Origin of the sequence: Ruegeria sp. HKCCD7303, assembly GCF_013111185.1 — a bacterium.
Taxonomy (GTDB): Bacteria; Pseudomonadota; Alphaproteobacteria; order Rhodobacterales; family Rhodobacteraceae; genus Ruegeria.
The window spans coordinates 346,029-403,443 of sequence record NZ_WVRE01000001.1; the positions used below are offsets into that span (position 1 = coordinate 346,029).

Annotated in this window: 53 protein-coding genes, 1 tRNA gene and 1 pseudogene (1 of these 55 running past the window's edge); 27 read left to right on the forward strand and 28 right to left on the reverse strand. The window is 55.0% G+C overall.

Going from position 1 to position 57,415, the window contains the following annotated elements; translation table 11 throughout:
- Window positions 1-172: 172 nt before the first annotated feature.
- Entirely contained in the window at window positions 173-391 is a 219-nt protein-coding gene (locus tag GS630_RS22330) for a GDCCVxC domain-containing (seleno)protein (RefSeq protein WP_253285940.1), read from the reverse strand.
- A gap of 4 nt (window positions 392-395) precedes the next feature.
- Window positions 396-719 (reverse strand): hypothetical protein, encoded by a 324-nt coding sequence (locus GS630_RS01445; protein WP_171091455.1) that lies wholly within the window; start codon window positions 717-719, stop codon window positions 396-398.
- A 99-nt stretch (window positions 720-818) separates the two neighbouring features.
- Between GS630_RS01445 and GS630_RS01450 the strand changes: the two genes are divergently transcribed.
- Genes GS630_RS01450 through GS630_RS01460 form a run of 3 tightly spaced genes read left to right on the forward strand, consistent with a single transcriptional unit; the run spans window position 819 to window position 3,368 of the window.
- Window positions 819-1,217, forward strand: coding sequence for a MerR family transcriptional regulator (locus tag GS630_RS01450; protein WP_171091453.1), 399 nt, complete (start codon window positions 819-821; stop codon window positions 1,215-1,217).
- Window positions 1,207-2,724, forward strand: coding sequence for a sensor histidine kinase (locus tag GS630_RS01455; protein ID WP_171621226.1), 1,518 nt, complete (start codon window positions 1,207-1,209; stop codon window positions 2,722-2,724). Before GS630_RS01450 ends, GS630_RS01455 begins: the two co-directional genes overlap by 11 nt.
- A complete protein-coding gene (locus GS630_RS01460; protein WP_171091450.1) occupies window positions 2,721-3,368 on the forward strand; it encodes a response regulator transcription factor in 648 nt (215 codons plus the stop codon). Before GS630_RS01455 ends, GS630_RS01460 begins: the two co-directional genes overlap by 4 nt.
- A gap of 74 nt (window positions 3,369-3,442) precedes the next feature.
- Here GS630_RS01460 and GS630_RS22250 read toward each other — a convergent pair whose 3' ends face one another.
- From GS630_RS22250 to GS630_RS01485, 4 genes are all read right to left on the reverse strand, one after another.
- The gene (locus tag GS630_RS22250; RefSeq protein ID WP_216599839.1) at window positions 3,443-4,264 is read right to left on the reverse strand and encodes a hypothetical protein; all 822 of its coding nucleotides are present in this window, start codon (window positions 4,262-4,264) and stop codon (window positions 3,443-3,445) included.
- 159 nt (window positions 4,265-4,423) lie between these two features.
- Window positions 4,424-5,305, reverse strand: a complete 882-nt coding sequence (locus tag GS630_RS01475) for a cation diffusion facilitator family transporter (protein WP_171237981.1) — start codon at window positions 5,303-5,305, stop codon at window positions 4,424-4,426.
- A 158-nt stretch (window positions 5,306-5,463) separates the two neighbouring features.
- Window positions 5,464-6,291, reverse strand: a complete 828-nt coding sequence (locus GS630_RS01480; RefSeq protein WP_171621225.1) for a cytochrome c — start codon at window positions 6,289-6,291, stop codon at window positions 5,464-5,466.
- A 94-nt stretch (window positions 6,292-6,385) separates the two neighbouring features.
- The gene (locus GS630_RS01485; protein ID WP_171091444.1) at window positions 6,386-6,853 is read right to left on the reverse strand and encodes a cytochrome c; all 468 of its coding nucleotides are present in this window, start codon (window positions 6,851-6,853) and stop codon (window positions 6,386-6,388) included.
- An 86-nt stretch (window positions 6,854-6,939) separates the two neighbouring features.
- Between GS630_RS01485 and GS630_RS01490 the strand changes: the two genes are divergently transcribed.
- The 3 genes from GS630_RS01490 (at window position 6,940) to GS630_RS01500 (ending at window position 8,867) form a co-directional block, all read left to right on the forward strand.
- A complete protein-coding gene (locus GS630_RS01490; protein ID WP_171621224.1) occupies window positions 6,940-7,785 on the forward strand; it encodes a LysR family transcriptional regulator in 846 nt (281 codons plus the stop codon).
- 221 nt (window positions 7,786-8,006) lie between these two features.
- On the forward strand, window positions 8,007-8,597 hold the full coding sequence (locus tag GS630_RS01495) for a Crp/Fnr family transcriptional regulator (protein ID WP_171621223.1): 591 nt from the start codon (window positions 8,007-8,009) through the stop codon (window positions 8,595-8,597).
- Between the two features lie 75 nt (window positions 8,598-8,672).
- Window positions 8,673-8,867 (forward strand): DUF2892 domain-containing protein, encoded by a 195-nt coding sequence (locus GS630_RS01500; protein ID WP_170702973.1) that lies wholly within the window; start codon window positions 8,673-8,675, stop codon window positions 8,865-8,867.
- Between the two features lie 250 nt (window positions 8,868-9,117).
- Here GS630_RS01500 and GS630_RS01505 read toward each other — a convergent pair whose 3' ends face one another.
- The gene (locus GS630_RS01505; RefSeq protein WP_170465021.1) at window positions 9,118-9,750 is read right to left on the reverse strand and encodes a tyrosine-type recombinase/integrase; all 633 of its coding nucleotides are present in this window, start codon (window positions 9,748-9,750) and stop codon (window positions 9,118-9,120) included.
- A 208-nt stretch (window positions 9,751-9,958) separates the two neighbouring features.
- On the opposite strand from GS630_RS01505, the gene GS630_RS01510 reads away from it, so the two are divergent.
- Window positions 9,959-11,839, forward strand: a complete 1,881-nt coding sequence (locus tag GS630_RS01510; protein ID WP_171711830.1) for a tetratricopeptide repeat protein — start codon at window positions 9,959-9,961, stop codon at window positions 11,837-11,839.
- A gap of 333 nt (window positions 11,840-12,172) precedes the next feature.
- Here GS630_RS01510 and GS630_RS01515 read toward each other — a convergent pair whose 3' ends face one another.
- The 5 genes from GS630_RS01515 to iadA all read right to left on the reverse strand — a co-directional run bounded on the left by GS630_RS01515 (window position 12,173) and on the right by iadA (window position 20,166).
- On the reverse strand, window positions 12,173-12,994 hold the full coding sequence (locus GS630_RS01515; RefSeq protein WP_170623321.1) for an ankyrin repeat domain-containing protein: 822 nt from the start codon (window positions 12,992-12,994) through the stop codon (window positions 12,173-12,175).
- A 486-nt stretch (window positions 12,995-13,480) separates the two neighbouring features.
- On the reverse strand, window positions 13,481-15,217 hold the full coding sequence (locus tag GS630_RS01520) for a Mur ligase family protein (protein WP_170387170.1): 1,737 nt from the start codon (window positions 15,215-15,217) through the stop codon (window positions 13,481-13,483).
- A gap of 14 nt (window positions 15,218-15,231) precedes the next feature.
- Window positions 15,232-18,033 (reverse strand): cyanophycin synthetase, encoded by a 2,802-nt coding sequence (gene cphA, locus GS630_RS01525; RefSeq protein WP_171711831.1) that lies wholly within the window; start codon window positions 18,031-18,033, stop codon window positions 15,232-15,234.
- Between the two features lie 20 nt (window positions 18,034-18,053).
- Window positions 18,054-18,944: a cyanophycinase gene (locus GS630_RS01530; protein WP_082643737.1), complete on the reverse strand. Its 891-nt coding sequence runs from the start codon at window positions 18,942-18,944 to the stop codon at window positions 18,054-18,056.
- Window positions 18,945-18,999: 55 nt separating this feature from the next.
- Window positions 19,000-20,166 carry a beta-aspartyl-peptidase gene (iadA, locus tag GS630_RS01535; protein ID WP_170387164.1) on the reverse strand — a complete coding sequence of 389 codons (1,167 nt, stop codon included), beginning with the start codon at window positions 20,164-20,166 and terminating at the stop codon, window positions 19,000-19,002.
- 520 nt (window positions 20,167-20,686) lie between these two features.
- Here iadA and GS630_RS01540 point away from each other — a divergent pair.
- Entirely contained in the window at window positions 20,687-21,238 is a 552-nt protein-coding gene (locus GS630_RS01540; RefSeq protein WP_170645098.1) for a 2OG-Fe(II) oxygenase, read from the forward strand.
- 205 nt (window positions 21,239-21,443) lie between these two features.
- Here the strand turns inward: GS630_RS01540 and GS630_RS01545 are convergent, their stop codons facing one another.
- Window positions 21,444-22,754 carry an MFS transporter gene (locus tag GS630_RS01545; protein ID WP_170645099.1) on the reverse strand — a complete coding sequence of 437 codons (1,311 nt, stop codon included), beginning with the start codon at window positions 22,752-22,754 and terminating at the stop codon, window positions 21,444-21,446.
- Between the two features lie 12 nt (window positions 22,755-22,766).
- On the opposite strand from GS630_RS01545, the gene GS630_RS01550 reads away from it, so the two are divergent.
- Window positions 22,767-23,051 carry a hypothetical protein gene (locus GS630_RS01550; RefSeq protein ID WP_216604505.1) on the forward strand — a complete coding sequence of 95 codons (285 nt, stop codon included), beginning with the start codon at window positions 22,767-22,769 and terminating at the stop codon, window positions 23,049-23,051.
- 103 nt (window positions 23,052-23,154) lie between these two features.
- Here GS630_RS01550 and GS630_RS01555 read toward each other — a convergent pair whose 3' ends face one another.
- Genes GS630_RS01555 through GS630_RS01585 form a run of 7 tightly spaced genes read right to left on the reverse strand, consistent with a single transcriptional unit; the run spans window position 23,155 to window position 31,493 of the window.
- Window positions 23,155-24,540 (reverse strand): M20 family metallopeptidase, encoded by a 1,386-nt coding sequence (locus GS630_RS01555; RefSeq protein WP_170555235.1) that lies wholly within the window; start codon window positions 24,538-24,540, stop codon window positions 23,155-23,157.
- A 12-nt stretch (window positions 24,541-24,552) separates the two neighbouring features.
- A complete protein-coding gene (locus GS630_RS01560; RefSeq protein WP_170387156.1) occupies window positions 24,553-25,959 on the reverse strand; it encodes an amidohydrolase in 1,407 nt (468 codons plus the stop codon).
- Between the two features lie 20 nt (window positions 25,960-25,979).
- On the reverse strand, window positions 25,980-26,984 hold the full coding sequence (locus tag GS630_RS01565) for an ABC transporter ATP-binding protein (protein ID WP_170387154.1): 1,005 nt from the start codon (window positions 26,982-26,984) through the stop codon (window positions 25,980-25,982).
- Window positions 26,981-27,958 carry an ABC transporter ATP-binding protein gene (locus tag GS630_RS01570; RefSeq protein WP_170387152.1) on the reverse strand — a complete coding sequence of 326 codons (978 nt, stop codon included), beginning with the start codon at window positions 27,956-27,958 and terminating at the stop codon, window positions 26,981-26,983. Before GS630_RS01570 ends, GS630_RS01565 begins: the two co-directional genes overlap by 4 nt.
- Window positions 27,955-28,878 carry an ABC transporter permease gene (locus tag GS630_RS01575; RefSeq protein ID WP_170387150.1) on the reverse strand — a complete coding sequence of 308 codons (924 nt, stop codon included), beginning with the start codon at window positions 28,876-28,878 and terminating at the stop codon, window positions 27,955-27,957. The genes GS630_RS01570 and GS630_RS01575 overlap by 4 nt, the downstream gene beginning before the upstream one ends.
- The gene (locus GS630_RS01580; RefSeq protein ID WP_170482633.1) at window positions 28,875-29,852 is read right to left on the reverse strand and encodes an ABC transporter permease; all 978 of its coding nucleotides are present in this window, start codon (window positions 29,850-29,852) and stop codon (window positions 28,875-28,877) included. Before GS630_RS01580 ends, GS630_RS01575 begins: the two co-directional genes overlap by 4 nt.
- A gap of 60 nt (window positions 29,853-29,912) precedes the next feature.
- Window positions 29,913-31,493, reverse strand: a complete 1,581-nt coding sequence (locus GS630_RS01585; RefSeq protein WP_170387147.1) for an ABC transporter substrate-binding protein — start codon at window positions 31,491-31,493, stop codon at window positions 29,913-29,915.
- A gap of 181 nt (window positions 31,494-31,674) precedes the next feature.
- Between GS630_RS01585 and GS630_RS01590 the strand changes: the two genes are divergently transcribed.
- Complete coding sequence (locus GS630_RS01590; protein ID WP_170387145.1) at window positions 31,675-32,586, forward strand: LysR family transcriptional regulator; 912 nt, start codon at window positions 31,675-31,677, stop codon at window positions 32,584-32,586.
- On the opposite strand, the gene GS630_RS01595 is transcribed toward GS630_RS01590, so the two are convergent.
- Window positions 32,583-34,124: a M81 family metallopeptidase gene (locus GS630_RS01595; protein ID WP_170387143.1), complete on the reverse strand. Its 1,542-nt coding sequence runs from the start codon at window positions 34,122-34,124 to the stop codon at window positions 32,583-32,585. The genes GS630_RS01590 and GS630_RS01595 overlap by 4 nt on opposite strands.
- 67 nt (window positions 34,125-34,191) lie before the next feature.
- Between GS630_RS01595 and GS630_RS01600 the strand changes: the two genes are divergently transcribed.
- The gene (locus GS630_RS01600; protein WP_170387141.1) at window positions 34,192-34,776 is read left to right on the forward strand and encodes an RES family NAD+ phosphorylase; all 585 of its coding nucleotides are present in this window, start codon (window positions 34,192-34,194) and stop codon (window positions 34,774-34,776) included.
- 738 nt (window positions 34,777-35,514) lie between these two features.
- On the opposite strand, the gene GS630_RS01605 is transcribed toward GS630_RS01600, so the two are convergent.
- From GS630_RS01605 to GS630_RS01615, 3 genes are all read right to left on the reverse strand, one after another.
- On the reverse strand, window positions 35,515-36,639 hold the full coding sequence (locus tag GS630_RS01605) for an ATP-dependent RecD-like DNA helicase (RefSeq protein ID WP_253740627.1): 1,125 nt from the start codon (window positions 36,637-36,639) through the stop codon (window positions 35,515-35,517).
- A gap of 304 nt (window positions 36,640-36,943) precedes the next feature.
- The gene (locus tag GS630_RS01610) at window positions 36,944-37,957 is read right to left on the reverse strand and encodes a hypothetical protein (RefSeq protein WP_171711835.1); all 1,014 of its coding nucleotides are present in this window, start codon (window positions 37,955-37,957) and stop codon (window positions 36,944-36,946) included.
- Window positions 37,958-38,051: 94 nt separating this feature from the next.
- Window positions 38,052-38,630: a hypothetical protein gene (locus GS630_RS01615; protein WP_171711837.1), complete on the reverse strand. Its 579-nt coding sequence runs from the start codon at window positions 38,628-38,630 to the stop codon at window positions 38,052-38,054.
- Window positions 38,631-38,853: 223 nt separating this feature from the next.
- Here GS630_RS01615 and GS630_RS22555 point away from each other — a divergent pair, with 223 nt between their 5' ends.
- From GS630_RS22555 to GS630_RS01620, 3 genes and pseudogenes are all read left to right on the forward strand, one after another.
- Window positions 38,854-39,045: a DUF3644 domain-containing protein gene (locus GS630_RS22555; protein ID WP_371811584.1), complete on the forward strand. Its 192-nt coding sequence runs from the start codon at window positions 38,854-38,856 to the stop codon at window positions 39,043-39,045.
- A gap of 416 nt (window positions 39,046-39,461) precedes the next feature.
- A pseudogene (locus GS630_RS22560) lies at window positions 39,462-39,614 on the forward strand (helix-turn-helix domain-containing protein); the annotation flags it as partial.
- A 17-nt stretch (window positions 39,615-39,631) separates the two neighbouring features.
- Entirely contained in the window at window positions 39,632-40,651 is a 1,020-nt protein-coding gene (locus tag GS630_RS01620) for a site-specific integrase (protein ID WP_171711839.1), read from the forward strand.
- 130 nt (window positions 40,652-40,781) lie between these two features.
- Here GS630_RS01620 and GS630_RS01625 read toward each other — a convergent pair.
- Window positions 40,782-40,858, reverse strand: a tRNA-Pro gene (locus GS630_RS01625).
- A 106-nt stretch (window positions 40,859-40,964) separates the two neighbouring features.
- Window positions 40,965-42,080, reverse strand: a complete 1,116-nt coding sequence (locus tag GS630_RS01630) for a class I SAM-dependent RNA methyltransferase (protein ID WP_171621010.1) — start codon at window positions 42,078-42,080, stop codon at window positions 40,965-40,967.
- A 297-nt stretch (window positions 42,081-42,377) separates the two neighbouring features.
- On the opposite strand from GS630_RS01630, the gene GS630_RS01635 reads away from it, so the two are divergent.
- Genes GS630_RS01635 through nqrF form a run of 6 tightly spaced genes read left to right on the forward strand, consistent with a single transcriptional unit; the run spans window position 42,378 to window position 48,250 of the window.
- A complete protein-coding gene (locus GS630_RS01635; protein WP_171621011.1) occupies window positions 42,378-43,721 on the forward strand; it encodes a Na(+)-translocating NADH-quinone reductase subunit A in 1,344 nt (447 codons plus the stop codon).
- 5 nt (window positions 43,722-43,726) lie between these two features.
- Complete coding sequence (locus GS630_RS01640; protein WP_171621012.1) at window positions 43,727-44,935, forward strand: NADH:ubiquinone reductase (Na(+)-transporting) subunit B; 1,209 nt, start codon at window positions 43,727-43,729, stop codon at window positions 44,933-44,935.
- Entirely contained in the window at window positions 44,928-45,755 is an 828-nt protein-coding gene (locus GS630_RS01645) for a Na(+)-translocating NADH-quinone reductase subunit C (RefSeq protein WP_171176842.1), read from the forward strand. The genes GS630_RS01640 and GS630_RS01645 overlap by 8 nt, the downstream gene beginning before the upstream one ends.
- The gene (locus GS630_RS01650; RefSeq protein WP_152460184.1) at window positions 45,755-46,408 is read left to right on the forward strand and encodes an NADH:ubiquinone reductase (Na(+)-transporting) subunit D; all 654 of its coding nucleotides are present in this window, start codon (window positions 45,755-45,757) and stop codon (window positions 46,406-46,408) included. Before GS630_RS01645 ends, GS630_RS01650 begins: the two co-directional genes overlap by 1 nt.
- Window positions 46,408-47,016, forward strand: a complete 609-nt coding sequence (nqrE, locus tag GS630_RS01655; protein ID WP_050603817.1) for an NADH:ubiquinone reductase (Na(+)-transporting) subunit E — start codon at window positions 46,408-46,410, stop codon at window positions 47,014-47,016. The genes GS630_RS01650 and nqrE overlap by 1 nt, the downstream gene beginning before the upstream one ends.
- A gap of 10 nt (window positions 47,017-47,026) precedes the next feature.
- Window positions 47,027-48,250, forward strand: coding sequence for an NADH:ubiquinone reductase (Na(+)-transporting) subunit F (nqrF, locus tag GS630_RS01660; RefSeq protein ID WP_171176844.1), 1,224 nt, complete (start codon window positions 47,027-47,029; stop codon window positions 48,248-48,250).
- Between the two features lie 57 nt (window positions 48,251-48,307).
- Here nqrF and GS630_RS01665 read toward each other — a convergent pair whose 3' ends face one another.
- Complete coding sequence (locus GS630_RS01665; RefSeq protein WP_171621013.1) at window positions 48,308-49,321, reverse strand: NAD-dependent epimerase/dehydratase family protein; 1,014 nt, start codon at window positions 49,319-49,321, stop codon at window positions 48,308-48,310.
- Between the two features lie 183 nt (window positions 49,322-49,504).
- Between GS630_RS01665 and GS630_RS01670 the strand changes: the two genes are divergently transcribed.
- Window positions 49,505-50,269, forward strand: a complete 765-nt coding sequence (locus GS630_RS01670; RefSeq protein WP_171621014.1) for a metallophosphoesterase family protein — start codon at window positions 49,505-49,507, stop codon at window positions 50,267-50,269.
- Between the two features lie 2 nt (window positions 50,270-50,271).
- Here the strand turns inward: GS630_RS01670 and GS630_RS01675 are convergent, their stop codons facing one another.
- Window positions 50,272-50,796, reverse strand: a complete 525-nt coding sequence (locus tag GS630_RS01675; protein WP_171176851.1) for a CBS domain-containing protein — start codon at window positions 50,794-50,796, stop codon at window positions 50,272-50,274.
- 376 nt (window positions 50,797-51,172) lie between these two features.
- Between GS630_RS01675 and GS630_RS01680 the strand changes: the two genes are divergently transcribed.
- From GS630_RS01680 to GS630_RS01705, 6 genes are all read left to right on the forward strand, one after another.
- On the forward strand, window positions 51,173-52,198 hold the full coding sequence (locus GS630_RS01680) for an FAD:protein FMN transferase (protein ID WP_253285926.1): 1,026 nt from the start codon (window positions 51,173-51,175) through the stop codon (window positions 52,196-52,198).
- A gap of 14 nt (window positions 52,199-52,212) precedes the next feature.
- Complete coding sequence (gene nqrM / locus GS630_RS01685; protein WP_171094920.1) at window positions 52,213-52,449, forward strand: (Na+)-NQR maturation NqrM; 237 nt, start codon at window positions 52,213-52,215, stop codon at window positions 52,447-52,449.
- A 70-nt stretch (window positions 52,450-52,519) separates the two neighbouring features.
- Complete coding sequence (locus tag GS630_RS01690; RefSeq protein ID WP_171621016.1) at window positions 52,520-54,190, forward strand: sulfatase-like hydrolase/transferase; 1,671 nt, start codon at window positions 52,520-52,522, stop codon at window positions 54,188-54,190.
- A 102-nt stretch (window positions 54,191-54,292) separates the two neighbouring features.
- Complete coding sequence (gene gpmI, locus GS630_RS01695; protein ID WP_171621017.1) at window positions 54,293-55,810, forward strand: 2,3-bisphosphoglycerate-independent phosphoglycerate mutase; 1,518 nt, start codon at window positions 54,293-54,295, stop codon at window positions 55,808-55,810.
- Complete coding sequence (locus GS630_RS01700) at window positions 55,807-56,937, forward strand: murein hydrolase activator EnvC (RefSeq protein ID WP_171621018.1); 1,131 nt, start codon at window positions 55,807-55,809, stop codon at window positions 56,935-56,937. Before gpmI ends, GS630_RS01700 begins: the two co-directional genes overlap by 4 nt.
- 6 nt (window positions 56,938-56,943) lie before the next feature.
- A protein-coding gene (locus tag GS630_RS01705; protein WP_171176860.1) for a S41 family peptidase crosses the window boundary here: on the forward strand, window positions 56,944-57,415 show its 5' portion. Its footprint extends 869 nt past the window's final position; the window shows 472 of its 1,341 coding nt (coding positions 1-472); its start codon is at window positions 56,944-56,946; its stop codon lies beyond the right edge, outside the window.

Below are 57,415 nucleotides of genomic sequence, written 5' to 3' on the forward strand. Positions count from 1 at the left end.
TCGCATTCTGCGCCAGCAATAGGTTGTTTTTTAACAGAATGGGCGGACTGCTGCCATTCGTCGCTCTCTCAACCAACGGCAGCTGTGCGCAGAAAGCTGACTTTGCAAACTTTGGCGGACGAGCCAGTGCGGACAATCACTACCTTTCTCGGATGTTGCGGTTGCGGCCCGCTTATCCACAACAGAAGTCGCCTAACTGAATTGGCGGGCACGGGACAGTTGCGTAGGAACAAAAAACACAGCAATCGCCTTCCAATGGTTTCAAGACTGCCTTGCATGATTTGCATTCATAAAACCACTGGCACGAGTCAGTTGGCATTTTCTCGGTTTCAATGTGCCCGCATTCAGGGCAGGTCAAAATGCTATCTAGCACCACAGTTTGTTTTGTCATTGTCTCACATCTGCATGATTAGATAATTGTTGATTTGCGCCTCATTGAACACGAGGACCCATGCCAGCGCGGTGATCGCCGTGCTTCCGACAAGCCACCATTTCAGATTTGCCAACGTCCCGTTTCGATGCGCTACGAACCACGAAACCGCGACCAGCACTGTTGAGATGGCGAGAACATAGTAGCTTGCTGCCGCAATTTTTCCGAATATCGCCAACCAACTGCCACCCAAGCCGAGCAACATCATGGCCATTGGAAGAACACAGCATGTCGCGACCCCCAAAGCGGAAACCGATCCCAAGTAGCTGAGGCTCACATATTTCTTCATCTTCTGCTCCCGAGGTACTCGATTTGATTGTGTTGAGGCACCGGCATTCAGAGCGTATAACTCCTGTAGTAACTACAGGATCAAGTGGAGGCACTTCACATGATTGCGATAGGTGAGGCTTCTCGGCAAAGCGGGGTCGGCATAGAAACTATCCGCTACTACGAACGCGAAGGTATCGTACCAAGACCCGCACGAGCTCTGAACAATCGTCGCCTCTATTCAGCAAACGATGTGGGTAGACTTCGGTTTTTGAAGAAATGCCGCGACCTGGGGTTTCCTCTATCTGACGCAAAGGCGCTTTTGGAGCTGTCAGAAGGAAGTACCGAAGACTGCCGATCAGTGAAAGAACTGGCCGAGGCACACATTGCCAGCGTTCGAAGCAAGATTGATGAGCTCAGACGTCTGGAGCGCGCCTTGAGTGAGCTTACGGCCAATTGTGATAGCGGAAACGTTCAATGCCCGATGCTGCAAAGACTTAGAACGATGGATGAAATCTGACTCTTGCCGCTGGGCGGAAGCAAAGAGTCTGAGATTTAGCCAGATCGCGTCAGACCAAGGTCTGTGGTGCGGTAACAGATTGTCGTTCATAGTCGATTTCACGATGAGAGTGAAAGTAGCTGACCTGACGATTGGCAATTGGTCGTTGTCGCGAGTGTTTCTTGCGGCCAGCATCGTTGTGATGGGCACTGCTACTGCAATCGTCGGGGTGTGGGTGTCAAATCGAATCCAGAACGCAGTCGTGCAAAACTCCGCTAACTCTGCGGCTCTATATATGGAAAGCGTAGTATCCCCGCTCAGCCAGGAATTGGCACATGGCGATCGCCTTTCAGAGCAAGCGAGTCTGGCGCTGGACGAGATTTTTATGACCCAACCAATGCGTGACCGCATCGTTTCCTACAAATTCTGGAAGCAAGGCGGTGTGATTGCGCATGCCTCGGATACAGACATCATTGGAAACAGTTTCAATCCAACAGATGACTTAAGGCGGGCGTGGAGCGGTGATATCTCCGGCTCTTTCGAAGAGCTTGATCATGCCGAAAGCGCCGCAGAGGCGGCATTGGGAATACCATTACTTGAAGTTTACAGCCCCATCCGCGAACTCTGGTCCGGCGAAATCATCGCAGTTGCTGAGTTCTACGAAAGAGCTGATCAGCTTGAGTTAGACTTAGCCCAGGCCAGGCGAACAAGTTGGTTGGTCGTCGGTTCCGCATTTCTGGCATGTACGATTGTTCTGTATTCCATCGTTGCAATTGGCGACAAAACAATTCGACGACAGGGGGCTCTTCTTAAACAGCGCCTGACAGAAAGTGAGAGGATGGCTGAGCAGAATGCGCTGCTGCGGTCGCGTGTGGTCGAGGCGTCAGAAAGATATGCCACGCAAACAGATCGGTTCCTCAAGAATCTTGGAGCTGAGCTACATGATGGCCCTGCGCAATACCTGTCGCTCGCCGCCCTTAGACTGGAGGCGGCGTTTTCCAAAGGGTCCGAAAGACCTAAAGAGGCAGAGGAAATTCAGCAATCCCTGCAAAAATCTCTTGCTGAAATTCGTGCAATATCGCGAGGGCTGTCCGCGCCAGATATCGACAGCCTGTCATTCGCCGATGTTGTGAAGAGAGCAGTGGAGGATCACGCCGAACACAGCCCGTTGCGACCGGAGATTTCGTTCTTGGGTAGCCAGGCCCCAGAGTTGTCATTGTCCGACAAGCTGTGCATTTTTCGGTTCCTTCAGGAAACGCTTTCCAATGCCGCGAGGTATGCCCCAGATTCCAACTGCACTGTTACTTCTGAGGTGCAAACCGACCGCATAATTATAAAGGTCAAAGACGACGGGCCTGGATTTAGAAAGTCAGAAGAATCCGCATTGCGTGACGATGGAGGCCAGGGGCTTATGGGCTTGCGAGATCGAGTCGAGAGCATTGGCGGCAAGTTTGAAGTCGTATCGAGACCGGGCGAAGGCACCACCATTGCTATGACACTCTTTCCCAGAAAGTTAGGCACATCATGACTACATCCGTCGTAATAGCTGATGATCACCCGATATTCAGGGATGGTTTGCGACGCACACTAGATGAAGCTGATGGTTTCAAAGTTTTGGCTGCCGGTTCCAATGCTGAAGAGGCAGTGTCGCTGGTCGGCACGCATCAGCCGGACATAGCTATTCTTGACCTCTCGATGCCCGGTGGCGGGATAAGCGCGACACGTAAAATTGCGGCAATGGAAAATCCACCCGTCATTGCAATCTTGACGGTCTCAGAGAACAGCAGCGATGTCGCGGACGCCTTGGAGGCGGGCGCTATTGGGTACATTGTGAAGGGAGTAACCGCGAGCGAACTAACCGCTTCCTTACGCAGCATCGCCGCAGGTGAAGGGTTCGTTTCTCCGGGCTTGGCCTCGCGGGTATTGCTGCAAATCAATGCTGACACCGGCATGTCTATTAACAGCAGCATTCTCGATGACCTTACGCATCGTGAGGAAGAAATACTTCGACGCGTGGCCAAAGGACTGAGCAATCGTGAAATCGCTGACGAGTTAGACCTTCAGGAAAAGACCGTGAAGCACTACATGACGGCAATCCTGTCCAAGCTTCATGCGCGAAATCGGGTAGAGGCTGCAATCATCGCCCATGATGTATGGAACAAAGCAGAATAACTTCTTTTTCTTTCAAGACGATGGCGGCCCTCACCAAGAGAAGCCGCCAACGAATCTTCGACTGGAGTTGCTGTTCAGTTAGCAACCGCCTGTAGCCTCCGGCGATCAGATGCCGTTGCGTTTCTCTCAACAACAGTCCGGTTGTACGGGTCTTTCAACTCGTAGCGCCCGAACTCGATCTCTTCCTTCCAACCATTGGCATAGTTAACTTCGATGTTGTTGCCTTGGATTTCCACTTTCGTGGGCCGACTTCCGGCAGTGCCGCCTTGCCCAGAGGAACGCACGCTGTCGATTGAGATACCATTCGCTAAAGACCGAAGCCTAGAGACGTCAGCGCCAGTCGCGGGGCGCTCCTCAACGGTTCGGTTCTGAGCATTCTTTCTCTCATACCGACCGTTTTCGATCTCTTCCTTGGTTCCGTCGGCGTAACGCACTTCAATGCCGTTAGCGCTTGTTTCGACCTTCGTTATCCCCGCCGAACCCGACGGTTTGCCCCCTGCTTGAGACCGATCCTTCTTTCCGCTAGCTTCATTGGAACGTTTGGAGTCATCATCGTCATCATCATCGTCGTCGCGACCACTTTTTCCTGACCCCGAATTGTCATCACGGTCATCATCTCTGTCGTCGTCGCGATCATCATCTCTATCGTCATCACGATCATCATCCCGGTCATCGTCTCGGCCGCTGCTACCGGACCCTGAGTTGTCGTCTCGGTCATCATCTCTGTCGTCGCGACCATCCCCGTCGCTTCCCCTGCCGCTCTTGGCAAAGGCATATGACGGTTCAAAGTGTAGGCGACCATCGGCATCAAACGCTGGCACATAAGGCGTCGCCGCAATCAACGAAGCCAACGCCGCTGTACTAAGAAGTTGACCCAGCTTTCTTTGAATTTTCATTTTCGCCTCCAATTCTGAGCATCACGTTTCGTGACGTTGGAGACAGGTTACTTCTGGTTCGGCTGTCCCACATCGGGCTTAAGTCTGACGAATTTCAAGCCGAACGTCTTAATCAGATCAGTCAAGCCGATAGTGTTTTTGTAGAGCCAAATGACCAGTTTAGTGGGATCTAACTCCGTCACCCTTCAATTCGTCATCAGGTTCGAGATGAATGACAAAGACCGAACCCGGGTACAAACGCTCCAATTCTTCCTCGATGTCGTTGCATATATCGTGTGCCGCGCTGACTGGCATCGTGCCGTCCACAACAAGATGAAACTCCACGAAGATGACATTTGCGGACCTGCGCCCTTTGAGGTCGTGGTACTCTAAGGCTGCGCCGAGATTTGCTTCGATTGCATTAGAAACGGTCTGCAAGTCATGATCCGAAAGGGTCGCATCCATGAGGCCATCGACGGACGCCCGAATAACTTTCCAGCCCTCCCACAAGATGTTCAGCGCAACAAGAATTGCCAAGATTGGGTCGAGGATCAACCAGCCGGTGGCAAGCGCCAGTATCAGACCTGCGATGACACCAACTGAAGTCATGACATCTGTAAAAATGTGCCGGGAGCTTGCCTCCAATGCAGGCGAACCCTCGCGCCTGCCGATTTTGAGCAATAGGCAGGCCCATGCGCCATTCACGCCCGTTGCAACGACGTTGACGACGATTCCAAGAAGCGGCGCATCCTCAAGATGCGGGTTTGGGAGTGCCAATACAGCTTCTCTGATGATCAAGAACGCCGCCAGCACAATCAGTACGCCCTCGACGACAGCGGAAAGATACTCGGCCTTTTTGTGACCAAAGGGGTGGTTTTCATCAGGGGGTTTATTGGCAACCCGAACCGCAAAGTATGCCAGCAACGCCGCAACGACATTCACGGTAGATTCCATTGCGTCCGACAACAACGCGACCGAGCCTGTCAGCCACCAAGCGAGAAGTTTCAGAGCCAGTACGGCAATGGATATCGGAATGGACCAAAGAGCGATTTTTTGTGTCATTTGGCCACGACCCTCAGTCAATCATGAACAGAAACTCGGTTGTTTGGTGAGCTCCGACGTTCAAAACCTAAAACAGGTGTTTGATGAAAAGGGAATAGGCCTTACGGCTTCCTACCGGCGACAGCATCAGATCCCCGCGGCATGGCGCCAAACGACTGTTACTCAGATGGAAGCCGCGTCGACGAAACGGGAACAGCTTTGAGATACGCGGCAATCGCCAAACGATCCTCATCCGTGAGGCGTGATGTGTTCTCGATGACCTCCACCATCTCGCCACCTGCGCTGTCATAGTCCGGCGTGAAGCCGGATTTCAAGTACTCGGCGATGTCAGCCTCGGACCAATCAAGCTGGTCTGAGGTAAGGCCGGGGATGCGACCTTTCCCGTTTGGATTTGGTGCACCTGTCAGCCAAAGGTCTCGTTTCAGACCACCTAAGCCATTTCGCGGCGTGTGGCATTCGGCGCAGTGACCCAACGCCTCCACCAGATACCGGCCTTGCCTTTGTTGGTTGGTCAGATCACCTTGGACTACCCAACCTGGCGACATGAACAAAAGCTTCCATCCCCCCAGTCCGCGTCGAATGTTGAAGGGAAAGTGAACCTCATGCGGAACGCTTGCAGTTGTGGCTGGTGGCAGAGTGCTGAGGAATGCTTGAAGCGAAACGATGTCATCCGCTGACATGTTGGTGTAAGATGTGTAGGGAAACGCTGGAAAATAGTGCTGCCCTTCGGCTCCGGTCCCATGGATCAAGGCGTTGGCCAGATCCATGGCTGACCAGGACCCAATACCGACTTGTGGGTGACTGGAAATGTTGGGGGCGATGAACGTGCCAAACTCCGTCTCAAACCGGCGACCACCGGAGAGCATGAGCTTTTCTTCACCAACCGCGTCCGGCGCTGAATGACAGGATGCGCATCCTGCGGCGTGGAAAACGATTTCACCTCTGGCAAGATCTGGGTTCAAACCGTCAAGTTGAGATCGATCCATTCTTTGTGGTCGGGTCAGCACCAAACCGGCCAACCCAACCAAAAGTGCAACGAAAGCAGTGAAAAGGAAAAACCGCTTCACAGCTTTCTACCATTTAGTCTTTCGGTGCTCTGTACGCTTTGTGACATGCCGAACAGCTTCCACCCAGATCGCCCATAGCCGCTTTCAGGGCATCAACATCTTGGCCAGCCGCAGCCTGCATCGCAACAGCGGCGTCTGCCATGGCCTGCCCTTTCGCACCAACGTCAGGGAAGTTTTCCCAGATTGCAGGTAGCGCTCGGGAGGACGGATCGGAAACATTGTCAGATCCCTGTGGCCACATTGCGGATTGGTCGATCTGCGTTAGTACAACAAGGTTGTTTGCAGCCCGTGTTGCGGCCTCGGCGTCATAATCCACCTCGCCTTTGGCCATGCCGCCAAGCGTACCAAGATTGAAGGCATAGAGCTGCATGATTGAGGTTCGAGCTTTCACAGCCGGGTTTTCACTTTCGTGGGCGATGGCTGTGCCAATTGCGGTCAATGACAAAAGACCCGCTGCGAAGATTGAGAACTGCTTCATCATGATGTGTCTCCCTGTTCAATGCTCCGAATGTTAGCTTGAACGAATTTTCTTGTAATTGTTTGTTATTGGTCGTCTCTTGTTAATTTATGAACAACGAAAACTGGGACGACATTCGATACGCGCTGGCGGTAAGCAAATACGGCTCACTTAATGCAGCCGCAACGGCCATGGGCGTCACGCACGCCACAGTCTTGCGCAGAGTGGCCGCTTTCGAAGAGCGCAATGGCTGCCGGATTTTTCAAAAAAACCCGTCAGGATATTCCGTTCTGCCCGAAGCTAGTGCGATCTTTTCTGCAATGGAAAGCGTCGAAGACGCAGTGCTGTCGGTGGAGCGAGCGGTTGTCGGGGCAAACCGGTCTCCTATGGGTCACGTGCGAATTACGTCTACCGATAGTCTTTGTCAGATTGTTCTCCCTAGAATACTCAACGAAATCTCACGCCTTTACCCAGGTTTGAACCTGACTCTGCTAAGCCAGAACAGCCACCATGATCTTTCCCGACTGACAGCAGACATTGCTGTGCGCCCTTCGATAAAGCTCGGGGAAGGGCTGATCGGGGAGCGTGCAGGAACGCTGTCCTTCGGTGTCTTTGACGATGGTAGCCCCAATCGCAGGTGGATGAGGCTAGACGGGGCGTTGAGTCGTTCACTTCCTGCCAAATGGCTGGCGCAGAATGTAAGCGCCGACGAAATGACCAATGGAGCAGACAGTTTTCTGGTGCTACAGCAGATGGCGGCCTCGGGAGCTGGTAAAACCTTTCTGCCGTCATTTTTTGGCGACGTGGATACCCGCCTTAAACGGTCACAGGACGTGAATCCTAAGATCGAGGTTCCGCTGTGGGTCGCAACGTTAGAAGAAATCTCGCAAACTCCAAGGTTTGCTGTAGTTCAGAAGGCACTAGTCGAACGCATATCGGAAGCGCTAGCTAAGTGATTTTGGGCAACTGAGACTTTCGAGTTCTTAAATTTTTGACTTTCCAAGTTTGCAAAGCCCAGTCGGAAACGTTCGCATTGGGCTACTCCAATCAACTATGATTGCTACTGAGAACGGCAAAACTGAGCCCAAACTGCACACGAGAAGAATCTAAGGCGATCCGGCTTGAATTGATCGATTCACAAGTTTCTAATCTTCGGGAATTTGGGAGATTTGCGAGAATGAGTATCCTCCGCAGTTTTGCCGCGTCACGGGGCGCAACAGTGTTTCAACCAGGTCAAGCATGTCCAGGCTTCATCATTCTGTCAGAGGGATCAATTCGTGTAACGCTTACAGGCCCGAGCGGACGCGAAGTGGTCCTTTATCGTGTCACGCCGGGCGATGTATGCCTCCAGACTTTGTCATGCCTGATAAAGGACGAGGCCTACGGCGCCGAAGGTGTTGCAGAGACCGACCTGACCGGGCAACTCGTGCTAGCGCACGAGTTTCGAAACAAGCTCGCCGAGGACGCTGAGTTCCGAGATATGATTATGTTGTCCGTTTCCTCGCGGTTTTCGGAGTACCAGCAGTTGATTGAAGATGTGGCGCTTACGAACTTCGATGCGCGGCTCGCCAAGGCGTTGATAAGGCTTGCCTCTTCAGACAGCAGGGTGAAGGCAACCCACTCCGAACTCGCAAGCGAAACAGCCTCAGGTCGCGCCTACGTTACTCGCAGATTGGCGGCGTTCGCAAAGAAAGGCTGGGTAAAGCAGCATGAGGACGGCATCGCCATACTTGATCGCAAGGAACTGGAACATGTTGCCGCAGGTTAACGGTGACTCTGTCACCGTCTGTCGACGACGCAAAAGGTTAGAATTGGGCATCAATCAACCAAGGAGGATTTAATGATGTCCAGAAATGAAGGAACACTTGATCGCTCACTGCGTATCATTCTCGGCCTTGTGCTGCTGTCTTTGATCTTTGTCGGTCCTCAGACGATGTGGGGGCTTATTGGCATCATCCCACTCATCACAGGTCTATTTGGCGTTTGCCCGATCTACTCCGCTCTAGGGATCAAAACGTGCAGCGTGAAAACGAACTAATGGAAGCTGCATATCTCGGTATTGGGGGCGACGTCACGCCCTCATAGATTCTCAAGTTGAAGCCCAGTTCACCTTGGCGTTGTCGGTCCCAACTGGACTGAGGGCGATCTCAGAATCTTGCGAACCTCGTAAGTCCGCTTCGTCCCGCGAAGCCACATTCGCAGGGTCTTGTTTTGAATGTCCGCTTCGGGCTGATAGTTCTACTCTCGGGGTTCGCGCAAAAAAGGCCGCTCGAAAGCGGCCTGATGGATCACACCTCGGTGGCTTCCGCGATGGCGAGTGCGTCTTCGATGTCTACACCCAGGTAACGCACTGTACTGTCCATCTTGGTGTGACCAAGCAATAGCTGCACTGCTCGCAAGTTACCTGTTCTACGATAAATCTGCGCCACTTTTGTGCGTCGCATTGAATGGGTCCCATATTGGCTGGGATCAAGCCCAATCGAAGCGACCCATGACTGAACCAACCTCGCGTACTGACGAGTAGAAATATGCAGCCGATGCTGAAAACGCCCTGGCCACAAGTACTCGGATCTTTTCATCGCAGGTTGTTTCAGCCAATTCAAAAGCGAGTTTCGCGTACCACTACTAATTTCAAAACGAACGGGTATCTTTGTCTTGCTTTGGTTGACAGACGCGCGTTCCTTTACTTGTCCAGCGGCAAATACGTCTGCAACTTTAAGGCGAACAAGATCGCAACCACGGAGCTTACTATCTATTGCTAAATTGAAGAGTGCTAAGTTCCTATGATCTTCTGAAATTTCTAAGCGAACGCGTATTGCCCAGACATGCCTTGGCAAAAGCGGGCGCTTCTGGCCAATAACCCGACCTTTGTTCCACGCAGATCGGCCAACTCGAATGACGGGTAGATTTAAAGCTTGCATGACGAATACTCCACACCGCCACGCACCACCTCATCGCCCACACAGTGTCAGCGTCTATTGGTTACCATGCTTGGTCTCCGTCATGAAAAATCTGACTTTGTCGAAGCCTGACCGGCGCCTCAAATATGCGATTTGGTATAGGGCGAATAGCAGAACTATGGATTCAATAGATCAGGATGGATAATCTTGGGTCTAGGGGAGAACGGGAGTGGAACGCCGCCTTACCACTATCTTGAGTATTGACGTCGTGGGCTACTCGCGACTGATGGAACGCGATGAGGCAGCGACGCTGGCTGCACTAAAGTCGCATCGGTCTGAACTCATTGACCCCTTTGCGGCGAGTTATGGTGGCAAGACGATCAAATTGATAGGTGATGGTGCTCTACTGGAGTTCGAAAGCACCGTACAGGCAATGAAATTTGCCGTTTCTGTTCAAAACGAAATGCTCTCTCGAAATTCGGACGTTCCAGAAAGCGAACGAATTGTGTTTCGGATCGGCATCAATATCGGAGATGTGATTGCCGAGGATGGAGACATTTATGGTGATGGCGTCAATGTCGCCGCTCGACTTGAAGGCTTGGCTGAGCCTGGAGGTATTTGCATTCACCGCAGCGTAAGGGACCAGGTACAGGACAAGCTGGATCTGAATTTCGAGGATCTGGGTGAGACCGAAGTCAAAAACATAGAGAGACCAGTCCGAGCCTTCGAAATCGTTCTGGATGACAAGGCCAAGGCTTTGGCTTTATCAAAACCAATTGCGCATACAAAACCAACGATATCCAAGTGGGTGCCAACTCTAATCGGTGCAGCATGCATCTGTTTGGTGCTGGTTTCGGTCGTATGGTGGCGATCCAGAGATGTGGCACCCCTGACCGAACAAGAGGAGTTTGCGCTTGCCATCCCAGACGAACCGTCCATCGTCGTTTTGCCCTTTGAGAACCGCTCAAAAATTGAAGAGGTCGGCTATCTGGCAGAAGGTTTTGGAGCAGCAATCACGACGCAGCTTTCGAAGTTTCCACAGCTATTTGTGATCGCTGGTTCTACTTCGATTACCTTTGCGGACAGCTTGGCCAAACCGCGAGAAATAGGTCGAGAGCTCGGTGTGCGATATGTTCTGTCAGGTAGCGTTCAGAGCGTTGGCGAGAATATTTCGATTAACTCAACACTGATAGAGACAGAGTCGGGGCACGCTCTATGGTCGGAACAATATGACGTTGGCGTCGAAGAATTGTTTTCCGCTCAGGCCGACCTTATTCGGGAAATCGCATCCACCCTAAAAATTGTAGTTGAGGAAGAAGAAATCGCTTCGCTTAGGAAACGGCCAACCGATGATCTAGAAGCGTATGAACTTTTTCTGAGGGCTGTCGCCAAAAGCAAGCTGCTGAATACTGCGAGTCGGCAAGAGGCAATTGAACTACTGGAACGAGCCATAGTGCTCGATCCAGACTACCTTTCTGCACATATTGAATTGAGCGGTCGCTACCTTAGTCTTTGGCGCTTTGGTGGGTCGGACGATCCAGAAACCGCGCTGAACAAAGCCCGCAGGCACGCACAGCGTGCGTTAGAACTGGATCAATCGGACTATCGCGTTCAACACCGCTTGGGCCAGCTACATTTGTTTGCTGACCACGATCATCAACTCGCATACCAGGCATTTCAGCGGGCAATACGGGAGAACCCCAATGATCCTGAGGTTCTATATGGTATGGGCTTTCTACGGTCGCTTATGGGTGAGCCAGCCGAAGCGATTGAGTGGAACAACAAGGCAAAAAAGGTCAACCCGCGTTATCCCGGCTGGTACAATTTTAACGCGGCCCTTTCTCATTTCTTAATCAGAGATTACAAACAGGCAATTCTGCTGGCAAAAACCGGTATCTCAACTTATCCAAAGTCGCTTCCTCCGCGCCGTATCTTGGTCGCAACTCTTGCTGAAATGGGACGTCTGGAAGATGCACAGGTTGAAGCAAAGAAATTACTCGAAATCCGGCCGGACTTCCGTGTTTCTACACACAGAAACACACCCTTTATGCATACTGAGGACCGGGACCGGTATTTTGGTGCGATGGTTGCTGGTGGATTGCCCGAATAGAAAGGTTTTCATATCCCGGATACTGGCTGTATGCGCGGTTTCCACTTTTGGTAGCATCGTTGCATGAACGGACCAATCCGCTCCTCGGGATCAACAAACATCGCTGTTGAATGTCTGGTTTGGGCTGGCAGCGGCCTTTTCACCCGAACCGACGAACGGCAGCAAGGTCCGCACAGCGGTCATTGATGCATTACGCGACGAAAGACTGCTTTGAGCCCAATGTGACCGATGCTTCATGGCAAACAATTTTCGGAGTGGGTGAAATGCAGACGTTCGCTACACTTTGTCATCTCCCAGCAAAGCGGGACAAACTGGTCGCCATCCGAATTCAGCTCAATCTTTCAATGTTGCGAGATATGCAATGATATCCACGCGATCTTTTTCATTTTCAATTCCGAGCATCACTTTGGTCGTCCCGGGTACAAACTGATATGGGCTAGCGAGATAGCTATTCAGTGTATCTGCATCCCACACCAAACCTAATTCGCGCAAATAACTTGAATAAGAAAACTCGGGATCGGACGCAGTGGGTCGTTCGAATACTCCCCAAAAGTTGGGCCCATTATCACCTGTTATCCCCGTCGACGAAGGTTTGCCGTGGCAGACTTCGCACCCCTTGGCTAGAAACTCTCCATTTGAAACATTGGCACCTTGCAACTTATCGGCAATCGGTTGGCTCTCTACTCGCTGTGGCGCTCCCGCTTCGATGAGCACCTCGGCGATTTCTATGTGCCCCGCTCTCAGCGCCTGATGCAAAGGAGTTGAGATATATGGTTCATAGCTGGCTGGATCCGCCCCAGCCTCAATGAGCACTTTTACTACTTCGATATGACCATACCCGGCCGCATGGTGGAGAGCGGTTCCAACCGTATAAATATCATTTCCCTGATAGAAAAAAATTGTGGGATCGGCACCTCGCTCAAGAAGAAGTTCAACCAACTCAGTATGGCCGAATTTTGCCGCAACAAAAAGCGGTGTAACGCCCGGTGCACTTGTCATGTTCGTACTGCGAAGTTCGAGCGGCACACCCTTTTCTAGCTCCGCGAGAACGCCCTCAATATTTCCACGTTTGGCGTGAAGATGGATGATTTCCGCCAATGCCTTCTCAAACGGAAAGATGAACAGCGACAGAGTAACTATAATTAGTCGAAACATATGCGCCTCCGAATTCAACGGCTTAAGCCAATCATAAGCAGATTGAGTCGTTGTACCAAATTCTACTGAAGAAATGGGTTCCTGTGCGACGTTCGCGCCAGTTCGTCAGCTTTGTGGTCGCTCGCAAAAGAAGTATTACCACCATCGCAACGCATGATGGCTAAGCGGGCTGCATCCGCAGCAATTGAGTCAATTTATGGATGTCGGCTCGGAGTCAATTTCGAGGGCCTGCTGCTTCGCACAGAACGACAGCATTTTCCGCACTGCGGTCGTTGAGTGGAATTCACTCAAAGTCTCCACTGAGCCCAAAGTACCGGATACTGCGCAACGATCACTTGGCGGGTTCTGCACCGTAGTCCGCCTCCGATCGGTCTCAGGTCGAAGGTGCAACATTTTTGGTGCATACTTCCCTGCCTGTTTGCATTTGCGCGCGCTTACATCGCCGTGTGCTAGCTACAACTGCGTGACACCGGCACCCGGCTCTGTTTATCCGTCGAGCATCGCGAGCACGGCGTCGCGTTCGGACAGGACCAACAGCAAGGCAAGATCACCCGGTTCCAGCTTTTCCAATATCATCGAGGCAGCTAGAGAGGGCGAAGATGCTCTCAGGACTTGTTGCGCGTCATATCCCTGTTCTAAGGCGGATTTTTTGATCAGGTCCGGGATTTCTCCCAATTCGCGACCTCTTAAATACCCTTCCAGTTCGGCTGCGACGACTACGTCGGGCTGGAAATTTAACGCCGTCGCGGTAACGTCCCGAATATCCTGATCCGACCGATCGCCAGCATGGCTGAGCATAATGTAACGCCGTTTCGCCGGTAGGCTTGACAGCGCATCGCAAACGGCCGAAATCGAATGCGGGTTATGCGCAAAATCCACAAAAACACGCGCATTATTGTAACTAAACTCGTTGCAGCGTCCGGGGTTGTCCTTGGCGTCGGGTTTGAACCCGGCCAACCCATCCCGAGCCCCCTGAACGGGCAAGTCCAGTGCCAAGGCAAGGCACAGGGCCGCCAGCGCGTTCAGGATATTGTATTTCGCAGCGCCGCCCATGGTCAGGGGAACATCGGAAACTGCAATGACTACCTGTTCGACCGCACCGTCGAAAAAGACGATATCTCCCTCCTGCACATAGGCGCAGCACTTGCCCGCATCACGCGCCTGACGGACAAGGTTGTTCTGCGCATCCAGCGAGAACCACCAGATATTTGCGGATGTATTTTCCGCTTCTGCGCGGACATACAAGTCATCGGCATTCAGTGCCAGCACGCCACCCTCGGCCAGCGTGCGATGCACGGCGAATTTGGCCTGAGCCAGTTCCGGCACCGTGTTGACCCCGTATTGCCCCAGATGGTCGTTTGCCACATTGGTGACCGCCGCTGCCGTTGCCGCGCGGGTCGGCAGCCCCCGGCGCAGGATTCCTCCGCGCGCGACTTCCAGACAGGCGACCTCCAGCCTTTTGTCACGCAACAGCATTCGCCCGCCGCCGGGGCCGGAATAATCGCCACGGTCGAGAATGTCGTCTCCCACCCGCACAAATTCGGTCGAGGTCAGCCCGGCAACCTTGCCCGAAGCGCGCGCGATCGCCTCAAGTAAACGGGTTGTGGTTGTTTTGCCGTTGGTTCCGGTTATGAAGGCCACCGGGATATTGTGCAGAGCCGACCAGTCCAAGTCATCGGGGGTAGGCAGCGCATCGACCGGCCAGGTCTGACTGCCAGTACCGTGCCCGATCGACACTTCGTCATCATCGCACAGGATATCCACACCATGCGCTTCTGCTGCCGCAATCAGGGCGATCAGCGCGGGATTGGCTTCTTTCTCCATAACGCTTTTGACATCCGCAACCATCTGATCGAAATCGCCGGGCTCGGATGCCAACAGTTCGGCAGCACAGAAATGCCAGACGGTTTGCACCGCGAAGATAGCGGAATAGAGCTGATCCATCGGTGCTGAAATCGCCAGATTGACGCCACCGGTGAAACTGCGGTGGGTTACGTCCTGATCCTGCCAGCCAAGTGCGTCCAGCACGCGGCGCGCGTGTTTTTCCCACAAAGCAGTGACCTGCGCGGTGCCGGTATCGGTGAAAAACACATCCATCACCGCGCCGGGGCGGTTCCACAACAGTCCCGGCCCAGTCAAGCGTCGGGCATCGTCTACCCGGACATGATCGGCGTACGCGCTTTCAATTGTCAGCGCGTTTTCAAGCTCTTCTATCCGGTCCATTCCGGTACCCCCGCTTAATCCGCGTCTTCGCTGATGTCGCGGGCCAGGCGCACGCCTCGCGCATCCCGGATCAGGTTCTGGTCGCTTTCGAACATGTCCTCGAACGAGGTGTCGATGGGGCTTGCCACCGGCGCAGCCTCTGTGACCGGCGCTTCGCTATCGGAGTTGAAATAGATGATCTGCTTCCAGCAGCGCGTTGTGTCATCACCGAAAATCACCAGCAGATCGCCCGGTGCGGCCCGTTCCAACGCTGCAGTCACCGCTTCGACCTCATCCGGGATGATCGTGATCGCGGCATCATCGACGCCGTTGTCGATCAGGGCCTGCCGCATCATTTGCGGTACTTCGTCGTGTCCACGGCCCCGGCGGCGGTCATCTGCCTTGCAGATGAAATGATCAAAATGCCCGGCCAATGCGGCGGCCCCGTCGATGATATCCTCATCGCGCCGGTCGCCGGGCATCGCAACAACGCACAGCCTTCGGCCCTTGACCTCCAACTGATCGGCCAGAGCCGCCATCGCCTTGAGCGCGGCAGGGTTGTGGCCATAGTCGAGGATCACCTTGAAGGGATGCTCGTCATAGACATTCATCCGCCCGGGTGCCTGGAAATAGCTGGTGTCGAAGGTGCGCAGCCCATGGCGGATATTGTCCAGATCCACTCCGAAACTATAGGCCATCGCGGCGGCGAACATCGCGTTCTGGACGTTGAAAATGGCCTTGCCTTCCAATGCCGCCGGGATCAGATGCGACCACAGCACCGGGATATGAAGACCGTTGTCATAAATGGTCAGCATGTCACCATTCATGCCCTTTTCAAGCACAATTGCCTTGCCGCCTGCCTTGATATGTTCCTTGACCAGGCTGTGCCCCGGATTGGTGGTGACATAAAAGATCTGATCTGCACCGGCATAGTCGGCCATTTTCAAACAGTTGATGTCATCGGCATTCAGAACTGCCGTGTCGGTGGCGCTTTCCACCACCACGCGTTTGACAACGGCCAGTTCCTCAACCGTGTTGATGCCGCCAAGACCCAGATGATCTGCCGAGACGTTCAGGCAGGCCGCTACGTTCGAGCGCTGATAGCCCAGACCCGAGCGCACAAGTCCGCCGCGTGCGGTTTCCATCACCGCAAAATCGACAGCCGGGTCGCGCAGAACGATCTGTGCCGACTTAGGTCCCGTCATGTCGCCCTTCACGCTCAGCTTGCCGTCAACATAAACGCCATCGGTCGAGGTCATGCCAACGGTCTTGCCGCTGGTTTTCATGATGTGCCCCAGCATCCTTGAAGTGGTCGTCTTGCCGTTGGTTCCGGTGATTGCCGCGATGGGAATGCGGGTTTCCTCGGTGGCCGGAAACAGCATGTCGATCACTTTGCCCGCCACGTCGCGCGGCTGACCTTCGGACGGTGCCACGTGCATCCGGAAACCGGGGGCGGCGTTCACCTCGACAATCGCGCCGCCGATATCCTTGTAGGATTTGGTGATGTCGTCGATAAGGAAATCGACACCGCCCACATCCAGCCCGACGGCCATGATGGCACGCTCGGCCATGTCACGGTTGTCAGGGTGCACCACATCCGTCAGATCAATGGCCGTGCCGCCGGTCGACAGGTTCGCGGTTGATCGCAGATAAAAGACCTCGCCGTCAGGCAGCACAGTTTCTTCCGTCACGCCCGCATTTTCCATCAGGCGTTTGGCCTGATTGTCGATCTCCAGCATGGTCAGCACTTTTTCATGCCCGATGCCACGGCGCGGATCCTCGTTCACGATTTCGACCAGTTCGGCAATCGTGTGCGTGCCATCGCCTGCCACATGGCCCGGCACGCGCTTGGCCACCGCGACCAGCTTGTTGTTCACAACCAGCATCCGGTGATCGAAACCGGTGATAAAGCTTTCCACCAGAATGGCGCGGCTGCGGGAATGTTCCTTGGCTTCGGCAAAGCCTGCCTCGACCTCTTCATCCGAGTTCAGGTTAATCGAAACACCGCGCCCATGATTGGCATCGAGCGGTTTGACCACCACCGGGTGCCCGATCCGTGCGGCGGCGCGCACGGCTTCACGCGCGGAATAGACCATGCGTTGCTGCGGCACAGGCAGGCCCAGATCGTTCAGCAGATTGTGCGTGTCTTCCTTGTCGCAGGAAATCTCGACCGAGATGTGCTTGGTCTCAGAGGTTATGGTTGCCTGAATGCGTTTCTGGTATTTGCCGTGCCCGAACTGAACCAGTGACCCAGAATTCAGCCTGATCCAAGGGATGTCTCGCTCTTGCGCGGCCTTAACCAATGAGCCGGTTGAGGGACCAAATTCCTTGCGCTGCGCCCGCAGCACAAAGCTACGCAACTCGTCATCCCAGTTGAATTCCGGGTCGAAGTCGTAGTCCACCTGTTCCTTGAGGGATTGCGGCAATAGATGCATCAGCAGCCGCATTGCCAGCTTGCCTGCGTCCAGACCAACATCGCGCTGGCGGTATTCGTAAACCATGTTGTATTGGCCGGGTTCGCCTGTGCCGCGCGTGCGGCCAAAAGTTACGTCCGAACCGGCCACGTTCTGCACTTCAATGGCACAATGTTCCAATACATGACCAAGCCAAGTACCTTCATCTTCGCGCAATCGGCGGATGAAACCACCGGGTTCGCGGTAGGAACAGCCATGTTCAGCCAGACCGGGAAGGGCCTGGGTCAATGCATCAATAAACTCGGAACCAATTTTGGCCGAAGGCCAATCTTCCAAAACGCCCAGATCAATGACGTGGCGAATGACCGGAAAACTTGCCCAGACATTCGGGCCGACAAAGACATTGGTCGAGATTATTTTCATGAGGTCCCTCGTTGGTTAGATTATTGTTTCCCCCCGCTGGCGGCCTCATCCCCGGACAGATCCGGCAATGTGCAGAACGCCATATGCTCATCCGGCGGAAAAGCCTGGCGAGCCGTCAGATCATAACGGCACCCTTCACCCAGAACGTCAAGCCGAAGTCCAAGAAGGCTGAGTGCTTCGCCGCGACGGGCATCCCACATCGAAGAATGGGTCAAATGGCTCGCATCCACCACGGTAACCGTTCCGCTGCCGATTACTTCAAAGACGTTATCGGGCCCAATGAAGGCCGCCGTGTCTTCGTCAACGCCCAATCCGATTAGAAAAGGGTTAAAAGATGAAGCGGTTAGCAATCGACCCAGGCGGTTGCGTTGGGTGAAATGCTGATCAATGATGACGGCGTTGGTCAAACCCATACCGGGAGCCAGCGTGATGTTACCTTCGGCTGGACCAGAGTTGCTGCTGCCGCCTGCTACCATATGCTCGGACATGATCGAAGCACCGGCCGAGGTTCCTGCAACCGGCACCCCTGCCGCGTTTCGGCGCCGGATTTTCTGGGCGACCAGCGTGCCTCCAAGAATCGCTGACAGGCGCAACTGGTTCCCACCGGTCAAAAAAATCCCGGTAGCACGATCCAGCATCCCCGCGTAATCCGGGTTGTCGCAATCGGCGCGGCGCGAGATAGGCAGGAATTCAACCTTGCCTGCACCAAGCTCGGAAAAGATGCGGTTATAGTCCGGTCCGGTTTCTTCCAGCATCGAGGCTGTCGGGATTACGACGATATCAGCGTCGGCACCGCCGGACAGTTCTACGAACTTTCGGTGAATCTGCATTTCCTTTACGCGGTCTTCACCGCCGCCGATCGGAATGATGAACCCGCGCGGGGTTTCTGCATCAACGGGTGCAGGGCACATATCTTAACTACCTTCCGGTGCTATAGCGGGCAGCCACCGGGGACCGCGCGGACGCTCAAACCTGTTCATACATGCCGCGTCGGGCTATCTGGCCGTCGCGTACATGCCATTCCCCCCGGGCCATCACATGCCGCACGGCAGTGTTTTCGTCAAGAACGACCAAATCAGCGTCCATACCCACGTTCAGACGACCTTTTTGGTGCAGCTTCAGCAGGTCGGCGACATTTGAGGTCAGCGGAGCCAGCGCTTCGGGCATTGGTACTCCTCTGTTGGTGAGTTCGCGCAGCGTGTCCGGCAAAGTGTCCGACAAACCCACACCAAACCGTGTCAGATTGCCTTCATGGTCAAAGGCGGGCAGGCAGCCACCACCGTCAGAGCTGATGGTGAACCGGTCGGCGTGACCGCCCAAATCGCGAAACTGAATGTAGGCCTCAGTAGCAGAGATGCCCGGCTCGACATGTCCGCAGGGGAATGCGGTAGCGTCGATGTAACATCCGTGCCGTGCTAGCGCCACGGCCTGTTCGAAGAGTGGTTTGTTGCGATTGACATGGGTTGGATTGAAGACGCGTGCGGGGATTTCGCAGGTCGCGATAGCTTGTTCCAACATTGACAGCCCTCGCTCGCCATCTCCCATATGGCAATGCACAATCCCCGCCTTGCCAGTCATCAGGCCTGCGACATGCGCTTCGCTTGCGATCCGCAGAAACTCGTCCAATGTCGGTTGGCTCGACCGGTGATCACTGATCGCCAGTTCCCCAACACCGATGACCGGATCAAGGAACACAATGTCTCCACGGGCTGAACCGGTGAGGGTGGTCAGTGGGACGTGATAGCCACCGGTGTGACACCAGGCTGAAAGTCCTTCTTCGCGCAACCCATAGGCCTGTTGCACCAGCGTCTGCGTGTTGCGGGTCAGATCGTCCGTGCCCAATACTCCAACGACTGAAGTGACACCGGCACGCGTGAAAGAGGACAGGACAAGCGGCGGCACCCGACTGGCTGGTCCGGTTTCACCGCCACCGCCAGTTATATGCGCATGCCCATCAATAAAACCCGGAACAACCGCTGCGCCTTCGACGTCAATGATCTCTGCCTGAAGCTGGACAGGCAATTCGGGTTTATTGCTGCCGAGGTAAATGATGCGTTCACCCGCAGTGAGAATATGGCCCAAACCAACAGGTTCAGGTGAATAGAGGCGCGCATTCTTGATGAGCTTCAACACGTTGCAAATCCGTCAGTAGGAGCGAAGACGTCCTTCTTTGCACCAAATGGCAGCAGAAGAACCATCCCCTTTTTCGGGGAAAGCGTAGATGTCGGTCGTACGCCACTAGCAGACAATGAGAAAAATGAAGCGGATGGCAAGGTTGTCCGCGAAGTAGTCGTGTTTAAGGGTTGCGGCGAACGGTTGCTCCGAGCCCAATCTGTCTTATGCTGCGGAACAGCCGAATGTCCGCTTTTCTCCCGGGCGACCATCACGGTACGCGCCATCGCAATGACCTTAAGCCAGCGTGGAATAAACCTCGGCAACTCGCTGAAAGGTCCAATAGCAGGCGATAGCCGCACATCGTATACCGTTTGGGATCCGAGAACGTCTAGGGTGAATTCCAAATCCGGATTCCTGGACCCAAAACAATTGAGATTGTAGAAAAATTACGTCGCTTTCAGCCTCTTAGGTCGAAAACAGCGCAGCGCCATCTGTGCATCTTGGCAAAATTTAGTACCAATCAAAAATGGTGTACAGAATGCTGGAAGTTCATTCGATTCCCGGTGCATTTACCGCGCGGGAATGTGAGCAGATTGTTGCTGCATCACAAAAAGCCCCGGCGAACGAGGCTCTGCTTGTCGGGCAAAACAAGGATCATAATCTGCGCAGAGCGGATGTGACCTGGCTGGACGACGTCGAAGGCTCTGATTGGGTGATGTCACGCCTGATCAACGTTGTCCGTCGCTCCAACACCGACAAGTTTGGCTTTGATCTGAGCGAGTTCGCCGAAAGTCCGCAGATTGCCTGCTATAAAGCATCAGATGGTGGTCATTTTGCGTGGCATTCCGATATCGGCGACGGGTCAGTCGCCCGAAAAAGAAAGCTGTCGCTGGTCGTTCAACTCAGCAAACCCGGGATGTACGACGGCGGTGACTTGGAGATTATGCCGGGTGCGTATGCTGTAACGGCCAGCCGGTATCAAGGGAGCGCGACCATCTTTCCCAGCTTCTTGTTGCACCAGGTGACACCGGTTGAGAATGGTGATCGGTATTCGTTGACGGTCTGGGCGCATGGCCCGACGTTTCGGTGATGATTTCCGTACTCGTTTGATTAAGAGTCCGAGACTACAAGGCTAACGGTTCGTTTCGTGTAGGAAACAGAGTCGAAAGAGTTAAGCTTGCCTTTAACACATTCGCTGAAATGGCATTTCTTGTAGTCCAACGTCTCTGCTAAATCCTAGAAGCTGCACGTTACTGACGCCTGAGTTGCTTTGGTCACTCAATGGCTGGCTTCTATTATGTATCAGTCGGTAAGCGACTGGCGACTGATTTCTCATGGACTAAGTTTGGCAGGCTCACCATATCAGAAGCAACTTTGCCAGCTTCCTTTGAAGTACTTTCGACAGATATGCGTGTCTGGCCCAACCGGGGGTGCAGCTTACGAGCCAGAACCCACGTCCAAAGCAAACCTGCACCACCCGCGGCGAACACACCAGAGAGCGGTGCCACGAGAAGAACCAGCCAGGCGGCACCAGGTGTAATAATACCCGAAACATCGCGAAAACTCGCGTATATTGCTGACATCTCAGTTCGTTCGGAAGGTTTGACTGCGAGAAGGAACGGCAAACCAGCGGAAACATCGAGCAAGATCAGGAAAATCGAGCCCATCATTAAGAATGCGATTGTGACTTCAGGGATTCCGAATGGAACTCCAGCAAAAAGAAACAGCAGCCCGGACATGAGGAATCCGGTTCTGACTGCTGCGCGTACCGAACTGCGCTGCATGAAACGAAGCATCAGTGGGGTGCAAAACAGGGCGGCATTGGAAATCGATAAAGCAATCCCTCCAAGCTGGCTGCCTAGCCCGTTCTGAACCGCATAGATGGGCAGGTATACGACATAAATCCACCACCCACAGGAACGAACGACTGCGAATACCCATCCGGCAACCAATCGTGGTTGCGCAAAAAACCTCCCGAAATAGGCGAACGGATTTGCGGGAGCGCTTTGGCTTCTGGTGATGAGCCTGCCGTTTCCGAGGCGCATAACAAGAAAGATGAGCAGCATGACAATCGCCGCACCGGCTGCAATCAGGAACGGCGCAGGTTGCCACCGTTCGTACAATATCGCGCCAAGCGCAGGGCCTGCCGTCCAACCCAGCGCACTGTAGAAAAGCCGGGATGTCTCAAAACGTCCTAGTTCGATCTTAGCAACATGGTCGAGCACATAGGCGTTGAAGCACACAAATGTCGTCACAACGGCGAATGTCGTGAGTGCGAGCCCCGCAATAACGGCAGCAGGGGTCGCAACGGTCGTCACAACCGCACCCGCGACGTACGAAAGAGTGCCGAACACATAGACCAATCTCCTTGGGACAAACCGGATCAGGTAGGGAACCAGAAGACCGATCAAGAGTGAAACTGCGCCAATGGCGAAATAAATTTCGGATACAAATCGCGCATCCTTCAGCGCGTTGTACATCGCTACCGGAAAGACAGAGATCAAAATACCCCTGGCAATCGCCTCTGTACCCGCCAGAATGGCGAATCCCCGCACGCTGGGTGCTGGCGCATGGCGAAGCCATTCTGGTATTCGGCGTTCGTGCATGAGAAGTGCTCAATGGACTGGGAATCAGTCAAACCTGTTTCCTCATTTTTTCTCTCCTGGCAGCGACCCGATGTCGTTTTTGCTAATCGTGAAAGTTATAAAAATTCCATAACTGAATTTCGTTTTTTCTTTTTGGGAACCCGCTTCGCTGGCGTTCAATTTTCAACGCTGATTACAGCGAAGGGATTGCTTGAACTCGGGCTGGATTGGCCCAGTAGAATGGCCGCAAACCGGAAATCATTGCTCGACCGAAAAATCTACCGCTGCGGATGCAAGCACTTTCAGTATGAGCAATAGTCGTGGCTACAAAAGTCGGTTTTGTCCGCAAAGCGGTCAGTTAAAGTCGGGAGTGCGATACCCGCCCGATCCAGGTATGGATGAAAGCCTTTGTGGCGCGCGGTCAGAGTGGCCTGGCAAGGTCACCAATATCCCAGAAAAGACCGGCCATTGCCCGCAATGCATCACGCGACACCGACTTCAACACGTGTTCGTTTGGCGCGTGCTGTGAACAGCCACGATAGGAATGAGGCACCCAAATCGTTGGGAGGCCGAGCACATCGGAAAAGACCTCATTGGGCAGGGAACCGGCGAGATTTGGCAGAATATGTGGCCGCTTTCCAGACGTTTCTTCCAGCGAACGCGCGACAAACGACACCCAAGGATGCTCCGGCGATGTCCGCGTCGCATCGAAAAATCCGCGGTCGTGAGGTTTGATCTTAACGATCTGAAATCCTCTTGCATCAAGGTGGCGACGAAGGGCCGACAGGATACCGGCTTGATCGGTGCCAACAACGAAGCGGAGCTGACAGGCGGCCTTGGCATATCCCGAGATCGCGTTAACCGGCTCTTCGGGGACACCGCTTTTCATTGCGAGGATCGCAAAGCTGTTCCAGCCAAAGACCCGTTCGGCCGGTGTCAGACTTTCTTCGCCCCAGTCTTCGTCAATCTTCGGACCGCCATCTCCGCCTACCGGCAAATTGCGCAGGGTATGCCGGATGTCTTCGGTTAGGCTGGTCGGCCGCCACTCTGGTATTTGGATTTGGCCCCTCACATCGGTGATCGTCGAGAGGGCTTGCGCAAGGATCATCGCGGGGTCGGCAAGCAAACCGCCCCAGTTACCGGAATGATGCGCGCCGTCTCGAAGGTCAACGATGAGGTCGAACGAATTGCCGCCCCGTGCTCCCATGAACATCGTCGGCGTGTCTGACTGAAGGCGTGGTCCGTCCGATGCGATCAGGACATCCGCGGCAAGGTTTTCTTTGTGCGTGGCGCAAAACTCCGACAGCCCCGGCGACCCCATCTCCTCACCCATTTCAATAAGGATTCGAATGTTGAAGCCGAGTGATCCACGAGCGTCGATGACGGAGCTCAACGCAGCCAAGTTGATGAGGTGTTGTCCCTTGTTGTCAGCGGTACCGCGTCCGAAGAGGCAATCGCCCTCATCCACAAGACGAAACGGGTAAAGCCCGTTGCGCCACTGATCGGTTTGGGCGCGGATCACGTCGCCATGCCCATAGGACAGGATCGTTGGGCCTGTGTCGTCCTCGATGCGTTCAGCGACAAGGATAGGACCTGCATCTGGCACAGGGTTCGGGTGTATTGCACAGGAGAACCCAAGACTGTGCAGGCGCGGAACGAGGGCTTCTTCAAGATAGCGCGGAAGTTCCGCCGCTTTCTCTGGTGTCTGGCTCTCCGTCTCATGGGCAACCAGTTCGCTAAGATCGGTTGCAAATCGACCGCTGTCAAAATATTCGGCGACGTTGTCTATGGCAGCAGCGCGGGTCATGTTCACTTTCCCTCAGACAGGTGGGCGCACGTCTGCAGGGATCGGACATGTGTACGGCGTTTCGCCCAGATGGTCTTGATGCGTCGCGCGCGCAGCATCGATGCGTGACGGGTCCTCAACCAGTCGACAGGCTGTCGCGGCCATTGCCTTTGCGGCGTAGATCATGCCTTTGTGCGCTGCGGGTGCCTTGCCTTGTGCAACTGTTTGCCAGGTATGAAATGGCGTTCCAATTGCGCAGGTCGCGACCCGAGCCTGAACCGTCGGAACAGCCCAACTCACATCCCCGACATCTGTTGAGCCTTCGCCACCATCGCTGTGGCGATCAAGAGGTGCGATGAAGTCGCAGAGTGCGAGATCCTTTCTGGGCTTAGCTCCGATCCGCTTGAAGGTCGTGTTGATGTCAGCCGTGGTCAATGTAGTCTGAATCTCACGGGCAAAGCTGAGGTCTGACTCGTCAAAGGCGACGGGTCCGAGTTTCTCTAGCTCGTGCTGCATGGTTTCTTCCAAAGGACGGTTTCCAAGCAGGTTTGAAACGCCGGAAAAGACCTGACTTGTGACCTGCGTTCCGGTCATCAGCGCCGCACCATCTGCAATCTTTCTGACACGCGTAACCAGATCGGCGAGGTCGGGTAGCGAACTGGCGCGGACGAGCTGGCGCACCGTGGCCTTGGCCTGCACCACGTTCGGCGCAACACCACCTGCATCGAGATAGGCGTAGTGCACCCGGGCGCTGTCGGGCATGTGCTCGCGCAGGTAATTTACACCGATGTTCATCAGTTCAACCGCATCAAGCGCCGACCTACCCAATTCCGGTGCACCCGCCGCATGGGCAGCTTTTCCATGAAAAGTGAAATCGATCCGGGTGTTTGCGAGCGATCTGGCCTCATTCACGCCTGTGAAGGTCGCTGGATGCCACGAGATGGCTGCGTCGACATCATCGAACAGTCCTTCACGCACCATGTATGTCTTGGCCGCGCCCCCTTCTTCAGCGGGGCAGCCATAGTATCGCACACGGCCCTTGATGCCGTTTTCGGCCAGCCAGTCTTTCACCGCCGTCGCGGCCAAGAGTGCGGCGGCCCCTAACAGATTGTGACCACACCCATGCCCGTTGCCGCCCTCTTCAAGCGGCTGATGTTCAGCCACACCCGGCGCCTGGCTCAGATATGGCAGCGCATCGAACTCACCGAGGATGGCAATCACCGGACCCTCGTCTCCTGCTTCGCCAATCACGGCCGTAGGAATGCCAGCTGCGTTCTCTGTTATCTTGAACCCCTGAGCGCGTAACATCTGCACATGTTCGGCGACGGACTTGTACTCGGCATAAAGCGTCTCGGGCGTGTCAAAGACTCGATCTGACAAGGCGATAAAATCATCACGATGGCGGTCGACGTGGTCCCAGATCGGATCGGCGTTTTTCAAGGGGCTCTCCAGCTTCTCGTTCAAACGGTTTCGGCGTGTTCCAGCAGGCAAGCCGTTTCGCGCCCGCCGCGCCCCGCTTTCAGTTCAGGAACAGTGGTGCGGCACTCAGCGGTCGCCACGGGGCAACGCGGGTGGAAGGTACATCCAGATGGCGGATCTAGCGGCGACGGAATTTCCCCCTCAATCGGGGCAAAATCACGCCGGCGCTGATCAAGGCGCGGAGCCTCTGCAAGCAGCGCTTTCGTGTAGGGATGGCGCGGGTCCGAAAAAATTTCCTCAGTCGATGCGCTCTCGACAATGCGGCCCAGATACATGATCGCCACGCGGTCGGCGATGTGTTCGACGACGCTCAGGTCATGGCTGATGAACAGATAGGTCAGGCCCAGCTCTTCGCGCAGATCCATGAACAAGTTGATAACCTGCGCCTGGATCGACACGTCCAGCGCAGCGATGGCTTCGTCGCAGACAAGGAACTTCGGCTTCACGGCGAGCGCACGTGCAATTCCAATCCGTTGCCTCTGACCGCCGGAAAACTGATGCGCGTAACGCCGCTTGAGCGACGGGTCGAGGCCGACCTTGCGCATCACGTCGTCCACGTATTCCGCACTCTCTGCTTTGCTGACGATCCCATGCATACGCGGTGCTTCGCCGATGATATCTTCGACGCGCATTCGCGGATTTAGGCTGGCAAAGGGGTCCTGGAAGATCATCTGAATTGCGAGGGTCGCCGCGCGTTTGTCGGTGCCGTTCAACGTCGCAACATCTTTGCCTCCGTAGAACATCTGTCCGTCACTTGCAGGGTGAATGCCGGCAACAACACGTCCCAAAGTGGACTTGCCGCAGCCGGATTCGCCGACCAATCCCAGAACCTCACCCTTTTGAATCGACAGGTTCACGTTATCGACAGCATGGACCGTTTCTTCCCGGATGTTTGCGCCAAGTCGCTGTGCGATTTTCCCCGCGACGTCCAAACGTTTGGTGAAGCGCTTCGAAACGCCTCGGATTTCAACGAGCGGCTCAGTCAAAGCGTCGTCTCCTTGGTGCGTTGCGGATTGAAACAGCGAAGGCTGCGGCCATCCACGTCCTTAATCGGGGGGCGCTTGGAACACGCTGCCGTTAGGGCCTGACAACGCGGTCCAAAGGCGCATCCTTCAGGCAGGGCGAGCATGTTTGGCGTCATCCCTTCGATCTGGAACAAACGCTGCCCACGCCGGTTCGCCGTCGGAACCGATCCGAGAAGCCCGACCGTATAGGGATGCAACGGACGGTCGATAACATCGTCGATACCGCCTTGCTCAACGATCCGTCCTGCGTACATCACCGAAATCCGGTCCGCGAGCCCTGCCACAACGGCAAGGTCATGCGTGATCCAGATCATCGCAGTTCCCGTGCGTTTCGTCAGCTTCTGTGCCTCGTGGATGATCTGCGCCTGAATTGTCACGTCGAGCGCTGTCGTCGGCTCGTCGGCAATAATGAGGTCCGGCTGGTTCAAGAAGGCTGTCGCAATCGCCACGCGCTGCCGCATCCCACCGGAAAGCTGATGCGGATAGGCTTGCAATCGCTCTTCCGGCGATGGGATGCCAACCAAACCAAGCGCATCACGGCTTCTTTCCCAGGCGGTTTGGCGGCTTACGTTTTCATGGGCGAGAATGGCCTCGATCATCTGCGTATCGACGCGCAGGACCGGGTTGAGCGTCATCATCGGATCCTGAAAGATCATCGAGATTCGGTTGCCACGCAAGGTCTTGAGTCGCTCTTCCGGTGCGTTCGCGATCTCGTCACCATTAAAACGGATTGACCCATCGACGATGCGCCCGGGAGGTTCGATCAGCCCAAGGATGGAAAACCCGGTGATCGACTTGCCCGACCCGGACTCACCCACCAGACCCATTACCTCGCCCTTGGAGACGGTGAAATCCACACCATCTACGGCCTTGACCACACCCGCGTGCGTGAAGAAGTGGGTCTTCAGCCCGCTGACTTCGAGTACTTCAGTCATCTCTTCAACCTCGGGTTCAGAACATCGCGCAAATGGTCGCCAACAAGGTTGATGGACACCACCGTCATTAACAGCGCGACGCCGGGAAAAACGGAAATCCAGTAGCGTCCTGAAAGCATGTATTCGAATCCATTTGCGATCAGCACCCCGATCGACGGCTCAGTCTGTGGAAGTCCTACGCCAAGGAACGAAAGCGTCGCTTCCAATGAGATCGCACTGGCGGTTTGTACCGTGCCAACGACAATCAGAGGCGCCATGCAATTCGGGAGAATATGCCGAAAGACGATCCGCGAACGCGAAATGCCGAGACATTGTGCGGCTTCAACATATTCCTTTCCACGCTCGACAAGCGCGGTCGCGCGCACCGTGCGGGCGTAGTAGGCCCATTGCGCAATTACGAGGGCAAGAATGATCTTGTCGACACCCTTACCAAGTGCCGCAACCATCATCAGCGCAACCAGCGATGCCGGGAACGAAAGTTGAAGATCCACGATGCGCATAATGAACGCTTCGGTCCGGCCACCAGCGTAGGCCGCGACCAGACCGATCGCCATACCGATCAGAAGGGCAATCACTCCAGATGCAAGCCCAACGGTCAGAGAGATACGCAAACCATAGAGAATTGCCGAGTAGAGATCGCGCCCAGACCCGTCCGAGCCGAGCCACATTGTATATCCGTCGAAGGCTTCGGAACCTGGCGGCAAGCGCCCATCCATGACGCTGACCTGACCAAGATCGTAGGGGTTCTGCGGTGTGATCCAGGGTGCCAGGATGGCCAAAAGAACGATGATCAGGAATATGCCGAGCGCCGCTGTCGCGATCCTGCTTTCGAAGAACTCGGCCCGAAATCGCTGGAACGGCGTCTCGACCTTAGGGGATTTGGCGGTGGTCAGCGAATGATCTGTGACGGTGTCGGTCATGCGCCCTGATCCTGCAAACGAACCCTCGGATCGAGGATCGAGTAAAGTATGTCGACGATCAGATTGATCAGCACGAAGAACAGTACGATGATCATCAGATAGGCGACGACGACAGGCCGATCCAATTGCAGTATTGCGTCGATCAGCAGTTTGCCCATTCCCGGCCACGCGAAGATTGATTCAGTCACCACCGAGAACCCGATCAAACTGCCGAATTCGAGGCCCATGACGGTCACTACCGGGATCATAATGTTCTTCATTACATGCACCAGAATGATGCGTCGGGTCGAAAGCCCTTTGGCCCGGGCATATTTAACGTAATCCTGTCCCATCGCTTCCCTGACACCCGCTCGGGTGAGACGGATTGCCAGCGAAATCTTAAGAAGTGCCAGGTTGAGAGCAGGCAGGAAGATGTGGCTCAACCCATCGAGCGTAAAAAGGCTGCTGTGAATCCCAAGAAACGAGCCGATGTCGCCACGACCTGTCGCAGGGACCCATCTAAGTTCTACGGCAAACAGCATGATGAGCATTAGTCCGACCCAGAAGGTCGGCAGCGAGAAACCGAGAATCGAGCCAGCCATAACGCCTTTGGAAAGCGGGCTGTCGGGATAGAGCCCGGCATAAAGCCCCAATGGAATTCCGATCACGATGGCAAGAAAGAGTGCACTGAAGGCCAGTTCCATCGTGGCAGGCATATGGTGCAGGATCAGTTTGAGCGCGGGCTCACCGAAGACGAAGCTATCGCCGAGGTCACCCTGTGCCGCACCTTTGAGGAACAACCAGTACTGTTCCCAAATAGGCCGATCCAATCCAAGCCGTCGAATGGCCGCTTCGATGTCAGCCTGATCCGCGTCGGGGCTTACCAGCATGTAGACCGGGTCACCAACGATGTTGACGCCAAAAAAGACAATCACCGACATCAGGAAGACAACAAGCATTGCTTGCAGCAATCGGCGAATGACAAAAACGGTCATGAGGACATTCCCTGGGCAAAGGCTGCGGGCCGCTGCGAAGGCGGCCCGGATGCATTGCGGTTACTCTTTCACGACGCCTGTCGCGAGAGTGTATTCGTCGGTCCGAGGGATGTAGCTCAGACCTTTTTTGGCCGCCCAGGTGTTGACCTGGAAGTGCGTCGGAATGATCGCCACGTTCTCGATCGCGCGCTCTGTTGCCGCGGCGAGCAGTTCCTGCCGCTTTGCGTCATCGACTGTTCGCAGGGCTTCTTCGATCAACGCGTCGGTTTCAGCATCCGAGTGTCGGCCACGGTTTGATGATCCAAAGCCCGCATCCTTGTCATGGGTGTGGATCAGCGATTTGAGAGGCGAGGACGCTTCGCCGGACCCCGCGCCCCATCCGACGAGGATAAAGCTGAACTCCGGCAGACCCTCTGGGCTGCCTTTGGAAGCGCGCCCAAAGTATACCGAGCGCGGCATGGTTTCGACGGCTGTCTTGATGCCAACACGGGTCAACATTTGCGCAATTGCCTCGGCAATTTTGGCGTCGTTGATGTAACGGTCATTCGGCCCATGGATTGTCATTTCAAATCCATCGGGATAACCGGCTTCAGCCAGAAGCGCTTTAGCACCGTCTGGATCATAGGCCACGACGTCCAAATTGTCAGACACGCCAAAGAACCCCTCGGGCAGAAGCTGACCGGCGGGCAGGGCAACCCCTTCCATGACACGCTCAACGATTGCATCGCGGTTGATCGCCATGCTGATCGCCTTACGGACGCGGACGTCCATGAGGGGGTTCTTGATATCGCCGCCACCGTTGGCCTTCACAAAGGGTGAATCCTCGCGGAATTGGTCCATGTGAAGATAGATCACTCGGTTGGACACGCCCTGGCTCAACTGAATACCGTCATTGCCCTGAAGTGTTGTGATATCGGTCGTTGGTACGCCCGATATCATGTCCACATCACCGGCAAGAAGCGATGCAACACGGCTCGGACCGGACGTGATTGGGCGGAATTCCACCTCGGACCAGATCGGTGCATCACCCCAGTAGTCGTCGTTCCGTACCAGCACGATGCTTTCACCCGGCGTGTAACTTTGGAACTTGAACGGCCCTGTGCCGATGGTGGCCGTACCCGCGTTGAAGTCTTCCGTCGTTGCTTCGCAGCCCACTTCTGAGATCACAGGGATCGTGGAAATGTCGTTGCCCATTAACGGATAAGGTGCGGCCGTTTTGAAATGCACCGTGTAGTCATCGATTTTGACGACTTCCTTACCCTTGAGATAAGTGCCGTATCCCGATGGAGAGTTCGGTACGTCCGGCGCGCGCGCCATGGTGCAGACTACATCGTCTGCCGTAAAGTCACTTCCGTCGTGAAACTTTACGCCCTCACGCAGCTTGAACTCCCAAGTCAATTCATCAATCGGCTCCCATGACACGGCAAGACCCGGCGATAGGCGCTGCTTCTCATCCTGCGCGATCAGCCGGTCAAAGATGTGCACGGACATCGCGTTGTTCGGACCCAGGTTGTGAAAATGCGGATCGAGTGACGTCGGCTCCGAAGCGAGGCCGATCGTTAGTTTTTCGGCCGAAACAGCACTGGCGCCGAAAGCCAAAATGCTGACAGCGACGGCTGTCGCAGATGTGAGTTTCCTCATCAAAAAGACTCCCTGTTTGTTTGGCGCTTGTGAATGGGCGAATCTTTGGCCGATCCCGCGCCCTATTAAAAAAGGCTAGCTACCGCAAAAATCATTGCCAATACTTATTGCTATGCGTCTTTGCATAGACCAATCCAAGAGTTTGGATGTTCAGCCGCTCGTACCGGGGGAGTAATGTAGCATGACAGAACACAGACACAGACTGCGCGAGTTCGAGTCGCTAAGAGCCGTGATCACGACTGGGACAACCATCGGCGCCGCGCGGCGTCTCGGGATTTCGCAGTCTGCCGTGAGCCGGTCCTTATCACAACTCGAGGCCCGTGTTGGGCGATCGCTCTTTCTCCGGCGATCGGGACGTATCGACCCAACAGACGAAGCCTTGCGTCTCAACGAAAAACTGGACCCAATTTTCGAGACGCTGGCGGACATTGAGGGCGCAGAATGGGCTACTCCGGATAACGAGCCGTTACGCCTGATCGTGCCGCCGACTCTGGCACATCACTTTGTCATCTCCAGGGTGGCCAGTTTTCTCAAGAAGAATGAAGGAAAGCAGCTTCAATTGGATATTCAGGCCACGGACGTGCTGGTCGCCGGCATTCTCGACCTCCGCTATGATCTTGGTTTGACGAGTGCGATGATCCAAAGAACTGGTGTTCATCTCATGCCTTGGCGCCGCAGTCAGGTGGTCTGCGCCATGCCGAGCAACCATCCGCTATCGGAAAAACGAGTGGTGACGCCGCACGACCTTGAAGGCGTCGCGCTGATCGAGTTTCTGCGAAGGCTGGGGACGCGAGCGATCACAGAAAAGATCTTTGCGCGCGCTGGAATTCGGCCGAAACAAGTCGCAGAAACGGCAACGAACATGGCCGCACTGGAGCTCGTCCGCGAGGGTTTGGGCGTGACGCTGATCAATCCCTTCCCGTTGTTGTCGTCAGGGATGGAAGGTGTCGTCGTCAGGCCATTTGACGCCGCCATTTTTTATGACACGAGCTTTGTACTTCCATCAGGCAGGCCACCTTCTCAGCTTGCCCGCCAGTTCATGCAATTTGTCAAGTTGACGACGCCGCAGGACAAATACTCAGAGCCCGTCTAGCGCAGCATCTTAGCCGACCACGAGGTGTCGACGTCCATCGGAAAGTTCGGTCGTGGCAAATTCGCAAACGGCCAGCGGTCGTGAACTGGCGACGTAAGCCCGCCCGTGTCGACCTCAAATACCTGGTTTGGCCCAAACCAGTTGGAAAACCCGGCCCGAAAGTGGCCTCTGGATTTCACAACAACAGTCCGGGCAGACGCAATATCCAGCCCGAACATATGAAAGAACACGGGGTCGGCAGTCTGTGTGCGATCGGTGATCACCACCACGGTGATACCACCAATACGAAGCGCAGCGGATGGCCCTAGGGCCAATCTCCGACCTGCCGTCATGCCCAGTTCACCTACCACATCTCCATTATGGAGACCCAAGACCTCTGCATCCGCCTCAAAAGGCACATCCCATTGCGCCCAGAAAGCGCTGGAATCGGAAGACCGGTTGAATCGTGCCCTGAATTTGCCGCCGACACCGATGCCATGGGCTTCGTTCGCAAGTTCCGGATCACAAAAGGAACCGAATAGGCATACTTCGACTTTTGCCGCATGAAGAGCGGCTAACAGTTCCGTCGTCCTGCCACTGCCGCCGCCACCAGGATTGTCACCGGCATCGGAGAAAATCACAGGCGTGCGCGCTTGGTCAGCGGAAATTGAGATCGCTTCCGTCACGGATGTCAGTTTCCGAACGAAATCCTTCCTCAATGACCAGGCCATGTCTGCCAATTCTTCCGCCAGTGCATTGGCCGCCTTCTGGTCCTCACGCGCGGTGACAACGATGCTCAGACCGTTGTCGGGCGTGTCGGAGAAAAGGAAATTACCGAAGATCGATACGTTTAGAATCTCACCTCGACCTTCGGCTTGTCGTCGCTGACCATGGTCGATCAGCGTGCCATACGGGTGCTCGGCACTTAGCAGGGTCACGGATGCCGGAACAAGAGGCAGTTTGACATGCGCGGTTTGGGGCCGGACGCCCGACGCCAAAACCCGGCGCAGCGAAAAGGCGGCTTCCTCGCCACGTTCTATCTGATCGACGTGAGGATTGGTCCGATAGCCGACGATCAGGTCACAGGCATCGACCATCCGTTGTGAGATATTTGCATGCAGATCGAGTGTCGCAATGACAGGTATGTCCGGTCCTACAACTCCCCGAATGTGTGACATCAACAAACCGTCAGGGTCGTGGTCATGCTCGGCAACCATCGCGCCGTGGTTGCAGATGTAGACTGCGTCAACAGGGCCAGCTGAGCGCAGCATGTCTTCCGAAGTCGCTATGACCTCTTCGATTACAGATTTTCGTACTGGACCCGCCGGGTGGCTGGCTGCCAAGATACAGGGTACCGGCGTCCAGTCGCCCGTAGCATCCATCGCCCTGACAAAGGCTGCAAATTCTATTGCCAGCTTTGGTGTCGCGGATCTCGCTTCAGACATCAAAGCATCGCCTGAAAGCCATGTCAGAGACTTAAAGTCCGACAAATCAGCCGGCGGTGCAAAACGATTTGACTCGAGAATCGCGCCAAGGAGGGCGATCTTTGGAACCTTCATGCGAGAGGCCTTTGGAAATGCAACACAATGCGAGGAAACATGAGTAGGTGATTTCAATCAAGGTATCATGCGTCTTCTCTTTTCTAGGAAAACCCCTGCCGCCCTGCGTCTTTCCTATAACGCGACGCGCAAACGATCAGTGCCACCCGTTATGCTGACAGAAGTTTCCGGAGAATTCGTAAAGATTGTTTGGGCCGATGACCCAGACGTTCACCTCATGCGCGGCGCACCGGATCGCCCACCCGCCCGGTTCAATCGCCGGGGGCAGGACGCTTTGTATCTGAGCCCTGATGTCGAAAGCGCAAAAGTCGCTATTGGTCAGGACGTCAGGAAGGATGATCGCCCGCGGGTTGTGTTGACTTTCGAGGTGGAACGATGCGCGTTGTTCGATTTGCGCAGCCCCGAAGCCGCAGATATCTATGCGCTTGCCAGTCAACCCTGGCGCAAACTCGTAGCTGCCGGTAGGGATCCGTCCTCATGGTTCGCTGCTGATCGGATCAGAGCAGACGGGCATATCGGATTGATTGATCCCTCACGAAGGCGCCCGGGCCTTTGGCACATCACTCTTTTTCGATGGAACGAGGCGAGCGCACCTGGCGTATTTCGGCGTAGTGAAGTGAAACCGGTTACCGTCCTGCTGGACTATCGATGACTTTTCGCTTTGCTTTTTCCTGTCGCAGCGAATGGCGGCTTTGCGGATTGCGACCGCAGTAATGCTAAAGGCTGCTGATAATCCGTTAAGGGCCTATTTTGTTGAAAAACTCCTGTTTTGCGCGGTTCCGAGTGAAAAATTGCCCGTACAGGCCCGGAAGAATTTTTCAGCTGAGGGGTCGGCCAACATCTGATGCTGGCGGCCAGCGGCCGTCTCAAAGCCCGCCAATGATGGTGGCAGTGGACTTTCTCGATTGGTCGCCGTTTCGCGAAAATCGCCGCTTTCTGTATTTTGGAGTTTTTCAACAGTATCGGCCGTTTGTTGACGTTGAGGCTTGCGACCCGACTGTCTTGTTCGTCCGCAATGCGGTCATTGGCACTAAGCGCAGCGAATGTCTGCTTTCGCGTGTTGCCGATAACGCGCTCGCACCGCAACGAAAGTCCGGTTTCTGTCAAACTCTGACGTGTATCGAACGGCCCATATGCTGCCCTGATCGTAAGCTGTCATTCTGCTTCTGGCAATCTTCCGTCAGATTTCTGAAACGTTATTTCAGGAAACATCTGAGCAAGCCTTGTCTGGTCAAGGCGAAGTCCTAGAAGTCGCCTCTGGACACGAATAGGATGCATTCTGGCTGCCACAAGACTTTGAGGTTCAATGCTCCCATTGATATAGCGTCAGGGAACATCTTCATTGGGCAGAAAGTGCCTGCCCAATGATGCCTTCAATGTGGAAATGCTTCTAGAGGCGTGTAACCAAGGTCACGCATTCAGAAGCCCGTGTAACAGCGGTATAGAGCCAATTCCTCGCATATTTGTCGAAGATGTGACTTTCGTCCTCTATAATCACGTGGCCCCACTGGCTGCCTTGGGCTTTATGAACCGTCAACGCGTAGCCATATTTAAACTGCTGAGAATTTTTTCGTTCCTTGTCCGCCAATCTCCCTTCGTCGTCAGTAAAATACTCAGGATGCACCCGTACGCGGTAGTTTTCATGATCCGGGAAGTCGCACGATTTCAGTTCCAACGACAAAGTCCCCGAAAACCGGGAATTCTTCGGTTCTGAGACGACAGTGAACATGCCTCCATTGACGATACCAAGGCCATGGTCATTGTGCTGACACACAAGGCGGTCGCCAATCTCAGGCAGGTCGCTGGTGCGTCCCAAGGCCCTGCGGATTTCTTCGTTGTAGTGGGAACGAGTGACGTTCCTACCGGCAAGGAGCTGGTCCGCATCCAATATCTCATCGATCTCAAGACTCCCGTCCGGCACCACACGGCTGTTCCCATAGGCACCATACTTCAACGGTTTCCCTTCACGAATGTCTGTCGCCAGTTGTAAGACCGGGCTGTCCTTGGCCTGACGGTGGATTTCGGTCAGCATGGCGTCAGGCTTGGCGTTGGTGAAATAACCCTCGCCGGCCACCGGCGGCAGCTGGGCAGGATCACCAAGTGCGAGGACAGGAGTTCCGAATGACATCAGGTCACGCGCTAAGTCTAAGTCAACCATTGAGCACTCATCGATCACAATCAAGTCCGCATCCGCTGCTGCACTATCCGGATCGAGGTGGAAACTGAATTTACCATTCGATCCCTGAACAGCCTTGTAGATCAAACTGTGGATGGTGGAAGCGCCTTCACAGCCGTTTCGCTGCATCATCATAGCCGCTTTGCCAGTGAAGGCCGCGTAAACAACCCCTCCATTCAAACCGCTGGCCAGATGTCGCGCGATTGTCGTCTTGCCGGTGCCAGCATATCCGAAGAGCCGGAAGATCTTATTTGTCTTGGCATCGTTCTTCAGCCAGGAGCTAACGCAGTCAAGCGCTGAGAGCTGTTGGCCGGACATAGTGAAATTGATAGCATTCATGCGGTTAGGCCTTCTGCAGGTTTGGGGTTGAGAATTCTGGCCAACGGGCGAGGGTGGCCGAGCATATCTTGGGCGTCCTAGGAACGAACCAACCAGACGATTGATGGTCGGCTCTGCGTTCATGGAAATGAAGGTGTAATGCCCCCCTTGTGACAGGTTACTCTTCAGGAGGGATGTTCCGGAGAAAGTATTTAACTAGGGGGGCATTACATGCCCGGAGGGGTTTCTTGATCTCCGGAGGGTGTAACGCTCCCCTAATATTTAACTTCTTTTCTCTTACACTATATTTGACACAAGGGGGCCATTACACGGCCACCTCCACCTTCGGTGCAGCGTTGGTCTCTAATCTCGAGGCACTCTGGCGAGTACGACATGCATTCACACGCCTCCGGTTTGCCCGCCTATCGGCCTCGGCAATCGGATCGGCAAAGCCCGTTTCTGAAAGGGTTTTCGAGATGACCGTCTGGCGCGCCAGTTCACAATCTCCACGCTGTGTACATGTCGAGCAAATAGGATTGTCAGACGTGACTACTCCGGGCACACCAAAACAACTCTGGTAGAACTCCTTGCTTGTAGGCGTCTTGAGCTCAACGGTTCTAAGGAAGCCGTTGGCAACGTCTTCTCGTGCTTTGCGTTCAGCACATTCGACGGCCTTTTCCCCAAGGAAGTGACAATCAACGGCACGGAAATACTGGCGCTCGACCACGTGCTTGGCAACAAACCCGTCTACTGAATATACGCCGCGACTCACCAAATCGAGCATCTCTTTACGAAATTGACGCTGCGCCGGAAGGCCCCGGTCGGAAAAAAATGCGTACTGGGGTATGGCCTTCATCCGGTTCAATTCAAGGCCATGGCGGTCGTCACTCCAGAACGCCACTATCTTGGTCAGCCAGGCATCGCGTTTCTTCTCGCCAGGCCAAAGCTGATTTGGTTGTGGCGGATGTCGGTAACGGCGAGCGGCCGCGAACTTGAAAACGAACTCCAAGTAAGCGGGATAAGGCAGGCCGATCTGGTCTGCTTTCTGGCGAGCGATGTAGAGCTGGGTCAGATGAGCGTTCCGTTTGTGAAGGCTCAATTTGAAGCCGATCTTGATATCGGATGCAGCGATCACATCGATATTCTCACGATAGTAATCTTTGTATGCTTCGATATAGGCACGATGGAACTGTTTCGTGGCATCCATGGGGGTCAGAAAACGATACTCCGGCCATTTATTCGGCATCAGCTCAGCTTCGCGCGCGCGATACCTCGTAGGGATCAGGTTCAGAACGCGGTTGAGTTTGGTCAGCCGGATGTCGTGTGCAGGTTTGATCATTTAACACATCTCCTTCGGGCCGGGACCGACCTTGCGGTCGAAATCCCGGTCTTGTCTTTGTGCTTGAGTTGGGTGGGAGGTGGCTAGCGCCAGATCAGACGAGGTAGGTTTCTTCTGAACCTGCGTTCCAGCGTCCATCAGTCCAGTGACCCAGCTTCATGGCGGTGTCGCGCAACTTGCGAAATCGGCGACGAGCCTGCTCGATCATCCGATAGCTCTGCCGGTAATCCGGTGCCTCATAGTAACCTAAACGCAGACCTTCGATTTCGCGCATGAGATCACTGGCACGCTTATCGAGAAAGCGAGCCTGATCTTCACGAGAAAGCTGGCGCAGTGCGGTAAGCGGGGGCAAAGGCGGAATCTGCGGCGGAAACAACGGGGTTTCGGTAACCGATCCTGTTCCGTCGATGTTGGTGGGCGTTATATGAGTTAACTCCTGGTGTTCAAGCATCTGGAGCAATTCATTGGTCATACCCAGAAGGCAGCTGACAAGCTTCGGAGCATCCTTGTCGCCATTAAGCTCATCGGCCATCGTCTTCAGCAAGAAAAACACTGTGCCCTTGTCGATGAAATCGTGATTTTCTCCAGAGATATTCTTCTTGAGATCGATGGTGGGAACATTCAGTTTACCAACATCTATTGTTCCGCCAAGGCGGTTGGGTGCGGCGTCCATATAGGATTCCTTTCAACAGTGGGTTTTTGCGGGCGATCTTTTTAGCGCGCAATTTTTTTATAGCGCTGCGGCTGTCGACTTACGTCTTTTTGTGAAATTTTTTTTACCTTGAACTTTGTGACATGCCGAAGTGAACATCCGGTGGCGGGTGATCTGTCTTACAAAACGGTTCTCTGCCGCGTTCTAAGAATACGCTTCTACTTGAATTGATAATAATGAGGTGATGATCGCTACTGTTCACCTCTTCAACTCAGTCGGCCCGACCTTCCGTGCCGATTTGTTAATCGTGACGGCCAACATCGCGTGGACATATCTACTCCGCGCTTGGTTAAAAAAGGAGAGCTTCGACTACCGGCAACCGCTGGATCGAACTTGTTCTCTAAGAGTGTGCAGAAAACAGGACAGCTATCGTTGATGATGATCAGTAGCCGCGTAGTCAAGGCAGTGTGGACGGGCACTTCAGCCAAAGGATCATCTTAGTTACGCAGCCTTGTTTTAGTTGGGCGCAGAAGTCGGCGCGGGAAGCACGCTAGGGAGCGGCAGCCTGAACTTGTAGTCAGTCCCTGGGTTATCGAAATCACTATCGAAAATGGTGGGGCGCGGCACCATCCAAAATTTTCTTTCGAAATATATTAATAGCTTATGATTTTTCTCCGATCTACAACGCGCATCCGACGTTGTGCTTGCTATAGACTTCTTGATCACACGAAAAAGGAGCCTCCCGGCAATGCGCACGCAGATCAGGAATTCGGCACCCGAGTCCGAAACTTCGATGGCTGAACACCACCCTGACATTTGGGTTATGGATACAACCCTCCGGGTGGTCACGTAATGAGTAGTGACGAAGCGCTCCTCACAATCGAGGAATTCGCGGCCGCCTTACATCGCACGATCACCCCCAGAACGGTTCGGACCATGATCCACCAGGGCGAGATCAATGCGGTTCGCCTCGGCAAGCGATACTACATGACCCGCGAGGAATTGAAGAGGTTCACAACGACATGCCACGTAAACGCAAACCGGCCCGGCTCTTCCAACGCAAAGACGATGGCGCATGGGTCATCCTCGACGGAGGACAGCAGATCCGGACAGGCTTTGGTGATGGATTTCATGAGGCAGCGGAAGAAGTCCTGAGCAATTACATCGCCAGCAAAAAGCGGCAAGATGATCGCGTCCGCGACCCGAACGAGATCACCGTCGGCGAAATCTTGGTGCATTACGGCGAGGCCAAGGTAAAGGTGGTCCGCGACAGGGAACGTCTGCTCTACACGATACAGGCACTTTCGCCCTACTGGAGCGACCTCAAGGTGTCCCAGATCGACATCGACAGGTGTCGCGGCTACACGGCTTGGAGACGGTGCGCCGCATGGACCGTCCGGCGCGAGATGAACACCCTGAACGCCGCCGTCAAATACGCCTTGGCGTCGCGCAGGATCAGCCATGCACCGATTGTTACCCTGCCTGAGAAGGGAGTCGCCAATGACCGCTGGCTGACCGAGGAGGAGGTCCAGCGCTTGCTGGAGGCCTCTGCTTCTCACGTCCAGCGATTCATCAAGATAGCGCTATACACCGGGCGTCGGAAGACCGCGATCACACGGCTGAAGTGGGTGCCCTCCCTTGATAGCGGCTGGGTCGAGCTCGACAGTGGGGTGATCCATTTCCTTGGCAAGGCCGAGGCCGAGACCAAGAAGCGCAAGGGAATGATCAAGATGCCTGGCACGCTCCACGCAGAGATGAAGACCTGGACGCAGGAGGGGAGCCACGTGGTGTCGTTCAAGGGCGTGCCGATAGATCGGATCGACAAGGCATTCCGTGCTGCCGTCCAGCGAGCCGGTCTTAAGGACGTGACACCGCACACCCTGAAGCACACAGCGGTTACCTGGGCGTTCATGCGCGGCATGACGCTGGAGGACGCCACGGCCTATTTTGCGACCTCGCGCGAGACCCTGGAAAACGTCTATAGGTCGTACAGCCCAGATGCGCTGAAGAACGCAACGGAGATTATGGACTGGAAGATCTGAAAAAAACTGCGGTAATTGGTGGATGCCGGTTGCGAACGAACTGAGCACATCTAGCGAATGAAACGTTGCGGATATCGTTGCGGCCGATCCGCAGAAAACAACAAAGGCGCCCTTGGGCGCCTTGTTTTATTGGTCGGAGTGAGAGGATTCGAACCTCCGACCCCTGCCTCCCGAAGACAGTGCTCTACCAGGCTGAGCTACACTCCGACCGTGGCGGGGATTTATACCCGGCGTATCCGATGCGCAAGAAGATTTTGTTGCGTTGACGTGGGAAATCGTTGGCGGAACAGGGCACGCAGGTTGATGATCGGAGTCAGCCAAGTGGATCCGTTTTGTATAGGCGAATTTTTGTGCCGCCATGGTCGACCACCGGGCCTGGCGCCAATAGTGGAAGCCGGGTTGACCTAGCAAGCGAAGCCGAGCTGGTCACTATTCCAACTCTCCAGCCCTGAAACCGGCTCATCAGGGCTTTGCCCAATGCACCATAGACAGAGCGCAGCCGTTTTTCGTCCCCGATACGCGTTCCATAGGGCGGGTTAACAATAACCAGGCCTTCGGGGCCTTCGGGGGGTTTGATGTCGCTGACGGATCGCAGTTGAAAGCGCGTCACATGGCTGACCTGCGCCCGATTGGCGTTTGCGGTTGCCGCTTCGACAGCACCCGCGTTCCTGTCCGAACCGCAAAAGGTCATTGCACTTTCTCTTTTGGAATTGCTTTCGCGCATCGACTGCCACTGATCACAATCAAAGCCTGCCAGGTCCTCGAACGCGAAGCGGCGCGATCGACCGGGCAGTAGTCCGAGTGCAATTTCAGCAGCCTCAATGACAAAGGTGCCCGACCCGCACATTGGGTCAAGTACAGGCTCTTCCCCTGTAAACCCACATTCTCGTAAGAACATAGCGGCCATCGTTTCTCGCATTGGGGCTTTGGCGATTGCTTCCTTATGTCCGCGCTTATGTAAAAGCTCGCCCGAACTATCGACCGACAAAGTGCAAATGTCTTTCTCGATGCGCAGCAAGACCCTAAGACCAGCCTCGGATGAAATCGGAGCGCCCAACGTCTCAGAGATCGCGCGCTCAACCCTTTGCCGGGCGGCCCCTGCGTGGTAAATCCGGGATTTACGGCTGGTTGCCTCTACCTTTACCGGAATGTCGGAACGCAAGAACGCGCCCCAGGGAAATTTGCGGGCGCGTTTGTCCAGCTGAGCCAGATGCACTGCTGGGAAGCTACCCAGACGCACAAGAACCTTGTTTGCGCCCCTTAAGGTCAAATTGGCGCGCCAAACTTCTGACCAGGACCCGCGACACGTCACACCACCGCGAACCGCTTTTGCACCGGCGAATCCATGCGCCTGCACCTCAGCGCATAGTGGTGCTTCCAGGCCGGGTGTTGCGATCAAAAAAATGTCGAGGTCTGCGTTTTTTTCCATTCGAGTTGCTTACACCGGAAGTACAACGGGTGCGACACGCTTTTTTGCGGCTGAAATGTTTCAGTTTGCCGGGGAAATAGCGGGAATGTGTAGTCCCAAGATAACTTTTGGCGGTAACAGGTTTGCGTTTAGAGGCATCCCCGCGTAAAGGGTCCATGATCGGAATAACGCCAGCGGATTCTGGACACATTTTGACGCTTTTGCGACGAATGGTAAGAATTTCCGCGGTATTGCATGACCCCGAAAGGGCGTCGACAATGCAGGCGCAGCAAAAAAGGCTTGGAAGAACGTAGCAACATGCAAACTTTCAAACTGAAAAAAGGGTTGGATCTGCCGGTTGAAGGCGCTCCTGACCAGACCATCCATCCGGGGCCGGAGTACAAGACTGTCGGTGTGTTGGGGGGTGATTATATCGGCCTGAAGCCAAAGATGTTGGTACAGGAAGGCGACGCGGTGCAGCGGGGGGCTCCGTTGTTCTGTCATAAAGATGCGCCAGACGCGATGATGGTTGCGCCTGTCAGCGGCAAGGTTGTCGCCATCAACCGCGGTGCCCGTCGTGTTCTGCAAAGCGTCGTGATCGAAGTGTCGGACGCAAATGACACAGGAGTGGATTTCTCTGGCGTCGGCGATGCGGATACGGCTGAGGGCGTGACTGCCAAACTGTGCGCCGCTGGTTTGTGGACCGCGTTTCGCACACGACCTTATTCGAAAATGCCTGAACCGGGCAGCGCACCGGCTGCGATTTTTGTCACCGCTATGGACAGTGATCCGTTGGCGGCAGATGCGGCGGCTGTTATTCAAGAAGCATCCGACACGTTCACTGCCGGTCTGAATGCGATCAGCAAGCTGACCGAGGGTGCGACGTACCTCTGCCAAAAAGAGGGTGACGCGATCCCCGGCGCAGACGTGAACGGCGTGGAAACCGCAGCATTCTCGGGGCCCCACCCTTCGGGTCTGGCGGGAACCCATATTCATTTTCTTGAACCCCTTACGGGCGACAAGCAGGTCTGGACCATCGGCTATCAGGACGTCATTGCCATTGGCCGACTTTTGCTGACTGGTCATCTTGATCCGAACATCGTGGTCGCTCTGTCTGGTCCGGGGGCGCGTCAGCCACGTCTGGTCCGTACTGTTATGGGCGCATCCACGGATGATCTTACCCGTGACGAGGTGAATGTCGACGGAACTCCTCGGATCATTTCCGGCTCGATCCTGTCAGGTCAGCACGCAGATGGCCCGACGGCCTATTTGGGTCGTTTCGCACGCCAGATCAGCATTATCCGAGAGGATCACGACCAAATTCCGATGGGTTGGATTCGCCCAATGCCCTCGAAATATTCGGTCCAGCCGGTATTGGGATCGGCATTCGCCAAAAAACTGTATGCCTTCACGTCCAACTTGAATGGTGGACGTCGTGCGATGGTGCCGACCGGAGTGTTCGAAGAGTTGATGCCGCAGGATTACCTGCCCACACAGCTACTGCGCGCCTTGTTGGTGATGGATACCGACACCGCCCAAGCCTTGGGCGCATTGGAGCTGGATGAAGAGGATCTGGGCCTTGTGGGCTTTGCCTGTCCGGCAAAATATGAATACGGGCTGGCGCTGCGCGACTGCCTGACCAAGATTGAAAAGGAGGGCTGATCCAAATGGGTTTGCGCAGCTTCTTCGATCGGATCGAGCCGAACTTTACCAAGGGCGGCAAGTACGAAAAGTATTTCCCCATCTACGAGATGGTCGAAAGCTTTATCTACACTCCGAAAACTGTGACCACCGTTGCCCCTCATGCACGGTCTTACGTGGATATGAAGCGGATCATGACTTATGTCGTGATCGCAACGATCCCCTGTATTCTGTGGGGGATGTACAATACCGGCTACCAAGCCAATTCGGCTATTGCCACGCTTGGGCCTGACTCGGCCACTGGTTGGCGTATTGCCATTCTGCAGACATTTGGCATCTCGCTGAACCCGGAAAGCATTTTTGCCAACGTCATGCACGGGCTGATGTATTTCCTGCCGATCTACATCGTCACGCTGGTGGCTGGCGGCATTTTCGAGGTTATCTTCGCAACTGTGCGCGGGCATGAGGTGAACGAGGGTTTCCTCGTTACATCAATGCTCTACACGCTGATCATGCCTGCAACCACGCCGCTATGGCAGGTCGCATTGGGTATCATCTTCGGGGTCGTGATCGGTAAGGAAGTGTTTGGTGGAACAGGCAAGAACTTCCTCAACCCAGCGCTGGTTGGCCGGGCTTTCTTGTACTTCGCGTATCCTGCACAGATGTCGGGCGATGCAGTTTGGACCCCGGTTGACGGATTCTCGGGCGCAACGGCTCTTGCGGTCTCGGCTGCGGACGGCGTTCAGGCGCTGGCCGCTGAAGGCATCACCTGGTCAAGCGCGTTCTTGGGCCAGATTCAGGGCAGCTTTGGTGAAACATCGACACTGGCGTGTATGATCGGTCTGGCCTTCCTGCTGACGACAAAGATCGCCAATTACCGCCTGATTGTAGGCTGTCTGGCCGGAACAATCGGCTTTACCCTGCTGCTGAACCTCATCGGATCGGACACGAACCCGATGTTCGCGATGCCTTGGTACTGGCACATCGTGCTGGGTGGTTATGCCTTTGGTCTCGCCTTTATGGTGACCGAACCGGTTTCGGCCAGCCATACCAACGTGGGTCGCTATATCTATGGCGCGCTGATCGGTGTCATGGTTGTGATGATCCGCGTGATCAATCCGGCTTTCCCCGAAGGTATGATGCTGGCAATTCTGTTCGGAAACGTCTTTGCACCGCTGATCGACTATTTCGTTGTTCAGGCCAACATTAAACGGAGGGCGCGTCGCCATGTCTGATACGCAATCCCCTGACAACAACGACGCTCCAAAGGGCGCGCTGGCCAAGTTTCTGGCAGCTTCGCCAGATTCGGTTGGCAAGACGATCTTCATCGCCGTTGCCGTTTGTCTTGTTGCCTCGATGGTTGTTTCTGCAGCCGCCGTTAGCCTGCGCCCGGTGCAGGAAACCAACCGACTGAAAGACAAGCAGGTCAACGTTCTGCAAGTCGCGGGCGTTTTTGAACCCGGCATCGATGTGACCGAAGCGTTTGCCGCCTTTGAGCCGCATGTGCTGGAACTGTCCACCGGCGACTTCGTCGATGATCAGTTCGACCCGGCCACCTTCGACGACATCGCCGCCGCCAGCGACCCTGAGCTGAGCGTTGCGCTGGACGATGACCCCGCTGGTATTGGTCGCAAGTCGAAATACCGCGTGATCTATCTGCTGCGTGACGACGCAGGTGATCTGGACAAGGTGATCCTGCCGCTGCACGGCTATGGTTTGTGGTCTACGCTCTACGGATTTATCGCTTTGGAAAACAACGGCAACGATATCTACGGTCTGCAATTCTATCAACACGGTGAAACCCCTGGCCTTGGGGCCGAAGTGGACAACCCGCGTTGGAAAGCGCTGTGGAACGGCAAGAAGCTGCGTGATGATGCGGGTGATCTGCAAATCACCGTTGCCAAGTCCCAACCTGCTGCCGGACCGGAATTTTACATCGATGCTCTGGCAGGGGCGACACTGACCTCAGTTGGTGTCGATAACCTGGTGAAATTCTGGATGGGTGACGCGGGCTACGCTCCGTTCCTGGCCAAGCTGCAAGCAGGAGAGTTCTAATGTCTCAGACCAAGAAAGAGATGCTGGTCGACCCGCTTGTCGACAACAACCCGATCACGTTGCAGGTGCTGGGCATCTGTTCGGCACTGGCGGTGACCTCGTCGCTGCAGGTGTCGATGGTGATGGCGCTGGCGGTTATTTTCGTGACCTCGTTCTCGTCCTTCTTCATCTCGTGCCTGCGCAACCAAATCCCCGGTTCGATCCGGATCATCGTGCAGATGGTAATCATCGCCTCGCTGGTGATCCTGGTTGACCAGATCCTCAAGGCCTACGCGTTCGAGATCTCGAAAACCCTGTCGGTCTTCGTCGGTCTGATCATCACCAACTGTATTGTGATGGGCCGCGCCGAGGCGTTTGCGATGAAGAACCCTCCGGTCGCGTCCTTCATCGACGGGATGGGCAACGGGATGGGCTATGGCCTGATCCTGCTGTTGGTTGGCTTCATTCGTGAGTTGTTCGGTGCCGGGTCGCTGTTCGGCGTTACCATACTGGAGACCGTCAACAACGGTGGCTGGTACGTGCCCAACGGCATGCTGCTTCTGCCACCGTCGGCGTTCTTCATCATCGGTCTGATCATCTGGGCCTTCCGCACATGGAAGCCGAACCAGGTGGAAGAGCGTGAATACAAAATTCAGCAGGTAGAGGCCCACTGATGGAAGGTCTGATCTCACTGGCCGTAAAGGCCATCTTTGTCGAAAACCTTGCGCTCAGCTTCTTCTTGGGGATGTGTACCTTCATCGCCGTTTCGAAGAAAATCTCGACTGCGCTGGGTCTGGGTATTTCTGTCATGGTCGTGCAGGCCATCACCGTTCCCGCCAACAACCTGCTGCTGAACTATCTGCTGAAGCCGGGTGCGCTGGCGTGGGCTGGTTTCCCGGATGTGGACCTGACCTTCCTTGGCCTGATCTCGTATATCGGCGTGATTGCGGCGATGGTTCAAATCCTTGAGATGGTTTTGGATAAGTACTTCCCGCCGCTTTACAACGCGCTGGGGATCTTCCTGCCGCTGATCACCGTGAACTGCGCCATCCTCGGCGGCTCGCTGTTCATGGTGGAACGTGACTACAACTTTGCCGAGGCCGCAACCTATGGCCTGTCTTCGGGCTTTGGTTGGGCGTTGGCGATCACTGCGATGGCGGGCGTGCGCGAAAAGCTGAAATATTCGGACATTCCCGACGGCCTACAGGGGCTGGGCATCACCTTCATCACCGCAGGATTGATGGCCATGGCCTTCATGTCCTTCTCGGGCGTGAAACTGTAAGGAGGCGTCAATGGAAACCTTTACCCTAGGCGTAGCTCTTTTCACGGTCATCGTTCTGGCACTGGTGGCCGTCATCATGGCCGCCCGGTCCAAGCTGGTGTCGACCGGCAACGTGAACATCACAATCAACGGCGAAAAAACCATTTCCGTACCCGCAGGCGGCAAATTGCTGCAAACGCTGGCGGCCGAAAAGCTTTTTGTTCCTTCGGCTTGCGGCGGCGGTGGCACCTGCGCGCAATGTCGGGTGCGCGTGCATTCTGGTGGTGGGTCGATCCTGCCCACTGAGGAAAGCCATATTACCAAACGCGAAGCCTCGTGCGGTGACCGACTGTCCTGTCAGGTGGCCGTGAAACAGGATATGGACATCGAAGTCCCCGAAGAGGTCTTTGGCGTCAAGAAATGGGAATGCACCGTGCGTTCGAACGAGAACGTGGCGACCTTCATCAAGGCGTTGACGCTTGATCTGCCGGAAGGCGAGGACGTGAACTTCCGCGCGGGTGGCTACATTCAGATTGAAGCCCCTGCACATCAGTTGAAATACACCGATTTCGATGTGGAAGAGGAATACCGCGAGGATTGGGATCGCTTCAATCTGTGGCAGTATGAGTCGGTTGTCGCGGAACCGATCGAACGGGCCTATTCGATGGCCAACTACCCGGATGAAAAAGGCATGATCATGCTGAACGTCCGTGTGGCTTCGCCGCCTCCGGGCTCGGAAGGCATCCCGCCGGGTCAGATGTCATCCTACATCTTCAACCTGAAACCGGGTGACAAGGTTACAATCTCGGGCCCGTTTGGCGAGTTCTTCGCGCGTGAGACCCAAAAAGAGATGGTGTTCATCGGTGGTGGTGCCGGCATGGCCCCCATGCGAAGCCACATCTTCGACCAACTCAAGCGCCTTGAAAACCGCGATCGCAAGATCAGCTTCTGGTATGGCGCGCGGTCGAAGAAAGAGATGTTCTTTGTCGAGGATTTCGACCAACTGGCCGAAGAGTTCGACAATTTCGAATGGCATGTCGCGCTTTCGGATGCGCAGCCCGAGGATGACTGGAAAGGCTATACCGGATTCATCCATAACGTCCTGTTCGAAGAATACCTCAAGAACCATCCCGCGCCAGAAGACTGCGAGTTCTACATGTGTGGTCCGCCCATCATGAACCAGTCGGTCATCAACATGCTGCTGGATCTGGGCGTGGACCGAGAAGACATCATGCTGGACGATTTCGGCGGTTAAAAACAGAAAAACCGGCGCAGACAGCGCCGGTTTTTTTCATTCAACTTTTAGAAAACGCTATTTTCCGTAGTAATCCCGATACCAGGAAACGAACTGGGCTATGCCATCCTTAAGGGCTGTCTGTGGACGGTAATTGGTCAGCCGCTGTAACAGACGGTTGTCAGCCCATGTCGCATGAACGTCGCCCATTTGCATCGGCATAAAGTTCTTGATCGCCTTCTGTCCAACCGCCTCTTCGATGGCTTCGATGAAGTCCATCAGACGCACTTTGTCGCCATTTCCGATATTGACGATGCGATAGGGCGCAACCGGTGAAAGGCTATCGCCATCCTCGATGTCTTCACGGCTGGCAGGCCGGACCGGGGGCACATCGATCAGCAATCTGATCCCGCGCACCAAATCTTCAACATGGGTGAAGTCCCGATACATGTCTCCGTGATTGTAAATGTCAATCGGACGGCCTTCGAGAATGGCGGCCACAAACTTGAAATAGGCCAGATCAGGCCGACCCCAGGTGCCATAGACCGTAAAGAACCGAAACATCGTGGTCGGCAGATTCCACAGATGCGCATAGGAATGCCCCATCGCCTCATTCGCCTTTTTGGTGGCAGAGTAGATGGTCAATTGCGTGTCTGCTTTTTCCGTTTCGGTAAAAGGCATCTCTTCGTTTGCGCCATAGATTGACGAGGTCGAAGCCATCAACAGATGCTCGACCTCATGCCGGCGCGCGATTTCCATCACGTTGAACGTGCCAACAACATTCGATTCGATGTAACTACGGGGGTGCTCAAGGCTGTGCCGTACTCCGGCTTGGGCCGCCAGATGGACAATGAAATCGGGCCGAAATTCCTCCGCCACCTGCACCAGCCGGTCATAGTTTTCCAATCGATCCTCGGTCGCGGTAAAGCCAGGAGTTTGTAGCAGGATCTGATGCCTACGTTGTTTAAGCGTTACATCGTAATAGTCGGTCATCCCATCATAGCCATGCACCCGAAACCCTTCTGCAAGAAGCAGCTTGGCCAGATGGAACCCAATGAACCCCGCAGAGCCAGTAATTAAAACCCGTTTCATAAAACCCTCAGAACGCACCACGAAATCATCGTTGATCGAGAGACTTTTTTCGTGTCTGAGATCAACGTTTTTCGACCACTTTGAAGATCATATCGGACAACTCGAGGGCGTTGGTCAACACTTTGCCTGTACAATCAGATGTTCATTGCCGCCATTTGCTCAGAAGGGTAGGGATCAGGGCGCATGGTTACGAAATGGATCAAATCGCGTTTCACCCGTTCGGCGGGTCCAGCGAGCGACACGGTGTCTTGCGACATCTCCCCCGGCACGCGTGTGACGGCGGTGGGCGATATTCATGGCCGTCTGGATCTGCTGCACGCGCTTTTGCCTCGTCTGGACGATCAAAATCCATTGGTTTTTGTTGGCGACTATATCGATCGTGGTCCGAACAGTGCTCATGTTTTGCGCCATTTGCTTCATCTGAGCCAAGCGTCAGGTGGACGAGTTCATTGCCTTCTTGGCAACCACGAAGAGATGCTGTTGCGTTTTGTAGATGCCCCAGAGGAATACGCCCCGATTTGGTTTCGAAATGGAGGCGTACAAACGCTTGCCTCATTCGGCCTCAAGCTGACCCCAGACAAAGAAGACACTCAGCAAGCGAAAGAATTGGCAGATGGCCTGCGTCAAGCGATGGGTCAAACTCTGCTTAACTGGCTGTCCGACCGACCGCTGACCTGGACCAGTGGAAACGCTACCTTTGTTCACGCAGCGTTGGACCCACGCCAATCGCTCGAAGCCCAGGATCGCCAGATTTGTCTTTGGGGACATCCAATGTTCCCAAGACTGCCGCGCAGCGACGGGCAATGGGTGGTGCACGGCCACACAATCGTAGATCACCCCCGTGTCAGAAACAGGGTATTGTCAATTGACACGGGCGCTTTTGCCTCGGGCCGACTCACGGCAGCTGAAATTCAGGACGGCAGTATCAGGTTCATTTCGACTGGCTGACCTTAGCCGACGATCATCTGCTTCATGCGCAAGGCTTCATATTCCAGTTCTTTCAGGCGGAAATGAACGACGTCTCCGATAGTGATAACGCCACACAATTTGCCGTCACGCAGCACGGGCATATGACGAAAACGACCTTCGGTCATAGTTTTTAGAACGTCGTTCAGAAGATCGTCGGTTGTACAGGTCTTGACCTCTTTGGTCATCAGATCTTCGACGGATTGAGGTAAGGTCTGTCCGGGTGTATCCGCCATACGCCGCACGATGTCGCGCTCTGACAGAATGCCTTGCAACGCACCGTTCTGATCCGTCACCAAGACGGCACCGATCCGCTTTTCCTTGAGAATGTTGACGACAGAATGAATCGTCTCGTTGGGGCGGACGGAAAACACATCGCCCCCTTTGCCCTCAAGCAGTTTGGACACTGCTGTCTTTGACTGCGCAAGATTGGACCCGGTCGTTTGGCTGTACGTTGTCTTTTCCTCTTTGTCACCGCGCATCGGTGCCTGGTACGAGGTTGGGGCCATGGGCAATCTCCTTCTTCGATCTTGCAATATCTTTCCCTTTCACCTTAGCGCAGCTAAATGACCTGTATAGGGTGCAATTGCTCGAATAAGTGGATTCCGTGGTCAGCAAAGGACGATCAGGCTTGTGAGTGAACTCTACCTTACCCCTCCGGTGGCCGCTTTGATATTCTTTGCGGTTGTCGTATGCGGTCACAACTTTCGCATGGCCTGGAAACAACAGGCCCCGGGGTGGCAGAAGCGAGCGTGGCTGTTCGGAGTTCCGGCTGGGGTTGGGCTTTTGGCATTAGGTTTTCTGCCGTTAAAGCTGTGATGCCGATTTGACTCTGACAAGGGTCACTGGCATATGCCGGGCACAGAAAATCCCGGAGCTCGCCCCATGCGTCTTTTGCCTTTTGTGGCCCTTGTTGCCCTTCTTTCCGGCTGCTTTTTGGACAAAGAGCCCGAAGTGGTCCGGTTGTCCGGTGAAACGATGGGGACAACCTTCAATATCACTGCCATAGGCGAAGATCTGGACGAGGCCAAACTTGCGGCCTCGGTCGATGAGACATTGGCTGAAGTCAACGCGAAGATGTCGAACTGGGATCCGAATTCCGAGGTCTCTGTCTTTTCGGCGTCGGCCAGTACAGATCCAATGACTATCTCAAACGAATTCGCTTTGGTCATCGCTGCTGCCAACGACGTGCACGAAAGGACCGGTGGCACTTTCGATGTGACGCTTGGCCCACTGATCGAACTATGGGGGTTTGGCCCTCGTAAGCCCGAAGATCCGGTGCCGTCTGATACTGACATCCAGGCCGCGTTAAACAGCGTTGGCCAAAGCCGTCTGCTGACGCTGGATACCGAAGCCGGAACTCTGGCGAAATCTGACGCCAGGGTCGGTATCAACCTGTCTGCAATTGCCAAGGGATATGGCATCGATGCGGTTGCCGAAACCTTAAGAGACGCCGGAATCGCGAATTATCTGGTTGAGATTGGTGGTGATTTGGTCGCCATGGGTCAGAACGAAAAGGGTGAAGCCTGGCGGATCGGCATCGAAAAACCCGAAACGGGCAGTCAGAGCATTCAGCTGATCGTGTCAGTGAATGACCTGGGCATGGCAAGCTCGGGCGACTACAAGAATTTCTTCGAACAAGACGGCGTGCGCTATTCGCATATCATCGATCCGACGACGGGACGCCCGATTACGCACCGGACAACCTCTGTCACTGTTTTGGCCGAGAACGCGATGATGGCCGATGCCTGGGCCACCGCGATGCTGGCCTTGGGTCAGGAAAAGGGCCTGAAACTGGCGGAAGAGCATAAACTTGCCGTGTATTTCATCTCGCGGGATGTGACAGGCGGTGAAGAAGCTTATATTACTGCCCATAGCACCGCGTTCAAAAACGCGCTGGAATCGAACTGACTGGTGGAGCTGAGATGAGCACTTTTATTCTGGCTTTTATTCTTCTCGCCCTCGTCATGGTGGGTATGTCACTCGGCGTCATGTTGATGGGAAAGACCATCAAAGGCAGCTGTGGTGGTCTGAATGCAATCTCGGGTGCTGATAAATGCGTTGTCTGCCAAAAGGACGTGGATCCCAACAGCCCGTTGCGCGATCAGTTGCAATGCAAGCGCGCCAAGAAGATGCTGGAGCAGATGGAGCGTCAGGCCTGAAGCAAAGTTTTGCTTCGCACTGCGGACGGAAATGGCTAACTAGGTCTCCATAAGGTTTGGGGGCGTGGTATTGGCCAAGGCAAAAAACATCCTGTTCATCATGTTCGACCAGCTGCGCTGGGACTACCTGAGCTGTTACGGGCATCCACACCTGCACACCCCCAACATCGATCGCCTGGCAGCCAAAGGCGTTCGGTTTAACCGCGCTTACATACAATCCCCAATCTGCGGTAGTTCGCGCATGTCGACCTATACCGGGCGCTATGTGCATTCGCATGGGGCGTCTTGGAACGGTATTCCGCTCAAAGTCGGCGAGATCACGATGGGCGACCATCTGCGCAAGGCGGGAATGGACTGCTGGCTGGTCGGCAAAACTCATATGCGGGCGGACGCAGAAGGCATGGCGCGGTTGGGGCTGGAACCTGACAGCCTGATCGGTGCCCGGGTTGCCGAATGCGGCTTTGACGTATTCGAACGCGATGATGGTATGTTGCCCGAGGGTCCCGACGGGTTTTACGATCCGGACGGAGCGAAGGAGTACAACAAGTTCCTCAAGGCCAAGGGGTATGAGAGCGACAATCCCTGGCATGATTTTGCCAACTCAGGTCTGGATGAAGATGGCAATGTTCTGTCCGGCTGGTTTTTGAAAAATGCGCCGGAACCCGCAAATATCGCCGAAGAAGACAGTGAAACGCCTTATCTGACAGGGCGCGGTATCGAGTTTATGGAAACGCATGATGGCCCGTGGTGCTGCCACCTGAGCTTTATCAAACCGCATTGGCCTTACATCGTGCCAGAACCTTATGCCTCAATGTATGGTCCAGAGCATGTTTTGCCCGTGGTACGATCCGAGGCTGAGCAGCAAAATGCGCACCCGGTGCTCAAGGCTTTCATGGACACAAAGATTGGCCAGACCTTTTCCCGACAGGATGTGCGTGAGGCGGTGATCCCAGCCTATATGGGCTTGATCAAACAAGCCGACAATCAGATGGGGCGTCTGTTTAACTGGATGGAAAAAACCGGGCGGATGGACGACACGATGATCGTTCTAACTTCGGATCACGGTGATTTTCTTGGTGATCATTGGATGGGTGAGAAGACGTTTTTTCACGATGCTTCGACCAAAATGCCCCTGATCATTTATGATCCATCGCCCGAGGCTGATGCGACACGCGGGACGGTCAGTGATGCGTTGGTCGAGTCCATCGATCTGGCTCCAACCTTTGTTGATGTGGCAGGCGGTGACGTTGCCACTCATATCCTTGAAGGTCATTCGTTGCTGCCCATCCTGCATGGGACAGCAGAAGAGGTGCCCCGGGACTTTGTCATCTGCGAATACGATTACTCAGGCTCACCGATCGCTGATATCGTGGGAGTGTCGGTTCGCGAAGCGGTGATGTTCATGGTGGCCAACAAAAAGTGGAAGCTGATCCATTGCGAAGGTGGGCACAGACCGATCCTGTTTGATCTGGAAAACGATCCTCAGGAACTGAATGATCTGGGCAACAGCGCAGAGCATGCAAACGTGATCGCTGAAATGTATGATCACCTGTTCGCATGGGCGCGGCGACCGTCACAACGCACCACGAGGTCGGAACAGCAATTGATAGATATGCGTACCAAAAGCAGAGGCCGAGGCATTGTCTTGGGTGTGTACGACGAAAACGACGCGCCTTTGGACCTGACTGTGAAGTACCGCAATCGAAAGGCACGTCCATACAAGAGCTACCTTAAGGAATAGCGCCTCTGCGTCTATTAAATCTTTTTCACCTGCCCAAAGGTGGTTCACCCGCCGAGGGCAAGGCGATAGAAGAAGCGCACGAGCAGTAATCGGAGAAATTCTATGGCCGCGCCCAAACCTGTTGTCTTGTGCATTCTCGATGGGTGGGGGCTGTCCGAAGACACCAAAGCCAACGCGCCGTATCTTGCGAGCACCCCGACCTTTGACGCGATCATGGCCAAAGGCCCTCATGCAACGCTGATCACCCACGGACCCGATGTTGGTCTGCCCAGCGGGCAGATGGGCAATTCAGAGGTTGGCCACACCAATATCGGCGCAGGCCGCGTTGTCGCCATGGATTTGGGTCAGATCGATCTGGCTATCGAAGATGGGTCATTTTTGGAAAATGAAGCGCTGCAACAATTTATCGCCAAAGTGAAAGCCGCAGGCGGGACAGCGCATCTGATGGGACTGATCTCGGACGGGGGCGTGCATGGGCATCTGAACCATATTGTCGCCGCGGCGACTGCAATCACCGACGCGGGTGTCCCAGTTGCGCTGCACGCAGTCACCGATGGGCGGGACGTAGCACCAAAATCGGCGCTGACCTATATCGCGGAACTGGAAGAGCGCCTGCCCGAAAACGCGCACATTGTGACCGTCTGCGGACGCTATTTTGCCATGGACCGAGACAATCGCTGGGAGCGTGTCAGCGAAGCCTTTGACGCGATGATCAAAGGGCAGGGAAGGGCGGCGCAAAGCGCCCATGGTGCGGTCGATCATGCCTATAACCAGTCTGAGTCAGACGAGTTCATCACCCCGACCGTTCTTGATGGTTACACGGGCGTTCAAGACGGCGACGGGTTTTTCTGCCTCAATTTTCGAGCTGATCGGGCGCGGGAAATCCTGCGCGCCATTGGAGAGCCGGGATTTTCTGACTTTGATACAGGGCTGCGGCCCAATCTCTCGACACTGCTGGGCATGGTCGAATATTCGGACGGCCACAACGCCTATATGACCACGGTTTTTCCCAAACGGGCCATCGCGAATACTCTGGGTGAATGGGTGGCCAAACAGGGGTTGCGCCAGTTCCGGTTGGCCGAAACCGAGAAATACCCGCATGTAACCTTCTTCCTGAACGGCGGCAAAGAGACGCCTGAGCAGGGTGAAGATCGTTTTATGCCTAAATCGCCAAAGGTTGCGACTTATGATCTGCAACCCGAAATGTCGGCGGCCGAGGTCACGGCTAAATTTGTTGAGGCTATCGAAGACGGATATGACCTGATTGTCACGAACTATGCCAATCCTGACATGGTGGGCCATACCGGTGATCTGAAGGCGGCGATCAAAGCGTGTGAGGCTGTGGATCAAGGTCTGGCACAAGTTGTTGCTGCACTGGAAAAGGCCGGCGGTGCGATGATTGTCACCGCAGATCATGGCAATTGCGAAATGATGCTTGATCCCGAGACGGGTGGTCCGCATACCGCCCACACACTGAACCCGGTGCCGGTGGCGCTGGTCGGTGGGCCTGAAGGGGCGCAATTACGGCAGGGGCGTTTGTCGGATCTGGCCCCAACCTTGCTTGAGTTGATGGGCGTGCCAAAACCACCAGAGATGACCGGAGAAAGCCTTTTGTCATGAAACTGGCGACCCTTGCGGCTTTCCTGATTTCAGCCGTTCCGGCGCTGGCCCAGTCGGATTCATCGCTCGCGGCATTGAAAGCCGCAGAGATGTTGGAGGACGCCTCAATCTCGCTAAGCGAGGCTGACGGTGCCCGAGACCGCGTACGTGCGCTTACCCAAACGATCCAAGCCTATGAAGCGGGGTTGAGCGCGATGCGGGAAGGGCTGCGCCAGGCCGCAACCCGCGAGGCGCAGCTGAGCGCCGAGTTGCAGGCGCGCGAAAAGGACGTCCGGCAGTTGATCGGCGTTTTGCAAACCATTGAAACAACGGCGCCTCCGGTTTTGATGTTGCATCCATCCGGCCCATTGGGCGCGGCGCGGGCCGGTATGATGCTGTCCGAGGTCACTCCGGGCTTGAACGCCAAAGCGCAGGCTCTGGCAGATGATCTGAACGAGGTACAGACACTGCGCCTGCTGCAACAAAGCGCGTCGGAAACCCTGACTGAGGGTCTTAGCGGCGTTCAGGATGCACGCGCGCGCCTGAGCGAAGCCATCGCCGATCGCACAGATCTGCCCAGACGATTTGTCGAGGACCCAGTGCGCACGGCCATTCTGATTTCCTCGACCGAAACGCTGGACGGGTTTGCAAGTGGACTATCTGAAATCTCGGAAGGCGAGATCATTGAAACTGATGCGGATGTTTCGGGTCAGAAAGGGCAGATTTCTTTGCCGGTCCAGGGCGTCTTGTTGCACAAAGCTGGCGAAACGGACGCTGCGGGGGTGACACGCGCCGGTTTGGTGCTTGGAACACGTCCGCGTACGCTGGTTACTTCGCCCACGGCGGCCACGATCCGTTATCGAGGTCCCTTATTGGATCTGGGGAATCTGGTCATTCTCGAACCGCAACCGGGGCTGCTTTTTGTGTTTTCCGGGTTGCAAGAGGTCTATGGCCACCCCGGTCAGGTGATCCCCGAGGGCACTCCGGTGGGCTTGATGCCCGGTGAAACGCCCGAAATTGGCGCAATATTGTCAACAAGCGGTGATGGCACTGGAACTGATCGCTCAGAAACGCTCTATATAGAGGTAAGAGAAGATAACAGCCCCGTGGACCCGGAAACATGGTTCCGGACCGACAAGGATGGATAAACGAGTATGAAGAGATTTGTGATGGCCGGTCTGGCCGGAACTGTGGCAGGAATTCTTGCAACGACCCAGATAGCGGGACCACTGCTGGCGCAGGAGGCCGAAAACAAGGCCAGCGTCTATGAGCAACTGGATCTGTTTGGCGACATTTTTGAGCGCATCCGCGCGCAATATGTTGAAGAGGTCGAACCCGAAGAGCTGATCGAGGCAGCCATTGATGGCATGTTGACCTCGCTTGATCCGCATTCCAGCTATCTTTCGCCCGACGATGCCGAACAGATGCGCGTGCAGACCCGGGGTGAGTTCGGCGGGCTTGGTATCGAAGTCACGCAGGAAGACGGTTTTGTCAAAGTCGTATCGCCGATTGACGACACCCCTGCCGATGCGGCTGGAATTGAAGCCGGGGACTTTATCACTCATGTAGATGGCGAAAGCATTCTGGGCCTTACGCTGGATAAGGCTGTTGACCTGATGCGTGGCC

Coding starts and splice junctions, on each gene's coding strand:
- GS630_RS01515 (WP_170623321.1), bottom strand. CDS start 12,994: ATGTTTCGACTAATTATAGTTACTCTGTCGCTGTTCATCTTTCCGTTT.
- GS630_RS01600 (WP_170387141.1), top strand. CDS start 34,192: ATGCGTCTTCTCTTTTCTAGGAAAACCCCTGCCGCCCTGCGTCTTTCC.
- GS630_RS22555 (WP_371811584.1), top strand. CDS start 38,854: ATGATCGCTACTGTTCACCTCTTCAACTCAGTCGGCCCGACCTTCCGT.
- GS630_RS01505 (WP_170465021.1), bottom strand. CDS start 9,750: ATGCAAGCTTTAAATCTACCCGTCATTCGAGTTGGCCGATCTGCGTGG.
- GS630_RS01490 (WP_171621224.1), top strand. CDS start 6,940: ATGAACAACGAAAACTGGGACGACATTCGATACGCGCTGGCGGTAAGC.
- GS630_RS01580 (WP_170482633.1), bottom strand. CDS start 29,852: ATGACCGTTTTTGTCATTCGCCGATTGCTGCAAGCAATGCTTGTTGTC.
- GS630_RS01545 (WP_170645099.1), bottom strand. CDS start 22,754: ATGCACGAACGCCGAATACCAGAATGGCTTCGCCATGCGCCAGCACCC.
- GS630_RS01460 (WP_171091450.1), top strand. CDS start 2,721: ATGACTACATCCGTCGTAATAGCTGATGATCACCCGATATTCAGGGAT.
- GS630_RS22330 (WP_253285940.1), bottom strand. CDS start 391: ATGACAAAACAAACTGTGGTGCTAGATAGCATTTTGACCTGCCCTGAA.
- GS630_RS01615 (WP_171711837.1), bottom strand. CDS start 38,630: ATGGACGCCGCACCCAACCGCCTTGGCGGAACAATAGATGTTGGTAAA.
- GS630_RS01485 (WP_171091444.1), bottom strand. CDS start 6,853: ATGATGAAGCAGTTCTCAATCTTCGCAGCGGGTCTTTTGTCATTGACC.
- GS630_RS01650 (WP_152460184.1), top strand. CDS start 45,755: ATGTCTCAGACCAAGAAAGAGATGCTGGTCGACCCGCTTGTCGACAAC.
- nqrF (WP_171176844.1), top strand. CDS start 47,027: ATGGAAACCTTTACCCTAGGCGTAGCTCTTTTCACGGTCATCGTTCTG.
- GS630_RS01480 (WP_171621225.1), bottom strand. CDS start 6,291: ATGGATCGATCTCAACTTGACGGTTTGAACCCAGATCTTGCCAGAGGT.
- GS630_RS01640 (WP_171621012.1), top strand. CDS start 43,727: ATGGGTTTGCGCAGCTTCTTCGATCGGATCGAGCCGAACTTTACCAAG.
- GS630_RS01595 (WP_170387143.1), bottom strand. CDS start 34,124: ATGAAGGTTCCAAAGATCGCCCTCCTTGGCGCGATTCTCGAGTCAAAT.
- GS630_RS01570 (WP_170387152.1), bottom strand. CDS start 27,958: ATGACTGAAGTACTCGAAGTCAGCGGGCTGAAGACCCACTTCTTCACG.
- GS630_RS01590 (WP_170387145.1), top strand. CDS start 31,675: ATGACAGAACACAGACACAGACTGCGCGAGTTCGAGTCGCTAAGAGCC.
- nqrE (WP_050603817.1), top strand. CDS start 46,408: ATGGAAGGTCTGATCTCACTGGCCGTAAAGGCCATCTTTGTCGAAAAC.
- GS630_RS01530 (WP_082643737.1), bottom strand. CDS start 18,944: ATGTGCCCTGCACCCGTTGATGCAGAAACCCCGCGCGGGTTCATCATT.
- GS630_RS01675 (WP_171176851.1), bottom strand. CDS start 50,796: ATGGCCCCAACCTCGTACCAGGCACCGATGCGCGGTGACAAAGAGGAA.
- GS630_RS01630 (WP_171621010.1), bottom strand. CDS start 42,080: ATGGAAAAAAACGCAGACCTCGACATTTTTTTGATCGCAACACCCGGC.
- GS630_RS01455 (WP_171621226.1), top strand. CDS start 1,207: ATGAAATCTGACTCTTGCCGCTGGGCGGAAGCAAAGAGTCTGAGATTT.
- GS630_RS01475 (WP_171237981.1), bottom strand. CDS start 5,305: ATGACACAAAAAATCGCTCTTTGGTCCATTCCGATATCCATTGCCGTA.
- GS630_RS01500 (WP_170702973.1), top strand. CDS start 8,673: ATGTCCAGAAATGAAGGAACACTTGATCGCTCACTGCGTATCATTCTC.
- GS630_RS01495 (WP_171621223.1), top strand. CDS start 8,007: ATGAGTATCCTCCGCAGTTTTGCCGCGTCACGGGGCGCAACAGTGTTT.
- GS630_RS22250 (WP_216599839.1), bottom strand. CDS start 4,264: ATGAAAATTCAAAGAAAGCTGGGTCAACTTCTTAGTACAGCGGCGTTG.
- GS630_RS01645 (WP_171176842.1), top strand. CDS start 44,928: ATGTCTGATACGCAATCCCCTGACAACAACGACGCTCCAAAGGGCGCG.
- GS630_RS01635 (WP_171621011.1), top strand. CDS start 42,378: ATGCAAACTTTCAAACTGAAAAAAGGGTTGGATCTGCCGGTTGAAGGC.
- GS630_RS01605 (WP_253740627.1), bottom strand. CDS start 36,639: ATGAATGCTATCAATTTCACTATGTCCGGCCAACAGCTCTCAGCGCTT.
- GS630_RS01450 (WP_171091453.1), top strand. CDS start 819: ATGATTGCGATAGGTGAGGCTTCTCGGCAAAGCGGGGTCGGCATAGAA.
- GS630_RS01680 (WP_253285926.1), top strand. CDS start 51,173: ATGCGTCTTTTGCCTTTTGTGGCCCTTGTTGCCCTTCTTTCCGGCTGC.
- GS630_RS01445 (WP_171091455.1), bottom strand. CDS start 719: ATGAAGAAATATGTGAGCCTCAGCTACTTGGGATCGGTTTCCGCTTTG.
- GS630_RS01550 (WP_216604505.1), top strand. CDS start 22,767: ATGGACTGGGAATCAGTCAAACCTGTTTCCTCATTTTTTCTCTCCTGG.
- GS630_RS01575 (WP_170387150.1), bottom strand. CDS start 28,878: ATGACCGACACCGTCACAGATCATTCGCTGACCACCGCCAAATCCCCT.
- nqrM (WP_171094920.1), top strand. CDS start 52,213: ATGAGCACTTTTATTCTGGCTTTTATTCTTCTCGCCCTCGTCATGGTG.
- GS630_RS01520 (WP_170387170.1), bottom strand. CDS start 15,217: ATGGACCGGATAGAAGAGCTTGAAAACGCGCTGACAATTGAAAGCGCG.
- GS630_RS01700 (WP_171621018.1), top strand. CDS start 55,807: ATGAAACTGGCGACCCTTGCGGCTTTCCTGATTTCAGCCGTTCCGGCG.
- GS630_RS01670 (WP_171621014.1), top strand. CDS start 49,505: ATGGTTACGAAATGGATCAAATCGCGTTTCACCCGTTCGGCGGGTCCA.
- GS630_RS01620 (WP_171711839.1), top strand. CDS start 39,632: ATGCCACGTAAACGCAAACCGGCCCGGCTCTTCCAACGCAAAGACGAT.
- GS630_RS01555 (WP_170555235.1), bottom strand. CDS start 24,540: ATGACCCGCGCTGCTGCCATAGACAACGTCGCCGAATATTTTGACAGC.
- GS630_RS01540 (WP_170645098.1), top strand. CDS start 20,687: ATGCTGGAAGTTCATTCGATTCCCGGTGCATTTACCGCGCGGGAATGT.
- gpmI (WP_171621017.1), top strand. CDS start 54,293: ATGGCCGCGCCCAAACCTGTTGTCTTGTGCATTCTCGATGGGTGGGGG.
- GS630_RS01665 (WP_171621013.1), bottom strand. CDS start 49,321: ATGAAACGGGTTTTAATTACTGGCTCTGCGGGGTTCATTGGGTTCCAT.
- GS630_RS01610 (WP_171711835.1), bottom strand. CDS start 37,957: ATGATCAAACCTGCACACGACATCCGGCTGACCAAACTCAACCGCGTT.
- cphA (WP_171711831.1), bottom strand. CDS start 18,033: ATGAAAATAATCTCGACCAATGTCTTTGTCGGCCCGAATGTCTGGGCA.
- GS630_RS01585 (WP_170387147.1), bottom strand. CDS start 31,493: ATGAGGAAACTCACATCTGCGACAGCCGTCGCTGTCAGCATTTTGGCT.